The organism is Kribbella sp. NPDC051718, from assembly GCF_040681515.1.
In the GTDB taxonomy this organism is placed as follows: domain Bacteria; phylum Actinomycetota; class Actinomycetes; order Propionibacteriales; family Kribbellaceae; genus Kribbella.
The window spans coordinates 228,783-284,425 of the sequence record NZ_JBFAYZ010000004.1 but is presented as its reverse complement, the minus strand read 5'-3'; the positions used below and the strand labels follow the sequence as shown (position 1 = coordinate 284,425).

Genomic DNA, 55,643 nt, shown 5'->3' with positions numbered 1-55,643 from the left:
GGCGGCACAAGGAGATCGAGCTGGCCGCTCATGAGTTGTTGCAGTTGCTCGACGCCAAGACGGCGTGAGGGTGTGTTGCTGCTGCGTATTCCGGTGCCGCAGCAGCAACACACCGAGGCACCGTACAACGTGCCGGGCGATTCGTCAGCTCACGTACTTCTTGGAGGCCGCGAAGGTGTTGCAGCTGGCCGGGTTGGCGGTGACGAAGGAGCGGCCCATGAAGTGCGCCTGGCTGGACGGGCTGCCGTGGTCGCCCTGCTCGGGTTTGTCACCGGACGTGACCACCCACTTGTTCCAGACCTGCAGCATCAGGCCGTTGATCGGGTAGCTGCGCTTGTTGGCGGCCAGGAAGACGCCGGCGAAGCAGTTCGCCTGCAGTTCCATCCGGCGGGTCTGCCGCATCCGGTCGTCGTAGTTCGTCAGCTCGTACTGGATGTCGTACGACGCCTCGAGGATGCCGGTCAGCGACTGCATGGCGTGGCCGTACTCGTGCGCGATCGACCGGGAGTACCACATCCGAGCGTAGGCCTTGGCGTCCGCGTAGGGGTACTCGTTGTAGCTCTTCACGAAGTTGTCGACCTTCATGTACATCATGTGGTTCGTGCTGCAGAAGAACGGCACCGCGACCGGGCCGTTGCCGCACGGGCTGTTCACGCTCGTGCCGGCCCAGTAGAGCATCGTCGGCGCCTTGAACTGGTACCCCGCCAGCGCGAGCTGCCGGGCCCACGAGCGGTCCAGGCACGGCTTGATCGCAGCCCAGTACTTCGCCGCGTTGGCGGCCGTGTTCGGCTTGATCTTCGGTTCCCGGCAGTTCACCGAGCGCATCTGACCGGTGTTGTAGAGCCGGTTCTTGGCCACGATGTCCTGGTTCGACGCCGGCTGCGCGGGCGGCTTGGAGGTCGCGGTCTTGGTCGGCTGGGTCGTCCGCGGCTGGGTCGGCCGCGTGGCGGTCGGCTGGCGGGTCGGTGCGCTTGTGGTCGGGAGCGGCGCCTCGGTCGACCGGATGGTCGGCGCTGTGTAGGTCGGCTGCGTGTAGTGGTTGTCGGCGTTCTTCTTGATCACGCCGAAGATCCACAGCCCGACGACGCAGACCAGGACGACACCGAGGACGGCGAACAGCGGAGCCTTGGACTTCTTCCGCGGCGGCAACTGCGGCTGCCAGCCAGGACCAGGCGGGTAGCCGCCAGGCGGCGGCGGGTAGCCGGGCGGGCCGGGCGGTGGCGCGAACTGCGGTCCCCAGCCGAGCCCCTGCCCCCGCTGCGGCGCCACCGACGGCGCGCCGTACTGGTACGGCGCCTGACCGGGCTGGCCGGGCTGGCCGGGGTGGTACTGGGGTTGCTGATACCCAGGCTGCTGCTGGTACCCAGGCTGTGGATATCCCGGCTGCTGATTCCCGGGCTGCTGGTACGGCGGCTGGTTCGGTGGTTGCTGGTTCGGGTTCGGCCGATAGGGTCCACCCGGTTGCTGACCATAAGGCGGCTGCGTCAACCCCATGTCCCTTCACTGTTCGACCGGCGAGCGAGCGACACAGTACCGGCAGCTGAGCTCAGCCGCGCGGTAGTGTCGGCCTGGTGACGGACACCACCCCACCGAACAGCCCGATCGACCAGATCTCCGAGCGGTTCCTCGAGGCGTACGCCGCGCTGGACCCGACCGAGGCGACCTTTATGGGGATCCCCGGCCACGACCACGAGCTGCCGGACTACTCGCCGGCCGGGTTCGAGGCGCTGATCGACCTGCACCGCCGGACGGTCGCCGAGGCTTCCGCGGTACAGGTGTCGTCGCCGCGGGAGGAAGCCGCCAGGGACGCGCTGCTGGAGCGGATCGGACTTGAGCTGGAGCAGGGCGAGGCAGGTGTGCCGCAGCACCAGCTGAACGCGATCTCCTGCAAGCCGGTCGACATCCGCTCGGCCTTCGACCTGATGCCGACCGAGACCCAGGACGACTGGGAGACGATCGCCATCCGGCTCAACCTGGTCGGTACGACGCTGGACGGCTTCCGCGAGACCCTGATCGAGCAGGCCGCCGCCGGGCGGGTGTCCGCCGCGCGCCAGGTCAACGTGCTGGCCGAGCGGATCGCCAGCTGGACCGGCGCCGAGGGTGACGACTTCTTCGCCGGGCTCGCCGCGAAGGCACCGGACACCGCGATCAAGGCCACCGTCGAGGCTGCCGCCGCCTCGGCGCGCAAGGCCTACGACCAGTTCGGCCAGTGGCTGACGACGGACTTGTTGCCGCAGGCCCCGAACCGGGACGCGTGCGGCCGGGAGGTGTACCAGCTCGCCTCGCGCAGCTTCCTCGGCGCCGCCGTCGATCTCGAGGAGACCTACGCCTGGGGCTGGCAGGAGCTGGCCCGGATCGAGGGCGAGATGCAGACCATCGCGGCCTCGCTGAACGGTGGCGACCGCAGCATCAGCGCCGTCGCCGAGCTGCTCGACAACGACCCGGCCCGCAAGATCCACGGCAAGGAGGCGTTCCGGGACTGGATGCAGCAGCTCGCCGACGCCGCCGTCGAGGAGCTGGCCGGCACCCACTTCGAGATCCCGGACTCGATCAAGCAGATCGAGTGCATGATCGCGCCGACCTCCGACGGGTCGATCTACTACACCCCGCCGAGCGAGGACCTGACCACCCGGCCGGGCCGGATGTGGTGGGCCGTGCCGGCCGGCGTCGAGGACTTCGCCACCTGGCGCGAGGTGACGACCGTCTACCACGAAGGCGTGCCCGGGCATCACCTCCAGGTGGCCCAGACGATGCTGCGTACCGACCAGCTCAACCGCTGGCTGCGGCTCGGCTGCTGGGTCTCCGGCCACGGCGAGGGCTGGGCCCTGTACGCCGAACGCCTGATGGAAGAACTCGGCTACCTCGAAGAGCCCGGCGCCCGGCTCGGCATGCTCGACGCGCAGGGCTTCCGCGCTGCCCGGGTGATCATCGACATCGGTATGCACCTGGAGCTGGCGGTCCCGCGGGACAACCCGTTCGGCTGGCGTCCGGGCGAGACCTGGAACGCCGAGCTCGGGTTCGAGTTCCTGCGCGCGCACTCGCGGATGGAGACCGAGTTCCTGCGAGCCGAGCTGAACCGCTACCTCGGCTGGCCGGGGCAGGCGCCGTCGTACAAGGTCGGCGAGCGGATCTGGCTGCAGGCGCGCGACGAGGCCAAGCAGCGCAAGGGGGCCGCCTTCGACCTCAAGACCTTCCACCGGGACGCGCTCAACCTGGGCTCGATCGGGCTGGATCCGCTCCGTCGCGCCCTCGCGAAGCTGTGAGCGGCCCGGTGAGCGGCACTGTGAGATTCGTTCTGGCCTCGCAGTCACCTGCCCGGCTGCAGACCCTGCGCAGCGCGGGCGTCGAGCCGGAGGTGATCGTCTCCGGCGTCGACGAGGACAACGTCACGGCCGAGTCGCCGGGTGAGCTGGCTCGCTCGCTTGCCGTGTTGAAGGCTCGCGCGGTCGTCTCCACGCTGACCGATCACGCGACCGTGCTCGGCTGCGACTCGGTGCTGGAGATCGACGGCGTCGCCTACGGCAAGCCCGGTACTCCGGAAGTCGCCCGCGAGCGTCTGCGGATGATGAGCGGGCGTACCGGCGTACTGCACACCGGCCACTGCCTGTTCGACACGCGCACCCGGCAGGAGCTCCGCGAGCTCGCCTCCACGACGGTCCGGTTCGCCGACCTCACCGAGGCCGAGATCGACGCGTACGTCGCGACCGGGGAGCCGCTGGTCGTCGCGGGCTCGTTCACCGTCGACGGGCTCGGCGGACCGTTCGTCACCGGCATCGAGGGCGACTACCACAACGTCGTCGGCCTCTCGTTGCCGTTGGTCCGCCGGATGCTCGCCGAGGTCGGCATCGACTGGCCGTCGCTGTGGACCGCGACCTCCCGCAAACTAGAGTACGACGAGACCGAAGCCGCCCGGTACGACGAAACGCGTGGCGGCACCCAACGCGCACAAGCGGCCGCCGACGCCATCCAGGAGCTACTGCCCAAGGGCGGACGGGTGCTGGAGCTGGCCGTCGGCACCGGTACCGTCGCCGCCGAACTGGTTGCCCAAGGCAATCTCGTCCACGGCCTCGACCTGTCGACCGCGATGCTCCACCACGCCCGCGTCCGCCTCCCCGGCCACGTCGCCGCCGCAGACGCCACCCGACTCCCCGTCGCCGACCGCCGCTGCGACGCGGTCCTCGCGATCTGGCTCCTGCATCTACTCGACGACAGCGACCAGGTGCTCGCCGAGGTCGCCCGGGTACTCCGCCCCGACGGCGTCTTCATCACCACCACCGAAAAGCGCGAATCCACCCGCTACGCCGCCGGCCGCACCCCCGACAACCACCGCTCCGAGGACGCCCTACCCCTCCTGGTAGCCCGAGCCGCCCACCACGGCCTCCACCTGGACGGCGCCACAACCTTCCCCGGCCCACCCCGAGGCAACACCGCAACCCCCCTCTACCCCCTAATCCGCTTCCGCAGATCCGCCAGCTAACCGCCTGACCCTCACGCCGCACGGCGGACGGCGACGACGCACCGGACGGCGACAGCCACGGCGCACGACCCGGCGGTCGCACCGCGCACAGCGCACAGCGGCGCACCGCGCACAGCGGCGCACGGCGACGGCGCGCGGCTCGGCGGTCGCACCGCGCACCGCGCACAGCGGCGCACGGCCGCGCGATCTGACGGGTTAGGGGTGGGCGCTGGCTCGCCAGCGGCCGGGGCCGGGGTGGAGGGGGCGGGTGTGGTTGCGCCAGTAGGTTGCCCAGTCGCTGGCTCGGTCGCGCTCCGGGGAGGGTGCGGGAGTGGCCGTGGAGCGGGCGGTGACGACGGCTAGGAGGGCGGCCAGTTCCTCTGGGGTGGGGTCGCCCTTGGTGACTCGTAGTACGGGGTCAGACATGGGTGGCTCCGATCACAGGGGGATGTTGCCGTGCTTCTTGGGCGGGAGGGTGTCGCGCTTGGTGCGGAGCAGGCGGAGGGCGCGGATGATCTCGGCGCGGGTCTCGCTGGGCTTGATGACCGCGTCGACGTAGCCGCGTTCGGCCGCGATGTACGGGTTGGCGAGGTGGTCCTCGTACTCGGTGATGAACTGCCGGCGGCGGGCCTCGATGTCCTCGCCGGCCTCGGCGGCGGCGGTGAGTTCGCGGCGGTGCAGGATGTTGACCGCGCCCTGCGCGCCCATCACCGCGATCTGCGCGGTCGGCCAGGCCAGGTTGATGTCGGCGCCGAGGTGCTTCGAGCCCATCACGTCGTACGCGCCGCCGTAGGCCTTGCGGGTGATCGTGGTGATCATCGGGACGGTGGCCTCGGCGTACGCGTAGATCAGTTTGGCGCCGCGGCGGATGATGCCGTTCCACTCCTGGTCGGTGCCGGGCAGGAAGCCCGGTACGTCGACGAAGGTCAGGATCGGCACGTTGAACGCGTCGCAGGTGCGGACGAACCGGGCCGCCTTCTCGGAGGCGTCGATGTCGAGGGTGCCGGCGAACTGCATCGGCTGGTTCGCGACCACGCCGACCGGCCGGCCCTCGACCCGGCCGAAGCCGACGATGATGTTCGGCGCGAACAGGGCCTGTACTTCGAGGAACTCGCCGTCGTCGACCACGGCTTCGATCACGGCGTGCATGTCGTACGGCTGGTTCGGCGAGTCGGGGATCAGCGTGTCCAGCGCGAGGTCCGTCTCGCCGACCTCGAGATCGGCGTCGAAGTCGAACGCGGGCGGGTCCTCGAGGTTGTTCTGCGGGAGATGCGCGACCAGGGCCTTGACCCAGTCGATCGCGTCCTCCTCGTCGCTGCCCAGGTAGTGCGCGTTGCCGGACTTGGTGTTGTGCGTCCGGGCGCCGCCAAGCTCCTCCTGGGTGACGTCCTCGCCGGTGACGGTCTTGATCACGTCCGGGCCGGTGATGAACATGTACGACGACTCGTCGACCATCACGGTGAAGTCGGTGACCGCCGGGGAGTAGACCGCGCCGCCCGCGCACGGGCCCATGATCAGCGAGATCTGCGGGATGACGCCCGAGGCACGGACGTTGCGGCGGAAGATCTCGCCGTACAGGCCGAGGCTGACGACGCCTTCCTGGATCCGGGCGCCGCCGGAGTCGTTGATGCCGATCAGCGGGCAGCCGATCTTCATCGCCAGGTCCATCACCTTGACGATCTTCTCGCCGAACACCTCACCCAGCGACCCGCCGAAGACGGTGAAGTCCTGCGCGAACACGCACACCTGGCGGCCGTCGATGGTGCCGAACCCGGTCACCACGCCGTCGCCGTACGGGCGGGTGGCGTCCATCCCGAAGGAGGTCGACCGGTGCCGGGCGAACTCGTCCAGCTCGGAGAACGAGCCCTCGTCGAGCAGCAGCGCGATCCGCTCCCGGGCCGTCTTCTTGCCGCGGGCGTGCTGTTTCTCCACCGCGCGCTCGGAGCCGGCGTGCACAGCCTCGTCGAGCCTGTGTTCCAGATCCGCGATCTTCCCGGCGGTGGTGTGGATGTTCACGGTCTCTCCCATAATCGGGCACTCTAACGGGCTGCGCGCGCCTGTGAACGGTTCGCCTGAATGACGATGACCACACCGGATGCGAGGATCCTACTGTGGAGTACGACGAGTACCAGGCCGAGCGCCGGCGGATCATCGCCGCCTGGGGCACCGAGATCACCGACCCGGAGCAGCTGGCCGTGGCCGTCGCCCGGCTGCGCGAGCTGGCCTCGACGGTCGACGGCGCGGAGCAGCGGGCGCGCGCGATCCGGTACCTGAAGTCGATGGACGACCTGGTCGCCGAGGCGCGCCGACCGGACAGCGAGACGGTCGGCCGGGCGTGGGACGTGATGCTGCGGGCGTCCGGCCCGGACGGTACGCCGGCCGAGCGCCGGGCCCGGGCCGAGGAGGGGATGCGGGAGATCGCCCGGATCGCCGACACCGCGCCGACGCTGGCCGAGAAGCTCGCCGCGTTGAACCTGAACGAGCCGCTGGCCGAGATCGTCCACGCGGTCGACCCGGACTGAGATGGCCGAGCAGCCGCGCCGGCGGGCCGATTCCGCGGTACCGGATGTCGGCGACGGGCTGTGGGAGCGGATCCAGGCCGCTGTCCTGGCCGAGTCCGGCGCGGACAAGTCGTTGTGGAACGGGGAGCTCGGCTACACGGATCCGGCGGAGTCGGTCCGGGGTGAGGCCTACGGCAACGGCAAGCTGAACCTCAGCGAGGAGTCCGTCGTCCGGCCGCTGCGGGAGATGTACGAGCAGCGTGGTCAGCGGGTGACCGAGGAACAGCTGATCGCGCGGCGGAGCGCGTTCCAGGTGGTGGCGCACGAGTTCGGTCATCTGGCGGTTCCCGAGGAGTACCAGCTCGCCGACCGGCTCGCCGAGATCCACCTCAAGGACTTCACCCCGATCGAGGAGGGCACCAACGAGGCCTGGAGCCAGGCGAAGACCGACGCGTTGATCGATCGGGCGTTGCCGCGTGATCTCGCGCTGCAGCTGAAGTCGGTGGACACGTTGCGGACCTACCCGGGCTGGGATCCGGCCGCGCGTGCGTTCGCCGACGACCTCGGGGCCGAGATCGGGCTCGACGGCGACGAGGTGCTGAGCGTGATGAACCGGGAAGCCCGGACGGGCAAGGCGCGGGCGGCCGCGGACCTGATCTTCGAGCACTCGGAGCTGCCGCGGCTGGTGCCGCCGGAGCATCAGGCCGCCGTGCGGCTGCAGTTGCGGGGACAGCTCGACAAGGCGTTCACCGAGCTGCGGCCGCTCAATGAGGACAAGACGGTCAATCGGCGGTCGGTCGCCACCAAGCGCGGGCAGGCGATGGCGGAGGTGCTGGTGCGGACCGTTCAGAACGCCGAGGAGCGGTTCCGTCAGGGGCCGGGGCGTGGGGCGGAGTACGAGCTGCAGGCGGCCTTCGACGACGCGCGGGTCGCGGTCGCCATGGAGGATCCGGAGGTGGCGAGACTGCGCCGGATGATGGGTGGCCAGGCGCCGGCCGCTGGGGCGGCGCGGCCGGCGCGAGGGGCCGAGAGCGCTCGACGTGCGGGGGAGCGCCCGGCAGGGCGTAGTACGGAGGCTCCTGAGCGGTGAGCTAGGGGTTCGGTCCGACGGCGAAGAGTTTGGTCAGCCGGGCGGCCAGGGCGAGGTCGCCGCGGACCGAGAGGCGTTGTTTGAGGACGGCCAGCACCGGGTCCTCGTTGCCGGTGACGATCTTCAGCAAGGTGGCGGGGTCGGTGCGGACCGAGATGGCGGGCGGCTCGGTGTGATCGGTGAGCAGCCGGCAGGCGCCGTCGCTGACCCGGATCCGGAACTCGTCGAAGCCGCCACCGCGGGCCCCGGTGATCTGCCAGGCGACGATCGCGTCGAAGCCCTCGGCCCGGGCTGGACGCAGGTACTCCGGCATCCGGCGAAAGATCTCGCGCAACGCGATCTCTCGGACTCCCCCGATGAGCCGATGCCGAAGCTCCCGCTCCGAGGTCCGGTCGACCAGCCGGGCCAGCTCACCGACATCGAGCTCGGTGAAATCCTTCGACTCCAGCCACAAGGCGCTACCGCGTTCGGCCACTCGACGACCTCCCCGGTAGTTCCTACCAGACCGTAGGAATTTCCTACGAGCTGATAGCTTTGTCAAGTGGTCAGCCCTGAAGACCCGGTTGCGGAACCTCGCCGCCGTGCCGCGCATCTGGGTCCTGAGCGCCGGCGCCCGCTGATCCTGGACGCGGCCCTCGAGGTCTTCTCCGAGCGCGGTTACGCCGGTACGACGATGCAGTCCGTCGCCGAGGCCGCCGGGGTCACCAAACCCGTCGTCTACGACTCCTTCGCGAACCGGGACGAGCTGCTGCTCGCCCTGCTGGCCCGCGAGGAGCAGCACCTGGTCGTCTCGATCGTCGCCGCACTGCCGGCCGACCCGACCGTCGGTACGCCGGAGGAGCACGTGCTCGAAGGCCTCACCGCGTTCCTGGAGACGGCGGCGAAGTCCCCGCAGTCCTGGCGGATCGTCTTCGGAGCGCAGTACGGCGCAGCGCCCGTCGTCGCCGACCGGGTCCGGGCGGCCCGCGCGTTCCTGGTCGAGGGACTGCGGCTGACCCTCGTGCAATCGTTGCCGGGTGTCACCGATCCCGACGCCAACCTCCCGGTACTGGCCGAGATGCTGGCCTCGATGACCGAGAGCTGCGCCCGGATGCTCGTCGTCGACGGCACGGACCGCACGCCGGCCCAACTCGCCAAGACCGTCTCCCAGGTCGTCGGCGGCGGCTTCCGAGCGATTTAATACTGTCGCGTCACCACCACCCTTCGTCACGTTAGGTCACGATCGGCGCTCACTAGTCGGACCGACGGGCGAGAGAGCGCGGCCACAGATATCGTGGGCGAACGTGACCGAGACCGGCAGTCAGGCGAACGCCCGTACCCGTACCCGCGCACGCTTCGAAGTGCCCGAGGAGCTCCGCGCCGACGTCCGCCTGCTGGGCGAACTGCTCGGCCGCGTCCTGGTCGAGTACGCGGGTCAGCCGCTGCTCGACGACGTCGAGAAGCTCCGTGAGCTGACCATCGCCGGTGACGGCGCCGGGGCCGAGGCCCTGGTCGCCTCCTGGCCGCATGAACGCGCCGAGGACGTCGCCCGCGCCTTCACCTGCTACTTCCACCTCACGAACCTCAGCGAGGAGCTGCACCGCGCCCGCGTACTACGGGAGCGCGACCGCTCCAGCGACGCCCCGGCCGTCTCGGAGCTGGCCCAAGCGGTCGAGAAGATCGGCGCCGAAGCCGGTGAGCAGCAGGCGCGTGCCTTGCTCAACGGACTCGAGTTCCGCCCAGTACTGACCGCGCACCCGACCGAGGCCCGCCGGCGAGCCGCACTGGCCACCATCAGGCGCATCTCGGCACTGCTGGAAGAGCGCAGCGACCCCCGCGCGGGTGACAGCGAACTGGCCGAGAACCAGCGCCGCCTGATCGAGCAGGTCGACATCCTCTGGCGTACGTCGCAGCTGCGGACCAGCCGGCCGACCCCGCTGGACGAGGTCCGCTCGGCGATGGCCGTCTTCGAGGAGACCCTGTTCAACGTCGTCGCGAACGTCTACCGCCGCCTCGACGACGCGCTGGCCGGTGACGACGCCGGGGTGAAGCAGCCGGTGGTGGCGCCCTTCGTCCGGCTCGGCTCCTGGATCGGCGGCGACCGCGACGGCAACCCGAACGTCACCGCGGCGATCACCCGCGAAGCCATGCAGATCCAGGCCGACCACGTACTGCGTGCGCTCGAGCAGGCGACCGACCAGCTCGGCCGGGCGCTCACTCTGGACTCGCAGACCACCCCGCCCTCCGCGCCGGTCCGCCGGATCCTGGAGGACGCCCGTGCGGTCAACCCGGAGCTGATCTCCGACATCGAGACCCGCTCGCCGTCCGAGCCGCATCGCCAGCTACTGCTGCTCGCAGCCCGCCGGCTGGCCGCTACCCGGGCCAGGGACGCTGACTTCGGTTACCCGCGAGCAGCTGACTTCCTGCACGAGCTGAAGGTCCTGCAGGACTCGCTGGTCAGCGCAGGCGCGCTACGACAGGCGTACGGCGAGCTGCAGCAGCTCATCTGGCAGGTGACCTCCTTCGGCTTCCACCTGGCCGAGCTGGAGGTCCGGCAGCACTCGTCGGTGCACACCAAGGCGCTGGAAGAAGTACTGAGCGGTGGCGAGCTCTCCGATCAGACCGAGGAGGTGCTGGCCACACTGCGCGTCATCGGCCAGATCCAGCAGCGCTTCGGCCCGGATGCCTGCCGCCGGTACGTCGTGTCCTTCACCCGCAACGCAGGCGACCTCGCCGCCGTCTACGAGCTGGCCGACGCCGCCATGGACGGCCGGCCGATCGAGCTGGACGTAGTACCGCTGTTCGAGACCGGTGAGGACCTGCAGAACTCCGTGGAGGTGCTGGACAACGCGATCCAGCTCACCCGGGTTCGGCACCGCCTGACGGCCAACGACCGGCGCTTCGAAGTCATGCTCGGCTACTCCGACTCCGCCAAGGACGTCGGGCCGGTCTCGGCCACCCTGGCCCTGTACGACGCACAGGCACGGATCACCGCCTGGGCCCAGCGCAACGCGATCCGCCTGACCCTGTTCCACGGCCGTGGTGGAGCGCTGGGCCGTGGCGGAGGCCCCGCGAACCGCGCAGTACTGGCTCAGGCGCCTGGCTCGGTCTCCGGCCGGTTCAAGCTCACTGAGCAGGGTGAGGCGATCCCCGCCCGCTATGGCAACGCAGCGATCGCCCAGCGCCACATCGAGCAGGTCACCGCAGCCACGCTGCTCGCCTCCACGCCTGGCATCGAGGAGCGGGCAGTCGTCGCGGCCGAGCGCTTCTCCGTGGTGGAGAAGACCATGGACGAGGCTTCCCGGACGACGTACCACCGGCTCGTCCGGGCTGAGGGGTTCGCGGAGTGGTTCGGCCGGGTCACCCCGCTGGAGGAGCTCGGGCAGCTGCCGCTGGGCTCCCGGCCGGCTCGCCGCGGTGTCGCCGTGTCCTCGCTGGAGGACCTGCGGGCGATCCCGTGGGTCTTCGCCTGGTCGCAGGCCCGAGTCAACGCCCCCGGTTGGTACGGCCTGGGCTCGGCGCTCTCGGCTGTCGGTGACGTCGCAGTGCTGCAGGACGCGAACCAGAACTGGCCGCTGTTCCAGGTGATGCTCGAGAACGCCGAGATGTCGCTGGCGAAGACCGACCGCCGCATCCTCGGCCGCTACCTCGAGCTGGGCGACCGGCCCGACCTGACCAAGCAGATGCTCGACGAGCACGAGCTGACCACCGAGTGGGTGCTCAAGGTGCTCGGCGGCGACAAGCTGCTCAGCGGCCGCCGGGTCCTCGGCCGAGCGGTCGAGCTGCGCAACCCGTACGTCGATGCGCTCAGCTACCTGCAGTTGCGGGCTCTCCGCAGCCTGCGGACGGATGAGTCGCTCGACGAGGAGCAGATCGTCCGTACCAGGCGCCTGCTCCTGCTGACCGTGTCCGGAGTTGCCGCCGGCCTGCAGAACACCGGCTGATGTTCGGCGATCTGGAGCGGCCGTCCCTCGACGCGAAGTACCTGCAGGGGCGGCTGGTACGACCTGACTCGTTGTGGAGTCAGGTCGACGTATTGGCCGAGACGGAGTCGACCAATGCCGTCGTGGCTGCTGCTGCCCGCTCGGGGGCTGCTGAGGGCCTAGTGGTGGCGGCGGAGTACCAGTCGTCGGGGCGTGGGCGGTTGGGGCGCACGTGGACGACTCCTGCGCGCTCTGCGTTGCTCATGTCGGCTTTGCTGCGCCCGTCGGGCATACCGGCTCACCGGTGGCCGTGGTTGGGACTGCTGGTGCCGTTGGCGGTTGCGTCGGCAGTACGGCGAGTGGGGGAGATCCCGGCGCAGGTGAAGTGGCCTAACGACGTACTGGTCGAGGACCGGAAGCTTGCGGGCATTTTGCTGGAGCGGATCGATGGACCGGCCGCCATTGTCGGCATCGGGCTCAATGTGACGCTCAAGGCAGATGAGCGGCCCACCGACGTGGCTACGTCGCTTGCTTTGGAGGGCGCGGCGACGACTGACCGCGCGACGGTGATGACCGCTGTGCTGCGGGAGCTGGCTACTCGCTACCAGGCTTGGGTGCAGGCGTCTGGCGACCCAGAGGTGATCCTGCCGGACTACCGCGAGCTGTCTGCGACTTTCGGGCGACAGGTGCGGGTAGAACTGCCCGGAGGGGTATTCATCGAGGGCACCGCTACCGACCTTGATGCCGATGGTCGGCTGGTGGTGCTCACCGCCGACGGCCCACGTTCGCTGGCCGCCGGCGATGTCACGCATCTACGGGCTACTGAGTAAACAGCTTTGCTGCGGTGATGAGCGTCTGGACGATGCCGTAGCCGAGGAGGACGGCGACCAGGGCCCAGGAGATGACGAGCCGGGGAGTCTGGTTCATTTCGCTGCCTCCGCTGCGGTGGTCTGGCTGGGCTCGTGGAATCGGTCGGCGACCGGGCGGATCAGCAGGTTGGCGACGAAGCCGACCGCCAGCACCCCGACCATGGTGAACAACGCGGGCCGGTACGCCTCGGCCGTCAGCGTGCCCGGCTTGCCTTCCCGGTCGAGGAATCCGTTGATGATGAGCGGCCCCGCGACCCCCGCGACCGACCACGCGGTCAGCAGCCGGCCGTGGATCGCGCCGACCTGGTAGGTCCCGAAGAGATCCCGCAGGTACGCCGGTACGGTGGCGAACCCGCCGCCGTAGAAGGACAGGATGACCGCGGCGAACAGGACGAAGAGCGCGGTGCTGTTGTGCCCGACGGTCGCCAGCAGCAGGTAGAAGATGATGCCGACACCGAGGTACAACGCGTAGATCGGCTTGCGGCCGATCACGTCAGAGGTGCTCGACCAGGCGAATCGCCCGGCCATGTTGAAGATCGACAGCAGTCCGACGAACCCGGCGGCCGCGCCGACCGCGACCGTCGACTTGCCGCCGACGTCACCGCGGAAGAAGTCCTGGATCATCGGGCTGGCCTGCTCGAGGATGCCGATGCCGGCCGTCACGTTGCAGAGCAGGACGACCCACAACAGCCAGAACTGCGGCGTCTTGATCGCGTTCGCGGCCGACACGTTCGAAGTGGTGACGAGGGCTTTCGCCTTCACCTGCGAGGGATCGAACCCGTCCGGCTTCCAGCCCTCGGCGGGCACCCGGATGTTGACGACGCCGAACATCATGATCACGAAGTAGCCGATGCCGAGCGTCAGGAACAACGCGACGAGCGCGCTGCCGCCGGCCACCGAGGTGGAGACATTCGAGTCGTAGCCGTCGTCGTACAGGCTGAGCAGCTGGCGGGAGAGCGGGCTGGCGACCAGCGCGCCGCCGCCGAAGCCCATGATCGCCAGGCCGGTGGCCAGGCCCGGACGGTCCGGGAACCACTTGATCAACGTGGAGACCGGGGAGATGTAGCCGATGCCCAGTCCGATCCCGCCGATCACGCCGTACCCGAGATAGACCAGCCAGAGCTGGGTCGTACCGATGCCCAGGGCCCCTACCAGGAAGCCGGTGCTCCAGAAGCAGGCCGAGACGAACATCGACTTGCGCGGGCCGTTGCGCTCCACCCAGGTGCCGCCGATCGCGGCGGACAGGCCGAGCATCACGATCGCGATGCTGAAGGTGACGCCGATCGCGGTCTGGCTGGCGTCGAAGTGCTTGATCATCGACGTCTTGTACACGCTGGTCGCGTACGCCTGGCCGATACACAGATGCACGGCCAGCGCGGCCGGCGGGATCAGCCAGCGGCTGTAACCCGGTGGCGCGATCGTGTGCTCGCGATCGAGTACGGACAAGAACCCCATCCCAGACTCCTCAGGTAATAGCCCCCAGCAAATACCCCGTTTGGCATCTTGGCCGACGGTATTCGGTTTGTGAAGAGTTTTTTGTGCAGTGTTCAATCATCGTGTCCCCCGCAGACAAGCGGCCCCCGGAACTGTGAGACTGGGGGACATGGCGATCTCGGCGAAGTTGTTGGGTGATGACGAGTACATCGTCGTCAGCACCCGGACGCACTGGAAGGCACTGATCTTCCCGGTGTTCCTGCTGCTCGTACTGGCGGCCGGTGGCGGGTTCCTCGCCGCGGTGATCCCGGAGGGCAGTCTGCAGACCCCGGCCCGGATCGCGATCGGCGTGGTCGCGTTGCTGGTGCTGATCGTGTTCGGCGCGAAGCCGTTCCTGAACTGGTTCTTCTCGACCTACACGCTGACCAACCGGCGCCTGATCACCCGGCACGGCATCCTGACCCGGACCGGCCGGGACATCCCGCTGATGCGGATCAACGACGTCTCCTACGAGCACGGCATCATCGACCGCCTGCTCGGCTGCGGCACGCTGCAGATCGAGTCGGCCGGCGAGCGCGGCCAGGTGGTCCTGCCGGACGTACCGCACGTGGAGCACATGCACCTGCAGATGTCCGACCTGCTCTTCGGCGGCCCCGAAGGCAAACCCGGCGACGGCATCCTCGACGACGAGGCCCCGCCGGAGCACCAGCGCCGCCGCGAGCCCCGCCCGGCCTCGGACGAGCCGGACAGCGAAACCCTCTTCAGCTCGGACGACAACGACCGCCGCTGATGTGTTAGCGCTGGGGGTGCTCGGACCGCTTCAGATAGCCGGTGGGGCGAGGTTGTCCCGCCGGATGGGCCGCCAACTGCTCGGCGTGCTCGCGTTGCGGGCCAACACCACCCTGGCCACGGACTGGCTGGTCGATGCGCTGTGGCCCGGCAGTCCACCCCGCTCGGCCGAGTCCAACCTGCGCTCGTACCTCGCCGACATCCGCCGGGTGCTGCCCGGCTGGCTGACCTCAGGTCCCAACGGCCATGTACTCCGGGCAGCGGCCGACCAGTTGGACGTCCTGGCATTCGGCCGCGAGATCGAACTCGCTCGCGGCCTGACCGGCGCCGCGGCCGTGGCGGCGTACGGTCGGGCGCTCGCGCTCTGGCGGGGGCCGGTGCTGGCTGGTCTCTCGATCCCCGAGGCGGTGCGGATCGAGGCGCAGGTGCTGGAGGACCGTCGCCTCGACGTCACCGAGGACTGGTGTGCCGCACGCCTGGAGGCGGGTGACGATCCCGACTTGATCAGCGACCTGCAAGCCCTGGTCGAGCGCACGCCACTGCGTGAGCGCCGGTGGCAGCTACTGATGCTGGCGCAGTACCGGTCCGGCCGGCAGGCTGACGCGTTGGCCGGATTCCGCCGCCTGCAAGGGATTCTGGACGACGAGCTCGGGGTGGCGCCGAGCCCGCAGACGATCGACCTGCAGCGCCGGATCCAGCAACGAGATCCCGCGCTGTCCCGACCAGCACGGCGGCTCCTCGTCAGCTGCCGACCGCCGGTCCACACCTGGTCGGCCGCAAGAGCGCACTGGACGAGTTGAGTGAGGTACTGCCGGGTCTGGCTGTTGTCAGCGGCATGGCGGGAGTCGGCAAGACCGCCCTGGCCGTGCACTGGGCCCGGGCCGCAGCCGCCGACTACCCGGACGGCTGCCTGTACGTCGATCTGCGCGGGTACGGCCCTGGTCAGCCGCTGGAGCCCGCCGAGGTGCTGGCGGGCTTTCTGCGTGCCTTCGGAGTCACCGACCAGCCGACTGAGCTCACTGAGCTGGCTGCCCGCTATCGCACCGAGCTGGGAGCCCGCCGCGTACTGGTCGTCCTGGACAACGCTCGTGACATCAGCCAGGTCAGACCGCTCCTACCGGGCACTGGCGGCGTACTGGTCACTAGTCGCGATGCATTGGCTGGACTGGTCGCTCGCGACGGAGCCCGGCGGATCGACCTGGACGTGCTGACTCGCGACGACAGCCTGCGTCTGCTGCAGTCGATGGCTATCGGTGCCATCGAGCAGGATCCGGCCGCGGCGGACGAGCTGATCCACCTGTGTGGCCAGCTGCCGCTAGCACTCTGCATCGCGGCGGAGCTGGTCGTCGGACGCTCCGCCGGATCGCTGCGTGGGCTGGTGAGCGCCTTGACCGACGAGCATCACCGGCTGGATCGCCTGACCGCGGGCGGCGACCCGGCGACCGCAGTACGGTCGGTGTTCTCCTGGTCGGTGAAGTCGTTGCCTGCCGGTCCTGCCAGGGCTTTCGGGTTGCTGGGTTCCCATCCGGCGCGTGATCTTGCGCTGCCCGCGGTAGCCGCCTTGCTGGATGCCGATCCTTCGGAGACAGCTGACTGGCTGGATGCCTTGTACAGGGCGCATCTGGTGACAGTCGATGACGGTCGGTACGGCATGCACGACCTGCTGCGGGCCTATGCCCGGGACCTGACTGCACCCGATCAGCAACTGGAAGCGGTGGCGCGGCTGACCAGTCACTATCTCCGGACCGCGTCGGCGGCCATGGATCTGCTGTATCCGGGGGAGTTCGACCGGAGGCCGAGGATCGCGGCCGGTCTTGAAACCCGGTTCGGCGGCATGACCGAGGCGGATGACTGGTTCGCGGCGGAGATGCCCACGCTGGTCGCCGTGGCCGGCCTGGCAGCAGACCTGACCGGGGCTGACACCGAGCTGGACTCAGCCGGGCTGCTGGCGGACACGGTGTGGCGGCACATGTTCGTCAAGGGCTTCGGGGTCGAGGCGATGGCGCTGCACGGGTCTGCGCGCAGGGCCGCGCGGGCTCGCCGTGACCCGGGTGCCGAGGCGACGGCGGTCAAGCATCTCGGGGCGACCTACTACCTGAACGGTGACAACCAGCAGGCGCGACGACTCAGTGAGGAGTCGCTCCGGTTGAGCAGGCTGGCCGGTGACCGGATCGGGGAGGGCGGCAATCTGGTGAACCTCGGCCTGATGTGCTGGATCCTCGGCGATCCGTGGGCGGCACTCGAGTACCAGGTGCAGGCGCTCGCGATCCAGCGCGAGGTCGGCAACCGGGTCAGCGAAGGCCATGTCCTGCTCAACATCGGGTTGCTCGACTTCGTCCAGGGCCGGCTTCGGAAGGCTCGCTCGATGTACGAGGCGGCCCTCGTGATCAACCGCGAAGCGGGCGACCCGTACGGCGAGTACCTCACCCTGGACAGCCTCGGATCGGTGCTGCTGAGACTCGGCAAGCCACAGGAGGCCCTCGAGCGGTACCAGGCGTCGGTGACGATTTGCCACACGCTGGGCAGCGAGCCGGGGCAACTGAGTGGCCGGCGGGCCGTGGCAGCCGCTCTGACCCGCCTCGGCCGGTACGACGAAGCGGCCGACCACCTCCGCACCGTGCTGGAGGTGATGGCCGCGACGGGTCACCGTGAGCTCGCCCGGGCTCTCAACGACCTTGCGAACCTCGATCGGGCCCGTGGCGACCTGTCGGCCGCCACGACTCACCACGACGAGGCTGTGGAGCTGGCCCGCAAGGACAGTGACCGCTATCTGGAGGTCGAGATCCTCAACGACAGTGCCCTCACACTCGATGCCAAGGGCAACCATGAGCAGGCGGCGGCCTGCCGGGCGACGGTCAAGACGCTGGCGGCCGAGATCGGCGCCTATTACGAACAGGTCCGCGCCACCCGGCAGGGCGTAGTACCGGCTTCTCAGTAGTTGACCAGGACGATCGTGGTGCCGGCGATCGAGGTGTTGAGCGGGCACTGGACGTGCGAGGTGCCGCTGCCCGGGCCGTAGGCGGCGCTGCCGTTCTGGTGGGTGATCATGCCGTTGGGGCGTTCGCAGTCGGCGCGCAGGTACCAGTACGACGAGTTGTCGTCGTAGCAGGTCGCCGACTCCCAGCGCTGCGATTGGTTGTAGCCGTACGTGCAGTTGCCGACGATGGCGGCCGACGCTGGGATCGCGGTCATCGCCACCAGGGCGGAGCCGCCGATGGTGGCGAGTGCGAGGCTGGTACGGAACGTTCGGGTGAGAGACATCGGACCTCCAGGAGCGGAATCGGCGTGTTCCTGGAGATGGTTGTTCACCGGCGCATACGCCGGCGCACACAGGGGGTGGTCAGAAGATCTCCAGGCTGAGCGGGGCGACCGGCCAGCTGAAGGCCGCGGTGGCTTGGATCAGGGCTCCGGGGGTGTGCTCGGTGACGCGGCCGGTGGCGGCGTACTCGGACAGTTGGCGGCCACCCAGGTAGGTCGCGCCGAGCTCGGTCACTGACAGGCTGAGGTCGGCTGGGGCGTCGGTGGGCTCGCAGCTTGCCGTCTGGCTGTCGGCAGTCAGGCGGAAGCGGCCGGTGTTGGCGGGGATCAGCTCGTCGGTGACGTCGAGGACGAGATCGACGGCAACGGCGTACCGGCGTTGTTCGAGGGCGCGGGGGACGTCGGTGACCCGGACCCAGAGGGATTCGCTGACCCGCCGGTTGAGGGCGGTCGGGGTGGTGACGAGCTGCTGGAGCGGCTCGTCGACGGCGGCGAACCCGAACTCGAGGCTGCCGGCCAGATCGAGCGTCAGCAGGTGCTGCCAAAGGGCTTGGTACGCCCTCGGGGTGAGCGCGACGAGCTCCTCCAGATGTACCTCGTTTGCCGGGCCGGTCGCGGTCCAGTGCATCTTGCCGCGCCAGAGTGCATACCCGTCGATGGTGCCGCTCTCGTCGCGGTGCACCAGGATCTGCCGCGCTGTCTTGCCACCGCGCTCGTCCGGCTTGTCCTCCAGATGCTGCTGCCACTTGAGATCGGACCGCCCGGACACCCCCGGCCGCCGCTCCTGCAGCGCCTGCAGCAACGGCGCCAGCTCCTTGATCGCACCTTCAGCCGGCAACTCACTGATCTCGCCAGGACGGGCCTTCACCTTCGAGGGCCCGACCCGGTGCAGATCGACCTCGTACGACAGTCCCCACGCGGCCGCGGCATACCCGAACCGCCCGTAGATCCCCGATTCGCTGGCCCACAACACAGCAATGGCTTCCGGTACTTCGCGCAGCTGCCGGCTGATCAACTCCGCCATGATCCCGCGCCTGCGATGTGTCGCCTTGACCCCGACGCCGGTCACATGCGCCGCCGGGACGACGGCGCCCGGCACCGACAGGTCTCTCGTCAACGCCCGGGTCGTCCCCACGATCGCCGCCCCGTCGGTCACCACCAGCGCCCGCTCCGGCTCGAACATCTGCGGCCCGAACTCGTCCGCCCCCGGCTCGAACATCATCGCCCCGGCGAAGACACTCCGCAGTTCCTCGTAGTCCCCGCCAACGGCCGCCCGCACGGTGAAGTCGCTCATGCCCGCATCTTCACACGCCCCACCGACAACAGTCAGCAGGCCTCGAGGACGAAGAAGATGAAGCAGATCATCTTGGCCGGGTGGTCGACGCCCGGTGGGCGGAGCTCGAGCGGGGTGTCGGGGGAGATCGGGGGCTCGCTGATGAGGGAGATCCGGAAGCCGGCCGCGGCGAAGGCGTCCGCCATCGCGTGAAGCGGGCGATGCCAGTTCGTGTAGGTGACCGTGCGGCCGGCGTGTTCGGCGTCGTAGGAGAACTCGACGGTGTCGAAGTACCGGCCGTCGGGGTTGAGCGCCGTGTAGACGATCGGGTGGTTCACCGACATGATCAGGCGGCCGCCCGGCTTCAGGATCCGGCGGAGCTCGGCGAGTGGCTCGGTCCAGTCCTGCAGGTAGTGCAGGACGAGGGAGGCGACGACGTCGTCGAAGGCGGCATCGTCGTACGGGAGCGGCTTGGCCAGATCGGCGACGGTCAGCTCGACGTCCTCGCCGAGCCTCCGGCGGGCCAGTTCGATCATTCCGGCGCTCAGGTCGAAGCCGCTCACGATCGCGCCGCGGTCACGGAGCGCGGCCAGCAACGGCGCGGAGCCACAGCCGGCCTCGAGGATGTGGCGGCCGGCCACGTCGCCGGCGAGGTTCACCATCGCCGGTCGTTCGTAGTGGCCGTTGAGCAGGTTGATCTCGTTGTCCGCGGAGTACGCCTCGGCGAACTCGTCGAAATCTGTCTTCGGCACCGAATGCTCCTTGTGTCGGCAGGTGAACGGCGATGGGCTCTAGGCGACGGTGCCGATCCAGTCGGGTGGGGTCGGGTCGGCGGTGAAGGCGACGAAGATCGAGTTCTCGTCGCCTGGCTGCAGCGGGTCGAACAGGACCAGGGCGACGCCCGGGCCGGGCATCGCGGAGCGGTTGGTGCTGCGCCGCTTCACCCAGCGGTCGGTGCCGTTGGCATCGGTGAACTTCACCACGATGTCCGCGCCGACGGTCGTCTTGTGGCCCTCGGAGTTCTGGCTCGTCACGACAGTGACCTGGGTGATCGTGCCCGCCACCCGGCGGCCCTGGGTCAGCAGCCGGTTCCGGTTGGCGATCTGCAGGCGCAGGCGGCGGTTGTACTTGATCGCGTACCAGACCACGAGCACCGCGATGACGATGAGCAGGGCCGGCAGCCAGATGTCGGCGTAGTACGCGATCCAGGAGAAGACACCCCAGTCCTCGTCGGTGTGGAAGGACGGATCGATCTGCGTCCCGACCTCGAGTGGCTCGGTCCAGCTCTGCGCGTGGATCGTGACGGCAACGGCAACGGCGACGAGCCCGATCGGCGCAAGGACCGACGGCTGCTTCTCGCCCCCGCGGTACCGCTGCAGGAACATACTCGACAGCCCGGCGGCCGCGATCGTACCGATGATGCCCACGGTCAGCGCGATGCCCATCGTGGCCGGTCCCCAGAAGTCGGGAAACACGTCCCGATCGTCGAAGACACTGTCGATGATCGAGTGCCGGATGAAGTCGGCCATCGCGCCGATGCCCAGGCCGAGCACCGCCGCACACCCCACCTGCACCACAGCGAACACAACCGCCGCGACGAGCATCCCCGGCTGCCCTACGTACCGCTGCTGCTTCGCGCGTCGTTCCGCCGCCGGATCCACCGTGCTCATATCGATCCCCCTTCAGCCCCAGCCTGAAGAGGAAACCCTACCCACGACTCGTGCCACCGGCCGCTGCTACCAGACGAGTTCATCCAGGTGGTTTTGGCCGGAAAGCAGGAGACCTACGCGGTCCCGCGCCGCTTCGCGGATTTCAGGCTGGGGGTGATGTGCGTAGATGGCGAGCTCGACGTACATGTCGTAGAAGTTCAACCGCTCGCGCAGTTGCTCGCGCTCGAACAGCTCCGGGTACGCGCTGTGCAGCCATCCGGGGACCTCTGCGAGTGTGGTCTCGTCGAGCCCTTGTTCGTCGGGTGTGGGTGGGTACTCTCGCGCCTTCGCGCACCAGCGCAGGATGGTGTCGAGCTCGACATCCGCCGGCTGAGCCACCGCCTCCGCGAAGTCGATCAGACCGGTGACGCGTCCTTGGTCGACGATCACGTTGGATCCGTGGAGATCACCATGGACGAGGACGGGGTCGTCCGCGGCGAACAAATCCAGCCGCTCCTCGATCCAATCGGCGACGTCCGCGAGCAGGCGCGAGTCATGACCGGGCAATCGCCGGGCAGCCTCGACCTGCTGGAGCGTCGCGCTCACCACGGGCGGGTGGAACGCAGGCCACGGCTTGCCGGCGAGCGCGTCGACCAGCCAGGGTGGCATCAGATCGGCCGGGACAGGAACGCGGTGGAGTGCGCGCAACGCAGCGCCGAGGCTCTCGATCATCGCTTGGCGGGTATCCGAGTCCGCCGCCGGCCACGCGTCGTACAGGGTCCGGCCGGGCAGGCGTTCGGAGATGTACCACGGCCCATCCGGACCGTCGCCATGGGCGATGCGCCGGGCGTGCGGCACCTCGCTGCCGGCGAGCAGGTCGACGACCGCAGCCTCGTGGCGATACGCGTCGCGGAACTGCCCGTTGTTCAGCCGTACGACGTACTCGTCGCCGACCCACACCCGACTGACCCAGCCGGCCTTCGAAACAAAGCGCCCGCTCGCAGGCAGCCCAGCAGCCGCCAACGTCCGCGGTAGCACCGGATCGGTCATGACCGCGAGCCTATTCTCTACCCCTCTCCCGACACCTGGGCTGTCACATCCGCGTGGGCTGTTCTGTCTGTCTGGTACCCACTAGAGAGGATGGTTCTGCATGTCCTATCCGGACCAGGTCTATTTCGGTGAGGGTGGCGAGGTCAGCGCGCAGTTCCGCCCGGCGAACACCCCGATCGACACCGGCGAGCCGGACAACGGCATCCACTACCTGGCGACTACCGAGACCACCCGCGGCGAGTTCGGCCTCTACCGCGTCCTCATGAAACCCCACGCCGGCGGCCCGGCGACACACTTCCACCGCCGCATCTCGGAGTCGTTCTTCATCCTCGGCGGAACGGTCCGCCTGTTCAACGGCGACAAATGGGTCGAGGCGGAGGAGGGCGACTTCCTGCACGTACCACAGGGCGGCTTACATGCCTTCCGCAACGACTCCGACGCCCCCGCAGACATGCTCCTGCTGTTCACCCCGGGCGCTCCCCGCGAAGAGTACTTCGAACAAATAGCCCACATCACCGCAGAGGAACGCACCGCCTTCCTCGACAAGCACGACTCTTACTTCCCCAACCAGCTTTAGCGAACTGGCAGCGCTGCGCTTGACCAACGCCCGTTGCAGGGCGGTTGCCCTTGCAAAACCATTGGTGAAGCGACTTGCTCCGCTGATGTACTGATGGCGACCGTGAGTCTGTCCCGTGTCGGAGGTAGTAGTTGTGACGAGCTACAACGAGCTTGCCGAGGTGTACGAGTGGCTTATCTCGGATGCGAAGCTGGCCCCGGCCGAGTTCGTTGCGTCGTTCGACGACGTCGTCAGTCTGCTGCCGCCGAACGCTGACGTCCTCGACTGTTCGTGTGGAACCGGACAGTTGGCGGTCGGCCTCGCCGGTCTTGGCCTGCAGGTGGTCGCAACTGACGCCAGCGAAGCGATGGTTCGTCGGACTGCGGAGCTGGCTGAGGAATTCGGGGCATCTGTCCGGACAGTGCGGGCGGACTGGCAAGAGTTGCCCGACCACTTCGATGACGGCACCTTCGACATGGTGTTCTGCGTCGGCAACTCGCTGCACCATGCCGTGGGTACGAGCGGCAGGGTTGCCGCTCTGGAGTCGATGTCACGGCTTCTGCGCACCGGCGGCCGCTTGGTACTCACCTCCCGCACGTGGGAACTCGTACGGGCCAGAGGTTCCCGGCTCGACATCAGCGACCATCTTGTCCGCCGGAACGGTCGCGACGCCGTCGTGATCTACCGCTGGGAGATTGCGTCACAGTGGGAGGAGGAGCACCACATCGAGATCGCGATCGCGCAAGTCGATGCGACTGGGCCGGTTCTCGTCCGCTCGGAACTGCTGTCGTGCTGGCCCTACCGATACGACGACCTCACAACCGAGCTGCACCAGGTCGGACTCCTTCCGGAAAGAAGCACGTACAACCCCGAGGCCGAGAACTACATGGTGGTGGCAAGCAAGGTATAGCCTCTGGCGGATTGGAAAGCCCGCATCTCAGCGGGCCCGGGTTCACCGCTCGCCTTATCGAACATCTGGCCGGATGATCGATCCCATGCAACGTGGTCCAGCGCCGCCTCAACGCCGTCCGCGGAGCCGCGCACGGCAGGTCGCCACGGATGCCTTGGGTGTAGCGGTGGTCGGGCTCGTAGTCCTCGGCCTCTTCTACGTCGGGATTGCCTTCCTCACCCGTAACTTCAAGTTCCCGCAGCACCAGGTCGACCGCGGGCCTACGGAACTGACGCGCGGCTGCGTCACCACCGGTGCGGTCCACCGCAGCGAGATAGGCAAGGTCGACGACTTCATCGAAGTACGTCTGCAGGCCGAGCGTTGTCCGGCGGAACTTCGTGATGCGCTGCGCGTAACCAGCTCGACCACCCCGACCGCTCCGACGACCAGCACCGGGGTGCCGCAGAGCATCGGACCTCGGGTGCGGGTCGATCTGACCGCGCCGGGCTTCGAAGACCTCACTGCGGTGACGCCGGCAGAGCGTGTCGTCACCGCTGCTACTCCTGCGGTGTGGTCATGGCAGGTACAGCCAACGCAGGCCGGGGACTTCGTGTTCTCGCTGGTGGTGTCCGTTCTGGACTCGCGGTCCAACCTCGTCATGTACGCCAACGATCCCTTGCAGATCAGGGTTCATGTGGAGCCGGTCGCGGCGAAGTCGAAGTCGTTGGGCCGAAAAGCCGAGGACGCGGGCAAAGCGGCCTACCGCTTCGTACTGGCAGGGGCCGGACTCGTCGCCGCGCTCGTCGGAGCGGTCCTGGGAGTGCGGCAATTGCGCCGGCACAATGAGGCCTCGAGGGAAAAGGCCGCCCGAGACGAGGCCCGGTACCGCGAGCACTACCCCCAACACGCTGATCGCCTCCGAGCACGTGCCCGGTCTGTTCGCCGCCGCAAGCGCAGTTGATGAGGCTGCACCAGGCAGCCAGATCGACATCTTCGGTGGCCGGCCCCGACAGAAGATGCTCCGGCGGTTCAACGAGCCGGGCGCGCCGGGTCCTCGCAACGTGCTCAGCCTGGCGTGGGGAGCGTAGGGGTCAGCGGATGACGGGGATGTCGCCGGTGTTGTCTGCGTCCAGGGCTGCCGGGGTGTCGGGGGCCTTGGGGTGGTTGTGTTCCGCCTCGTCCAGGGCGAGTTCTTCCTTGAAGACGAACTTGCGGTAGGACCAGAAGCGGAACAGGGTGCCGAGTCCGAGGCCGATCACGTTGGCGGAGATGTTGTCGGCCAGCGCATTGTGGAGGTCGAGCACGTAGCGGGAGAAGCCGAGGCAGCCGGCGGCGATCAGCAGGCCGATGCCGTTCAGGACGAAGAAGAGGACGTACTCGCGGTGCAGGCCGGTGCGCTCGCGGTGCCGCCAGGTCCAGTGCCGGTTGCCCAGGTACGTCGCGATCGTGGCGGCGGTGACCGAGATGAACTTCGCGGTCAGCGGCTTGTGGTGGAAGACACCGTCACCCGGCGTACCGAACACGAGCGGGTTGTCGAAGACCAGCCAGTTGTAGATCGGCAGGTCGACGATCAGGCCGAGCAGTCCGACCAGACCGAACTTCGCCGCTTCGTGCACCAGGTGCTCGACCTGGCGGTACAGCTTTGTGACGATCTTCAACGGTCCTGGAGACTCTCTGTGAACACGGACTTCTGGGTGAGGGCAGTTTCCAAGGTACCCGGCAAGCAGTCCGACGCTGAAATCCAGCGCGAAAAGTCATCCCTAAGAGTGACCCGATCGGCCCGCCCCAGGCGGGAGCAGGTCAGCACATTAGGCTCCACCCGTGAAGTTCAAGCGTGAAGACCTGCCGGTGGGCACCCCGGTCGTGGGCATGGTCGGCGGCGGCCAGCTGGCCCGGATGACCCAGGAGGCCGCGATCGCGCTGGGGATCCAGCTGCGCGTCCTGGCCGAGGGCCCGACCGTCTCCGCCGCTCAGGCGGTCGCCGACGCCCCCGTAGGCGACTACCGCGACCCCGAGACCGTACGCCGGTTCGCCGCCGAGACCGATGTGGTGACCTTCGACCACGAGCACGTACCCACCGAGCTGCTGCGAGCGCTCGAAGCGGAGGGGGTCAAGGTCCGCCCCGGCCCCGACGCCCTCGTGCACGCCCAGGACAAGGCGGTGATGCGGGCGCGTCTGGACACCATCGACGCCCCAGCGCCGGCCCACCAGGTGGTCGCCACCAAGGCCGACATCGAGGACTTCGCCAAGCGCATCGGCGGCTTCCCGATCATCCTGAAGACGACCCGCGGCGGGTACGACGGCAAGGGCGTCTGGGTCTGTACCAGCGCAGACGACCCGGTCGTCGACGAGGCGTTCGCCACCAAGGTGCCGATCCTGGCCGAGGAGAAGGTCGACTTCGTCCGCGAGCTGTCCGCGATCGTCGCCCGCTCCCCGCACGGCCAGGCGGTCGCGTACCCGATCGTGGAGTCGGTCCAGAAGGACGGCATCTGCGTCGAGGTCACCGCCCCCGCCCCGGACCTCGACCCCGACAAGGCCGCGCGTGCCCAGCAGACGGCCCTCACCATCGCCGGTGAGCTGGGCGTCGTCGGCATCCTCGCGGTCGAGATGTTCGAGGCCCGCGACGGACGCCTGCTGGTGAACGAGCTGGCGATGCGCCCGCACAACACCGGGCACTGGTCGATCGAGGGCGCGGTCACCAGCCAGTTCGAGAACCACCTGCGCGCAGTACTGGATCTGCCCCTCGGCTCACCGGCCGCGCGGGCGCCGTACACGGTGATGGTGAACGTGCTCGGCGGCGACGTCGAGGACATGCACCTCGGGCTGCTGCACTGTATGGCCCGCGACCCGGGCCTCAAGGTCCACTTCTACGGCAAGTCCGTGAAGCCCGGCCGCAAGGTCGGCCACGTCACGGCGTACGGCGATGACCTGGCCGAGGTCCGCGAGCGCGCGCGGCACGCGGCGGCGTACCTGACCGGCACGATCGACGAATAGGGCGAACAGTATGACCGTGGGAATCCTGATGGGGTCGGACTCGGACTGGCCGACGATGAAGGCGGCCGCCGAGGTGTGCGTCGAGTTCGACGTGCCCTTCGAGGCAGACGTTCTGTCGGCGCACCGGATGCCGGTCGAGATGATCGACTACGGAAAGTCCGCGCACGAGCGGGGCCTGAAGGTGCTGATCGCGGGAGCCGGTGGCGCGGCCCACCTGCCGGGCATGCTCGCGTCCGTCACGCCGCTGCCCGTGATCGGCGTACCGGTGCCGTTGAAGTACCTCGACGGGATGGACTCGCTGCTGTCGATCGTGCAGATGCCGGCCGGGGTTCCGGTTGCCACGGTGTCGATCGGGAACGCTCGTAATGCCGGGCTGCTGGCGGTCCGGATACTCGCCGCGTTCGACGAGAAGCTGCTGGCGAAGATGACCGCGTTCCAGGAGAACCTCGCCGAGGTGGCGCGGGCCAAGGGCAGTACTGTGCGTGATGGCGCGGCAGAGCTGCGTAAAAGCTGACACTCACACGGTTTTCCACAGACCTGGGGCGGGTAGCCGTGAGATTCCAACCATTGTCGTCTAAGGTCGTCGATCGTGACTCCGCCGGCAGAACCGGATACGCAGCGCATCCCGGTCCGTTACTGGATCTGGCTGTTCGGTGCTGTCGTGTCCCTGCTCGGCGATTTGACGATGACTTTTGCCATCGGCTGGTCGGCCAGCCGGCACGGTGGCCAGGTCGCCGGACTGGTGCTCCTGGTGGCTGCGGCGCCGCGTGCGGTGCTGCTGCTGATCGGCGGCGCGGTGGGCGATCGGTACGGCGCACCCAAGGTCCTGCTGGCCAGCTGTATCGCGATGTTCGCGGTCACGACCGCGTTGGTCCCGACCACCCTGGCGATCGGTGAGCCGATCAGCCTGCTGCTGGTCACGGCGCTGGTCGTAGGCATCATCGATGCGTTCTTCCTGCCGGCGTCCCGCTCGATGCCCCGCCTGCTGGTGCAGCCGGAGCTCATCCCACGGGCCCTCGCAAGCTTCCAGGTCACGGGCGTCGTCTTCGCAGTCACCGGTACCGCGGTAGGCGGCGTCCTGGTCGCGTGGTCAGGGCTGACCGCCGCGGCGGGCTTCGACGCGCTGACGTTCGCCGTCATGATCGTCGTGCTGCTCTCACTGCGGAACACACCGGCCGGCGCGACCGGGCCACGCACCGGGATGCTGCGGTCGATCGTGGACGGGGTGAAGGTGGCGTTCGGCCGGCCACTGACTCGCGCGTTGCTGATCACCATGACGCTGGCGGCCGGCCTGTTGATGCCGCTCGACGCATTGCTGCTTCCCTTGCTGGCAAGGGATCACGGCTGGAGCGCGTCGACCGCCGGTCTGCTCGTCGCCAGCCGCAGCCTGGGCGTCGGCGTGATCGCGCTGCGCATCCTCGCTCGCGGTGCCTTCGCCCGGCCCGGTGTCTTCGCCGCGCTCGGCCTGATCCTGGCCGGCGTCGGTCTGCTCGGCCTTTCGGCGCTAGACCCTTTACCACTGACTTTCCTGGCCGGCGTCGTCAGCGGTATCGGCGTCGGCACCTTCACCGGGCACGTGTTGCCGCTGCTGATGAACTCGGTCGAGCGTGAGTACCAGTCCCGCCTGCAGTCCGTGGTCGTGCTCTGCCAGAGCCTCGCGCTCGTCGTGATGAACCCGGTGCTGGGCAGCTTCGCGGACCTGGACGGGGTGGGCATCACCGGTGTCTGTCTCGGCATCGGCGTCCTGTCGGCGCTGATCGGCCTGTTCGCCCTCACCCGCCCCGTCCTCCGCAGTGCAACCGTTTCTTAGGGCAAAGGTCAGCTAGGGCCTGCCGGGAGCCCGGTAGATCCAGCCCGCGTCGCGCCACTTCTGCGCGTCCAGGGTGAGCCGGGCGTCGACCACGATCGGTGCCTCGACGACGCCTCGCAGCGCGGCCGGGTCGAGTTCGCGGAACTCCGGCCACTCGGTCAGGTGCAGGACGAGATGCGCGCCCTCGCAGGCGTCGGCGGCGGAGTCGGCGTACCGGAAGGTCGGCCGGACCTTGCGGGCGTTCTCCATCGCTTCGGGGTCGTAGACGGTGACGGTCGCGCCGTGCAGCTGGATCCGGCCGGCGATGTCGAGCGCGGGCGAGTCGCGGACGTCGTCCGTACCGGCCTTGAACGCCGCGCCGAGCACGGTCACGTTCTTGCCGATCCAGTCGGCGCCGAGCATCTCGTGCACCACGCTCACGATCCGCCCGCGCCGGTGCTGGTTGATGTCGTCGACCTCGCGCAGCAGCGTGATGATCTCCTCCACGCCGAGCTCACCGGCCCGGGCCATGAACGAGCGCAGGTCCTTCGGCAGGCAGCCGCCGCCGTAGCCGGGGCCGGCATTCAGCATGCCGCGGCCGATCCGCTTGTCGTAACCGAGCGCGTCGGCCAGCAGCGTGACGTCCGCGCCGGTCGCGTCGGCGAGGCCGGCGAGCGCGTTGATGAAGGAGATCTTCGTTGCCAGAAAGGCGTTCGCGCCGCCCTTGACGATCTCGGCGGTGGGCAGGTTGCAGACCACGACCGGCGAGCCGCCGGCGATCGGCTTGGCGAAAACCTCGCGCAGCTTGGCCTCCGCGGCCGCGGACTGTACGCCGAACACGAGCCGGTCGGGCGCCAGGGTGTCATCCACCCCGTGGGCCTCGCGCAGGAACTCGGGCTGCCAGGCGATCTCGACCTGCGAGCCGGCCGGCGCCTCGGCGTGGAAGCGAGCCTCGACGATCTTCGAAGTACCGACCGGGACGGTGGATCGGCCGACCACCAGCGTGGGCTTGGTCAGCAGCGGGGCCAGCATGTTGATGACTGAGTGGACCTGGGCCAGGTCGGCGGAGTCGCTGCCCTCGAGCTGCGGCGTACCGACGCAGATGAAGTGCACGTCGGCCCAGTCGGCGATCTCGGTGTAGTCCTTGGTGAACCGCAGCCGGCCGGAGTCGGTGTGCTTCTTCAGCAACGGGTCCAGGCCGGGTTCGTACAGCGGCGCCTTGCCGTCGTTGAGCAGCTTCAGCCGGTGCTCGTCGATCTCGACGCCGATCACGTCGAAGCCGAACTCGGCCATCCCCGCGGCCGTGTTGGCGCCGAGGTAGTTGGTGCCGATCACCGCGATCCGCAGCGGTCGCGCAGTGCCTTCAGTCATGCGGGGGACTCTACCGATCGCGGTTATCGCCCGGTGACGGGCTCATGGCGTACATTGATACTCGTGAGTAACTCATTCGATCTGTACGCCCTGTCGGAGGAGCACCAGGCGATCCGGGAGGCCGTCCGCGACGTCTGCGACGCCAAGGTGGCCCCGAACGCCGGTGACGTGGACGAGCTCGCTGAGTTCCCCAAGGCGTCGTACGACGCGCTGAAGGCGTCGGACTTCCACGCCCCGCACATCCCCGAGCAGTACGGCGGCGCCGGCGCGGACGCGCTGGCCACCGTGATCGTGATCGAGGAGGTCGCCCGCGCCTGCGCGTCGACCTCGCTGATCCCCGCGGTGAACAAGCTCGGCTCGCTGCCGTTGCTGCTGTCCGCGTCGGAGGAGGTCAAGCAGCGCTACCTGCCGCCGGTGGCGGCCGGCGACGCGATGTTCTCGTACTGCCTGTCGGAGCCCGAGGCCGGTTCGGACGCGGTGTCGATGAAGACGCGCGCCGTCGCGGACGGCGATGACTACGTGCTGAACGGCGTGAAGCGCTGGATCACGAACGCGGGCGTCAGCGACTACTACACGGTCTTCGCTGTGACGGATCCCTCACAGCGGTCCAAGGGCATCAGCGCCTTCGTGGTCGAGAAGGCCGACGACGGCGTCTCCTTCGGCGCCCCGGAGAAGAAGCTCGGCATCAAGGGTTCGCCGACCCGCGAGGTGTACTTCGACAACGTGAGGATCCCCGCGTCGCGGATGATCGGCGCCCCCGGAACCGGCTTCAGCACCGCGATGGCCACCCTCGACCACACCCGCGTGACGATCGCCGCCCAGGCCCTCGGCATCGCCCAGGGCGCGCTCGACTACGCGCTCGGCTACGTCAAGGAGCGCAAGCAGTTCGGCAAGGCCCTCGCCGAGTTCCAGGGCCTGCAGTTCATGCTCGCGGACATGGGCATGAAGATCGAAGCCGCCCGCCAGCTCACCTACGCCGCGGCCGCTCGCTCCGAACGCAACGACTCCGACCTCACCTACTTCGGCGCCGCCGCCAAGTGCTTCGCCTCCGACGTAGCCATGGCCGTCACCACCGACGCCGTCCAACTCCTCGGCGGCTACGGCTACACCCACGATTACCCGGTCGAACGCATGATGCGAGACGCCAAGATCACCCAGATCTACGAAGGCACCAACCAGGTCCAGCGCATCGTGATGGCCCGCCAACTCCTCAAGGGCATCAGCTGACCGCTGTCACAAATCGCCGTCGCACCCTGTCGTAGCTGCCGACGCATCCGTCAGTAGCTACGGGAGGTTTTCGATGGTCGACGACGCTGTGCTGGCCGCGGAGTTGCCTGGCGACTTCACCAGCGCCTTCGCCGAGGTGAACGGGACGACGCTGCACTACGTCGCCGGTGGTCAGGGGGAACCGCTTGTACTGCTCCCCGGCTGGCCGGTGACGTGGTGGGAGTTCCGCAAGGTCATGCCGCTGCTGGCGCAGCGGTACCGGGTGATCGCCGTCGACCTGCGGGGCATGAACCTCTCGGCGAAACCGTCGTCCGGCTATGACAAGTAGACGATGGCGCGGGACGTCCTCGAACTCGCCCGCCACCTCGGCTATTCCACGATCAACCTCGCGGGTCACGACATCGGCTCCATGGTGGCGTTCAGCTATGCCGCCAACTTCCCCGATGCCGTCACCAAGCTGGCCATCATGGAGGTCGGTCATCCGGACTCCAGCCTGTACGACCTGAAGCTGCTCCCGACCGGGGATGCGCCGAACCTGTGGTGGTTCGCGCTCAACCAGCTCCAGGGCCTGCCCGAACAGCTCCTGGCCGGCCGGATGCGGTGCGTCGTGGACTACATCTTCGACAGTCATCTCGCCGACCTGAGCAGGCTCGACGAGCGGGATCGCCAGGTTTTCGCTGATGCCTACGACAGCGTCGACGCCATCCGGGCCGGTGACGGCTGGTTCCAGGCCTTCGATCAGGACGTCTCGGACTTCGGCAAGTACGGCAAGCTGGCCGTGCCGATGCTGGGTCTCGCGTCGGCCGCGAACTACCCGGCCGTGCGGGCGGCGTGGCCACTGCTGGGTGCTGACGTCGCGATGGAGAAGATCGACGACACCGGCCATTTCCTGCCGATCGAGCAACTTGAAGCCGTGGCCCGCCCCCTCACCGCCTTCTACGGATGAAGATAGAGACCTTCGCCGAGATCCAGCCGCAGGGACTCGAGGATGACGAAGACGGTGCTGTTGATGAAGACGTCGGCGGCACCCAGGACACCGGTGTACTTCTTGACGACCGGCGCGGCAGCCTGGGCCGAGGCCGTGTCGAGGTAGGCCTTGACGGCGGCCCAGGCGTTGTCGCCGTACTTCGCGTAGAACGGCATCGGGTCGACGGTGGCCAGGGCGGTCCGCACGTTCTCGACGATGTCGGTCACGTACTCCTGGTGCAGGGTGAGGTCGTCGCGGGTGCCCAGCCGGCCGAGGTGGCCGCCGATGAAGTGTTTCCACGGGTAGTCCAGGGCCTGGCCTGGGGCGGCAATCGAGCCGGGGACGTCCACATTGACGTTGAAGGCGGCGAACGACGCCCAGCCCGGGATGACCACGTCGATCAGCATCAGCGTCTCGTGGCCGGGCAGGTGGATGTAGATGTTGTCCGGTGTGTGGTTGGAGCCGTGCCAGGCCAGGTCGATGCGCTCACCGCCGATCTGCAGGGTCTGCTTGGCGTCGAAGGTGACGTCGGGCGCCGGCCGGGCCGGGTCGTCGGCCCGGAGCAGCAGCCGCTTGGTCTCTTCGTGGCCGACGCGCACGACGTCGCGACCGAACAGGCTCGAGGCGCCGATGTGGTCGGCGTGGTGGTGGGAGTAGACGAGATGGGTCACCTTGTTCGGTACGCCGTTCGCCGAGGCGATCTCGTCGATGGCGCGCTGCAGGTTGTGCCCGATGGTGGGTGGCGCGTCGAACAGGACGACTCCGTCGGGAGTGGTCAGGAACGCCGCCTGGTACCCGCCGTCGGTCACCCAGTAGAGGTTCTTCTCCACCCGGCCGACGTGCCCTTGGGTCTGCACAAGCTCCGGCTGGACGATGAGCTGGCCGAGGTCCGCAGTGAGCAGTTGCGCTTCACTGCCGCGGAGATCCGGGAGATGGTCGATACGGCTGGTATCACGCTGTCCGACCACGCTGTCGAGGTGCTGCAGCAGCGTACGGAAGGCTGGGCGGCCGGGCTGCGTCTCGCGGTGCTCTCGCTGGCGGGGCACCCCGATCCGGAGCGGTTCGTGGCCGAGTTCTCCGGCAGCGATCGGACGGTGGCCGAGTACCTGCTGGCCGAGATGCTCCAGCGGCAGGCTCCGGACGTACAGCGCCTCTTGCTCCGTACGTCGTTGCTGGACAGGGTCAACGGTGAGCTGGCCGATGTACTGACCGGTGGATCCGGGGCTGACAAGGTCCTGCTCGACTTGGAGCAGGAAGGTGCGTTCGTGGTTTCGCTGGACGCCGATCGGACGTGGTTCCGGTACCACCAGATGTTCGGGGGGCTGCTGCGGTTGGAGTTGCGGCGGACAGAGGCGGGCCGGATACCAGCGCTGCATCGTCTTGCTGCGCAGTGGTTCGCCGAGCATGGGCAGCCGGCCGACGCGGTCCGTCATCTGCAAGCTGCCGGTGACTGGCCGGAAGCGGCGCGGTTGTTGACCGAGCATGCGCTCAGCCTGACCCTCGATGGTGGGGCGGGAACAGTACGCGCGCTCCTCCAGGCGTTTCCTGGTCCCAGCGACTCGCTCGCCCTGGTGCATGCCATCGACGAGCTGGGCCGGCTGCGGCTCGACGAGGCGGCGGAGCACCTGGAGATCGCCCGGTCGACCGGCCAGTACCCGATGGTGGTCACGGTTCTGGACCTCCAGCTCGCCAGGCTGCGTGGCCACTTCGACTGCGTCGTTGCCCAGGACCACAGTCTGCCTGACGCCGATCTGCGTGCCGTACTGCTGCTCAACCTCGGTGTGACCGAGGCATGGTCACAGCGACCTGCGGCTGCCGAACGCCATCTGCAGGAGGGTGCCGCCCTAGCTCGCGAGCTCAATCGGCCGTACCTCGAGGTGGCCTGTCTCGCGCATCTCGGCTTCATCGCCACTCGGCAGTCCCTGACGCTGGCCCGCCGGCGAACCGAGGAGGCGATCGAACTGGCGACCCGGCATGGCTGGGACGACGAATCGGTCGTGGCACCCGCGTACGGCACGCTCGGCTGGATCCTTGCCTGGACAGGCGATTTCGGCCACGCCGAGCACTGGCTCGACCGGGCCCGGCACGCCGACGGCGAGCCCGGTGTCCAGCTGCTCGTCCATGTGGTGGCTGGGCTGATCGCTGCCGCCCGTGGGCGGCACCACGAAGCGCTGACCGAGTTTGCCGCGGCCGGCGGCGAGCACGCGTTCTCGGCCCAGGTGACGGCATGGACGATCGCAACCCAGGCCCGGGCCGGCATGCTCGACCCGGCCGCAGCCCCCAGCAGCCTCGGAAACGACCCTGAAGACAGTCTGATGACGGCGCTCGCCCGTTGCGACCTTGGCGATCGGCCCGCGGCGACGGCGGCTATCGAGCATGCTCTCGATCTTGCGGAGGAGGAGCGGCTGATCCTCCCGTTCCTGATGACCGGCGCGTGACGGGTCCTGAAGGTCCTGCCTGCCTGGGAAACCAGGCACGCCGCGCTGGTCGCCGACATCCTCGACGTCGTCCGCACCGGTACGGCGGCCCCGCCGTCCCTGACCCCCGTCGAGGCCCTCAGCCCCAGCGAGCTCCGGGTCCTCCGGTACCTGCCCACCAACCTCACCCGCCCGGAGATCGCCGGCGAGTTGCTGATCTCGCTGAACACCGTCAACACCCACATCCGCAGGATCTACGCCAAGCTAGGCGCCACGGACCGCAGTACCGCCGTCGAACGCGGCCGGACCCTCCACCTCCTCGCCGGGCCGAGGCGTACGGGCAGCTAGACCGCCGCCTACCTCGCATTGGCGGCGGATTGTGATGTGCTTGCGGCATGAAGGTGGCAAGCGGTTGGTCGGCGGACTCGTGAGCGAACAAGAGGCGGTGCATCCGGGGGAGCCGCGATTGCCCGCTGCTGTTGCGGTGGTGGGGGCGATTCTGCTGTACGCCGTACTGCCCAGCGCGATGCAGCTCGGGCCGCGGTTCGTGGTGCCGGTGCTGGAGTTGGCGCTGTTCGTCCCGTTGGTGCTGGCCAATCCGCGGCGGATGAGTCGGCAGAATCGCTTCCTGCGCAGGCTTTCGATCGCGCTGGTGTTGTTGATCGCGTTGACGAATCTTGCGGCGTTGGTACAACTAATTCACTCGCTGGTGACCGGTGAGGCGACCGTGGGTGGGCAGTTGCTGGCGGCGGGTGGGCAGGTGTGGTTGACCAACGTGCTGGTGTTCGCGTTGGCGTTCTGGGAGTTGGACCGTGGCGGTCCGGTGTCGCGCTTCCGGGTGAAGCGGCCGAACCTGCCCGACGCCGACTTCAGGTTCCCGCAGGACGAGGACCATGACGCGATCAGCGAGGTCGCGAGCCGGTCCTCCGCGAAGGCCGGCTGGGTGCCGGGCTTCGTGGACTACCTGTACGTCTCGATCACCAACTCGTCGGCCTTCAGCCCCACCGACACGATGCCGCTCACCCCTCGCGCGAAGCTCTTGATGGCGGCGGAATCCGTGTCGGCGTTGATGATCTCGGTGCTCGTCGTCGCCTTCGGAGTCGGTCTGCTGAAGTAGCTCAGCTGACCGGCCGCCAGCCGTACGGCGGACCCTCACCGACCCGGCCGTCGATCGCTTCGCGGAGTAGGTCGGTATGACCGGTATGCCGCCCGTACTCCTCGATCCGGTCGCAGACCAGCCGTCGGAGGCTGGCGTGCCGGCCGTCGGGCCAGGTGATGGCGGCGGGCTGGTCGAGTCCTCCGTCGGCGAGGGCCTCGGCAACGGTCCGACGGGCGCGGGCTACAGCGTCGTCCCACAGGCGGTACAGGGTCTCTGGGGAGTCAGCGGCGGCCGAGTCGAACTCCCAGGCCTTGTTGCCGTTCCAGCCGCTGGTGTCCCACGGCGGGCCGATCGGTTCACCGCGGAACTTCACGGTGAACATGTTGTCCTCCTGGACGGCGAGATGCTTGAGCAGCCCGCCGATAGTCAGCGAGGATGCGCCGATGGTGTGCTGCAGCTGAGCCGCGTCGAGGCCGTCCGCCTTCCAGCGGAACGTCATCCGCAGACGTTCCAGGGCACCGATCAGGTGTTCCGCATCGGTGCCCGCGATGGGTGGTTCCCAGGAGTCCATACCTGGAACGCTAGGACTATTCCAGGACAATCCACTTCCTGGTATTACGGCGTGGTGACTGGGTGGTACTCGCAGGCGTTTGCGAGGTCTGCGGGGGCCGCAGTGCTCGGTGTCGAGGGCTTGCCTGTCGTTGGCTTGTTGGTGGGCTTGCCCGTGGTGGGCTTCGGCGTACCGGGCGTACCGGGCGTGGCCGGAGTGGTCGGCGTGGAGACCGGCTTGGCCGCGAGCGCTGCCGCGACCGTGGCGCGCAGGCCGTCGTAGTCCGGGTGCAGGTACGCGAACTTCAGCTCGTGCCCGTCCAGCGGCACCTCGGACACCTTGGCGGACTTGATCTTCAGCGCGAGCTCGAGGAACGCCGGCAGCAGCTCCTGCGGGATGTCCGTGCGCAGCATGTTCTTACCGACCTTGGCCAGGCTGGTGTAGCTCTTCAGCAGGTTCGGCGGCGTCGCAGCCTGAGCGATCGCGTGGATGGCGCACCGCTGACGAGCGCTGCGGGCGTCGTCCGGGTCCTTGATGCCGTACCGGCCGCGGGCGTACCAGAGCGCTTCCAAGCCCCAGAGGTGCTTGTTCTGTGCGGGTTTGAGGTAGTAGTTCGGCGGCCGCTTGGCGTCGTCGCTGCCGCCGACCGGGATCGGGTAGTTGATGTTGACGGTGATCCCGCCGAGCGCGTTGACGAGCTGGGTGAAGCCGGCCAGGTTGATCTGGACGTAGTAGTCCAGCTTCAGCCCGGTCGCCTCGCCGACGGAGAGCTTGAGGATGTCGGCGCCGACGTTGTCGGACGGCCCGACGATGTCGTCGCCCTGCTGCTCGGGCACGTTCTTGTAGATCGCGTCGAGCATCCACTCCAGCCGCTGCGGCAGGCTGATGCCCTCCTTGCCGAACCCGTCCGGGTAGGCGTCGTGCAGCTTGGTGCCCTCCGGGAACGGCATGAAGGTCAGCTTCCGCGGCAGCGAGATCAGCGAGACGTTGCCGGTCACCGTGTCGATGCTCGCCACGATCACCGTGTCGGTCCGGACACCGTCGCGGTCGGCGCCGTCGTCGGCACCGAGCATCAGCACGTTGACCCGGGGCTTGCCGGCCCACGGATCCTTCTTGTTCTTGATCGTCGGCCGGGTCGCGCTCTTACTGTTGCCCCCGGCAAACACCGACTGCACCAGGTCCTGCTGGGTCCGAGCGGTCCGCACGCCGAGTGCCGTCGGTACTGCGACCGCGAAGCTGAGCAGGCCGACCAGGAGCGCGCCGCCGACTCGCGAGCCGGGAGTCGCGACGCCTGACCGCAGTGCCCGGTGGGAGGTGACGATGACGAGGATCCAGAGCGAGCCGAGCACGACGAGTCCGAACGTGACGTACCGGAGCTGGTCCGGCGCCACCGCCAGCTCGAGGACCCGCTTCCGCTGGGTGAGGCCGAGATAGGCCGCCACCGCCAGCAGACCGACGCTGATCGTCAGTACCACCGCGCCGAGCTTCTTCCGGCCGGCGAACAGGTAGCCGGTACCCGGGATCAGCGATCCGAGCAGCGTCAGCCCGAGCACGGCACGGGTACGCCGTGGCTTGCCCGCTCGTCGCCTCGGGGCCGCGCGCCTGGCTCGGCGATGCGTCGGTTCCGGACCCTGCTGATCACTCGACATCGGTGTGTCTACAACTCCGTCCAAGGGAGAGTTGGGCGCACACAATATGACGTACTCGGGGGGCAGTTGGTTGTCGGTTTACCAAGCCCTGACATTGGCTTACCGATGGTGCTCATCGGGTCACTTCAGGTGAAGGATTTGGTGATCTCGGTGAGCAGCTCCTGGGTCTTGCGAGGCGTGCTGGCCGCGATCGACAGCGAGTCCATGGTGATCACGTACTCGTCCAGGTCCTCGAGCTTGTCCAGGTAGACGGCGCTGGTCAGGTGCTCGATGTAGACGACGTCGGGCAGGTCGGCGTCGGCGAACCGGAGCAGCGTGAACGCGCCGCCGGTGGAGGCGTACCCGCCGGCGGCGAACGGGAGGATCTGGAGCGTCACGTTCGGCAGCCGGGACATCTCGGCGAGGTGCTCGAGCTGCGCGCGCAGGACCGCCCGGCCGCCGATCGGGCGGCGCAGTACGGCCTCGTCGACGATCGCCCAGAGGCGGGTCGGGGAGGATCCCTCGAGGATCTGCTGGCGGGACTTGCGCAGGGCGACCAGCCGGTCGATCTCGGCCGTCGGCAACGGCCGCTCGCCCCGGCCGAGCCGGGTCACCGCGCGGGCGTAGTCGGGGGTCTGCAGCAGACCGGGCACGAACTGGATCTCGTAGGTACGGATCAGCTCGGCGGCCATCTCCAGCCCGAGGTAGGAGTGGAACCAGTTCGGCGTGATGTCGTCGTAGCGTTGCCACCAGCCCGGGTTGTTCGCCTGCTTGGCCAGGTTGATCAGCCGGGTGCGCTCGTCGGGGTCGGCGAGTTTGTACAGACTCAGCAGGTCCTCGACGTCGCGGACCTTGAAGCCGACCCGGCCGAGCTCGAGCCGGCTGATCTTGGATTCGGAGCCGCGGATCGCGTACCCGGCCTCGCCGCGGGTGATCCCGGCCTGCTCGCGCATCCGGCGGAGGTGGGCGCCGAGCATGATCCGCAGCGCGGTCGGCCCGCCGGGCGCGCCTTGCTCTGTCACCGCCCCGTCCTCCCTGTTCGCCGACGCAAGCTTGGATCATTTCACGATTCGGGCCTGGCCGGGGCAGGCCGACGCGCCCCCACGAACTGGAATCGTTCCCCCACTGTTAGTAAGGTCATGTCTGCCAGCGTGTTCTGCCGACGATCTGCGAGGTCGCTCATGTCCGATGCCACGAAGTCTCCGAGCCAGGTTCCGGTCGGGGTGGACACGACGCGGGCGAGCATCGCGCGGGTCTACGACGCGTTCCTGGGTGGCAAGGACAACTTCGAGATCGACCGCGAGGTCCTGCGCCAGGTGGCGACCGTGGCGCCGCAGGTGACCGACCTGGCCTGGTCCAACCGCAACTTCCTGGTGCGGGCTTGCCGCTTCCTGGCCGGCCAGGCGGGCATCACGCAGTACCTGGACTGTGGCTCCGGTCTGCCGACCGCGGAGAACACGCACCAGATCGTGCAGCGGCTGCAGCCGACGGCGAAGGTGCTGTACATCGACAACGACCCGGTGGTGCTCGCGCACGGCCGCGCGCTGCTGGAGGAGAACGACCAGACGCTGTTCGTCAGCGCCGACATCTTCAAGCCCGACGAGGTGCTGAACGCCCCGGGCGTCAAGGAGTTCCTCGACTTCAGCCAGCCGATCGCGCTGATCCAGAACGGCACGCTGCACCACTACCTCGGCGACGACGGCCCCGACCTGATCAAGCAGTACGCCGCTGCGCTCGTTCCTGGGTCGTACGTGGTGATCTCGCACTTCCTCGACCCGGAGACGCCGGCGCACGCGAAGACCGCGCGGGCGCTGGAGGAGCGGTTCACCCACAGCCCGATGGGCAGCGGCCTGTTCCGCACCCACGAGAAGATCGCCGAGATGTTCGGCGACCTCGAGATGGTCGAGCCCGGCCTGGTGCTGTGCGACGAGTGGTGGCCGGACGGCCCGCGGGTGAAGCCGCTCAGCCAGATCGAGGAGTGCATCGCCGGCGGCATCGGCATCAAGCGCTAAGAGGTCTCCGACACCAGTACCGCGGTGGTGTTCGGCTCGAGTGCCTTGAAGAGATGCGGCACGTCGCCGGGATAGGCGATGTAGTCGCCGGGGTGCATTTCGACCGGATCGTCCAGCGGGCCGATCAGGGCGCGGCCACTGCCCAGTACTACGTGTTCGACCGTGCCCGGCATGTGCGGCTGCGACTCACGGCCGGGGCCGGGTGCGACGACGATGCGGTAGAGGTCGCGCCGGGCGTGTGGCGGGCTGGCCGCGACTAGGGTGGCGGTGTAGTCCGAGTGCTCCGAGTGGATCGCCCAGCCCTCGTTCGCCCGGATCACCTGGACCTTCGGGCGCGGCGGTTCGAGTAGGTCGGCGAACTGGATCTCCAGCGCGACGCAGAGCGCCCAGAGCGTCTCGACGCTCGGGTTGCCGGTGCCCGACTCCAGCTGCGACAGGGTCGACTTCGCGACGCCCGCGCGCTTGGCGACCTCGGTGAGGGAGAGGCCGGTCCGGCCCCGGGCGGCCCGCAACGAGGACGCGATCACGTCGAGTGGTGCCTTGCTGTCCATCGGTGTTCGCTCCATCGGTCCAGGTGTTCGGGTTGACGAACAGTTGTGATGTGTTCATCATAAACGTTATGCGTTCGATATGGCGAACATTGGATCGTGGGTTGCTGCGCGACATCGGGCTGGTCTGCCTGGCCGATGGCGTGGTCGGGCTCTCGTACGGCGCGATCAGCGTCGGCGGGGGACTGCAGTTGTGGGTGCCGGTGGCGTTGTCCCTGCTCGTGTTCGCCGGGGCGTCGCAGTTCCTGTTCGTCGGGATCGTGGCGGCCGGCGGCAGTCCGATCGCTGCGACGATCGCGGGGTTGCTGGTGAACACGCGGCATGTCGCCTTCGGGCTGGCGCTGAGCGACGTGATCGGTAGCGGGTGGCGACGGCTGCCGGGGAGTCATCTGATGACGGATGAGAACGTCGCCTTCGCGCTCGGGCAGGACGAGTTGCGGCAGAAGCGGGCGGCGTACTGGGCGTGTGGGATCGGGATCTTCGTCAGCTGGAACATCGGGACGCTGGTCGGCGCGCTGGCCGGTTCGGTGATCACGGATACCGATGTGTTCGGGCTGGATGCTGCTTTTCCTGCCGTGTTGCTGGCGTTGGTGTTGCCGGCGCTTCGGGATCGGTCGACGCGGAAGGCTGCTGCGGTTGGGGTTGTGGTCGCGCTGGTGGCGACGCCGTTCCTGCCGGCTGGGTTGCCGGTGCTGTTCGCTCTGGTCGGGTTGTTGTTCTATCGCGCTGAGAAGCCTGCTTTGGAGACGGTCCGATGATGATGGTGGCGGGGATCCTGGTACTTGCCGTGGGCACCTTTTCGCTACGGCTTGCGGGACCGTTGCTGCGGACCCGGTTCGAGTTGCCCGAGCGGGCTCAGCAGGTGATGGCGGCGGCCGCGATCGTGTTGCTGGCCGCGTTGGTGGCGACGGCCGCGTTGACGGACGGGCACGGCGACGCCGGGATCGCGCGGCCGGCGGGGGTGTTGGTGGGCGGAGTACTGGCCTGGCGGAAGGCGCCGTTCGTGCTCATCGTCGTCGCCGCTGCCGCGACGGCGGCGGGGTTGCGGCTGCTCGGCGTACCGTAAGTCCCCCCTTTGCGGTTAGCGTTCGGCCATGAAACGACTCGGGATCGCCAGCTTCGTCGTCGGCGCGGCGCTGGTTGTGTTCTTCGGCGTACTGATCATCCGGAACCTGCCGAGCACACCGAAGCCGATCGAGGGCGGGCTGGTGCACCTGTCCAAGGACGGGCTGACGCTCTGGGCGTCGGCGGACGACGTGCAGGCGGAGTGCAAGGTCAAGGGGCCGGACGGCTCGGACGTCCCGCTGGTGTCCGACGAGTCGACGTCGCTGCAGATCAACGACCGCGAGTGGTTCTCGATCGCCCGCTCGGCCGAGCCGGTTCCTGCTGGCGACTATGCGGTCAACTGCATCGCCGCTGACACCGACGTGACCTTCTCCGCGGCGCCGCGGATGTCGATCCTCACCTTCGTACTGGCGATCCTGGGTGCCGTCTTCTCCTTGATAGGCGCCATCGCCCTCGGCTCGATCTTCCTCGCTGCCGGCGGCCGCCGCCGCAAACGCGACGCTCTCCGCAACGGCCCACCACCCGGCTATCCCCAGCAACCTGGCTACCCGCAGCCCGGTCCACCCGGCTACCAGCAGCCCGGTTCGCAGCCGCCCGGCTATCCGCAGTACGGCGGCAGCAATTTCCCGGGCTACCCACCGCCCAGCACCTACAACCCCGGCCCCAACCCGGACCGCCCGCAAGACCGGCCTCAGGACAGGCCTCAGGACGGCCCTTACGGCAGCTAGCGTTCGGCCATGAAGCGAGCCGGGATCGCGAGTTTCGTGGTGGGGGCCATGCTGGCCGTTTTCTTCGTCGTCCTGATCGTGCAGAACATGCCGAATACGCCGAAGCCGCTCGAGCACGGGTTGGCGCGGCTGTCCACGAAGGGGTTGACGATCTGGTCGTCGGAATCAAGGTCGAGGGCGAGCTGCAAGGTGCGGACGACCGCCGGCGCGGAGGTCCTGCTGGAGCGGCAGAGTGGGTCGGAGACGTTCGAGATCGACGGCGTGGCCTGGTATCTGATCGCCCGGTCGGCCGAGGTCGTACCGGCCGGCGACTACCTGGTCGACTGCAGCGAAGCCGACTCGGACGCGACCTACGCGGTGGCGCGGCGGAGCTCGTTCGGCGCGACGATGTTGTCGGTCCTCGGCTTGATCGCGACGCTGTTGATCTTCACCGCTCTCGGCACGATCCTGTGCGTACTCGGCGGCCGTCGCCGCAAACCGAACCCGAACCTCACCTTCCGCCCCATCCAGCCCGGCTACCAGCAACCGGGACCTCCGCCCGGTTACCAGCAACCCGGGCGCCCGCCTGGCTATCCGCGGTCCGGCGGGCCGCAGGACGGCCCTTACGGGGGCTAGCGTTCGGCTATGAAGCGGCTAGCGATCGCCAGCGTCGCGGTGGGGGTCTTGCTGGCTGTGTTCTTCGCGGTGCTGGCCGTTCGCAACGTGCCGACTACGCCGAAGGAGATCGGCGCCGGCCCCGTGCATGTGTCCAGGGACGGCCTGACGCTGTGGGCGTCGACGGACACGGTCGTACCGGCATGTGAGGTGAAGACGGCGGCTGGTGCCGACGTCCCGCTGGTGATCCCGGGCGATGGTGAGGTGCGGAAGGAGGGTATGGCGTACTGGTACTCGTTCGCGCGCTCGACCAAGGCCGTGCCGCCCGGTGACTACTCGGTCAGCTGTCGCGCTGACGCGCCCGGTATCAAGTACGCCGTCAGTCCGCGGAGCTCCTTCGTCGCCTTCGTCGGCTACCTTCTCGCGGTGGTCTTCTCACTGCTGGGCTTCTTCGCCCTCGGGACCTACCTGCTGATGATCGGCGCCCGTCGCAGGGCAGCTAGCGTTCGGGCATGACCGTTTACCCCGGGCAACCGGCCGGGCCGCAGCGCAAGACGTTGCTCTGGCTTGCAATCGGTTGTTTTGTTGCGGGGCTGGCGTTGACCGGGCTGTTCGTCAATCGTGTGGTGCATACGCTGCCGCAGGAACCGCAGTGGGCGGACAGTGGCACGGTCCACCTCGACCAGGTTGGTCTGACGGTCTACTCGTCCATCCCGGTACTACGTGCGCCCTGCGACGTCCGCGACAGCAACGGGACAGTACTGGAGCTCGTACCGCCGGCGCAGGCCGAGACGTTCACGGTCGACGACGACACCTGGTACGTCGTAGCCCGCTCCCGCGACCGCGTCCCGCCAGGCGACTACATCGCCACCTGCACCGACAAGGAAACCAGCGCCGTCTACGCCCTGGGCCCGCGCAGCACCCCGACCGGTTTCGCATACGCAGTACTGGGCGCCATCACGTCGTTCCTGGTCGGCACACTCCTCGCCATCGTCTTCCTGATCCTCTTCTTCCTCCGTCGCCGGGCATCAGCCGACCGCACCGCCCCCGGGTCCGCAGCCACCAGTCACGTTCCCTGGCTACTCGCCCGAGGGCGACTGAGCTCACTGCGGCAGTGTCCAGCGCTGGTTCGCTGCGCCGGTACAGGTCGTCGCCTGCACCGCATTGCCACTGCTGGCCGGCGCCGTCAGGCATAGCCCGGAGGACGCGTTGCGGAGCGTCCCGTCGGCCTGTGCTGACCAGGACTGGTTTGCTCCACCGTGGCAGCTATAGAGGATCACTGCGCCTGGCTGGGTCGCGCTGGCGTCCAGGCAGCTGAACAGTGCGCGGATGGAGCCGTCCTCCGAGTGCACCCAGTTCTGGTTGTTCCCGCCGGTGCAGGTGTACAGCAGGATCGCCGTCCCGTTGGTACTGCCGCCTCCGGACACGTCCAGGCAACCACCGCTGCCCCGGACATCACCTGACGACGAGTTCCCGATCCCGTTCTCCTGTACGGCGGTACTGCCGCTCACCGTCACCTGGCTGTCAGCAGCGCATCCATTGCTCTCCGAGTTGCCGGTGAAGTGTGCCGCCGCGGTAGGCGACGTCGGTAGCGCCATGGAGAGCTTGGAGTAGGGCTCGTCGGCACAGGTCGCACTGTTGTTGTTCCAGTCGAAGTACTCGGTCCAGCTGACCATGCCCGCCGTACTGATCGTGTTGCCGCACCTGTCTGCAGACTGCCCAGCTTGAACGAGGTCCCGGCAGTCAGGTCCCGCACGGTCACGCCGTACCAGCCACTGCCTTCACTGGCGACGGTGAAGCCATACGTGTGCCCAGGCGTCGGCGCCTGGTCGAGGCGGCAACTACCGCCGGACCCGTCCTCGGAGAACTTGATGCAGTACGTGCCGGCCGACCCGGCTTTCCAGTCGGTCGAGTTCCACAGCGAGTACAGGAACATCCCGCCGCCATCGCGATGGGTCTGCATGCCGGTGTAGCCGCCGACGTCGCCGCTGGTGAACTGGAACTGATTCGACCAGTACACGTTGGCGCGACCGGGCGCCTGCTGGATCGTCATCCGGAACTCTGCCTGCGTCAGCGACGCGGCATCGAAGGTGTGGGGCGAACTTCGGGGAGCGCTCGAGACGATCATGCGCAAAACTGCCCACGCTGTCTAGACGTGAGCAGTTCTCCGCACGTTAACGGTTTAACTAGCGAGTGGAGCTGTGCCTTTCGGGCGGAGCAGGAAGGCGCCGGCGTAGAGCAGGGCGGCGATGATCAGCAGGCCGTCGAAGCCGATGATCAGGGCCGCGTACTCGAGACAGCCGCCGAGCATGGCGCCGAGCAGGTTGGCGCCGAAGCTCGCGGTGCCGTCCTCGGTGTCGGTGAACCGCTTCGCGAAGATGACGTTCGCGGCGAAGATCGGGGTGAAGGCGATCACCACGGCGACCAGCGCACGCAGTCCGACCGGCATCGAGAGCAGCCAGCTGTCCGGGAAGATCCAGCTCAGCAGTAGGCCTGCGCCCAGTACGGCGTACATGATCTTCACCGGTGGTGTCTTGAACCGCCGGGTGACTTCGACGGCGGCCAGGACGGCGATCAGTACGCCGGCGAACACGATCGCGTTGACCACCCACGTAGTACCGAACAGCAGCGCGAACCCGGTGATGCTCTTCGTCTCCAGCAACATGAAGCCGGCGCCGAGCAGGAACAGGTCCGTGTACGGCCGCATCCGCCGGTACGACGAACCGCCGCCGGCGATCCCGACGCCGATCAGCCCGGCGACCAGCACCAGGCCCAGCGTCACCAGGTAAAGCGACGGGATCCGGTCGGTGAACAGGTACAGGAACGGCCTGTTGTCGGTGGCCGGCGGCGGCGTGATCGCGCTCGGCCCGGCCCACGGCTTGTCGCCGCAGGTCTGGTCAGCCTCGGTCAGTCCGACCGTCACGACGGCCTGCTGCAGATCGTCGCCGACCTTGTCCACGCAGGGCTTGTGGCCGAAGGCCTTCTCGGCCGTCAATGCGAGGCGGTCGATCAGCCAGGTCTCGCGGTAGTAGTTGTACATCGCGAACGCGCCACCCGGAGCCAGGTGCTTCTTCGCGCTCTCGAACGCCTGCTGCGTGAACAGGTAGCTCTCCAGCCGCAGCGAGCTCGCGCCGTTCACCAGTGTCAACGAGTCCGGCAGGGCCAGCAGGATCAGGTCGTACTTCTTGTCGGTCCCGGACAGGTAGGCGCGACCGTCGTTGATGTACGACGTGACGCGCGGGTCCTGGTACGGGTGATCTGGGTGCCGGGCCTTGCCGATGTCGCGGATCCGCGGATCGATCTCGACCGCGTCGACGTGCTCCGCGCCCTTCTTCAGCGCGATCGCGACGTCGGAACCCGAGCCGGCGCCGATGATCAGCACGTTCTTGGGCGACTTGCCGACGGCCGCGCGCTCGTACGGGAGCCCGTACTGCGGTTCCCACTGCAGCCGTGCATCGGCGGGGATTGCCTGCTGGTGAGGTACGCCGTTCACCGTGATCGTCAGCAGCGGCACGCCCTGCCAGTCGAATCCGGACGTCTGCACCTTGTAGTACGGCGACCAGCTGTTCTCCGGCCGCGTCGACTCGTGGAACAGCACACCGACCATGACGAGCAGCGGCGCGGCCACCAGTACTGCGCTCAGCGCGGTCGCGGTCACCTTCTGCTGCGGAACCATCAGCGCCAGGAACACGACGGTGACGATCAGCCCCCACCAGATCGGCGGCGCACCCAGGAACGACAGCCCCGTGAACGCGACGATCCCGATCAGACTCCCGATCAGATCGAACCGGTACGCCGTGAGCCGGGGCAGGTCAGCGAAGCACCGCCCCACCAACTCGGCCGGCCCAGCCAGGACGACCGCGGCCGCGACGAAGATGATCGGCAGGATCACGTACGTGGGCGGGCCGCTGGTGCTCAAGCTGGTGAAGTAGATGACGCTCGACGAACTACCCCGGTTGACCGTCACCGGCTTCCACGCGATCACCGCGACCAGCAACCCGAGCATGATCGGCGAGTAGTACGGCAGCCGCTTGGCCCGCCCCGACCGCAGGATCCCGATCCCGATCCCCAGGAACGACCCCAGCAACACAAAATTCGAGAAGTAACTGAGGTGCACCACGTTGGACCCGGTCCAGCGAATCAACGCAAGCTCGAGGAACAGCATCAGCGCGCTGGACAGCACAAGCCGAGGCTTCACCGAGAGCGGACTGTGCCACCGGGGCGTACTGACCTGACCGGGTGTAGACGAGTCGACTGCCATGGGCGGCGACCATACCGGATCGATAGTGGTCTACATCACCCTGATCCCAAATTTCCAAGCTTCGACCGTACAAAGCACCCCACCCGTACTCGCCTTGCGCCCCACCGTCTTGAGCCCACCCGAACCAGCGTCGCCCGAGCCCGCTGGGCAGCGGGCTGGCGTTGTCTTGGTAGTGCTGGCGCGTGGCCCCACCCGTGCTCGCGGTGCGCACGAGCGTCTTGAGCCCACCCGAACCGCTAGGAGCGGAGCGCGATGAGAATCAGACTCTTGTTGCACGTGTGCCACCCAGGCATGGCCCCACCCGTGCTCGTGTCGGAGTCTCGGCTCCACCCGGGCCATCGCGAGGAAGTGTGATGGGTCTCAAGTGTGTCCTGCGTCGGCACCGGTGTCGCCTTAGGTGCCCCACGACGCAGCCTCAACGCACGCTGCTCGACGACGGCTTGATGAGGAACCTATGACTGCCACACCAGCCACATGATTGGTGTGGCAGTCATAGGACAGATGAAATCCGCGAGCGACTTCATCCGCACTTCACTGCGGATATCCTCAGTAAAGTGACCATACCCGGCGGGTATTAATGTGATCGCAACGAGCGGATCATGCCTGCTGCCGCTGCGCTGAGGTCGTAACAGTTTGTGTTTGCGCGACTCGCTCACAAGCCGAGAATCCATCCTCGATCCGGGCTGACCAGGACGCTGCGATCGGGTCCCAGCTCGACGGTCATCTCGTGAAGCGGGAACCGCCCAGCTTGTTCCCACTTGCTCTGGACGTGTTCGAGCTCGTCCCATAGCCGCCGCGGTCCGCTCTGGTGAACCGTGCCGCTCGCTCCTTCACCGCGTGCCCAGGAGCCGTCTGCGGCGAGCAGCCACAGGATTTCGGTGCCGTCGTCGCAGGTGGTGGAACGGTTCTCGATATCGGGGCTGTCGAGTTCGTACAGGCAGCGCAGTTCCCAGTCCGTCCACAGGTCGGGCATCGGACCGTTCACGGGACGTACGTGGTCGCCTGTCTGGTCGCGCGCGGCGGCGTAGACCTCGTCGAGCCTGCCGGGATAGTCAGACTCCTGACGGGGGACGGCCCGGCACGCCACGCGTCAAGGGCGCGCGCACTACGCGCGTCGGCTACGCCGATCTTCGACCCTTGACCCGCACCGCACCGAACCTAAGGTCGGCAGCTATCGGGGCGATGCGGCAGGTGTGCCCGCGGGAGCCGGTGGTATGCGCCAGGTCCGCGGAGGCAGGACCTACTTCTGCTCCTTCTGCGGCTGGGGCTGCGGCACGGTCTCCTTGCTCACCATGCCCCCGGCGGAGGCTTGAGCTCGGATGCAGGCGTGTTACTCGCCGGATACCCGCCGCCACGAATCGACGTCGGCTCGGTCGAGTTGCTCTTTTCGGTCATTCGTCAACCTTCCATGTATTCAAGAAAGACGATCTCGTCCCAGCGGACGAGCATGCCTACCCCTCGAAGTGCGGGCGCACCAGACCCTTCCTTCAACTTGAGGAATCCCGCATCGTCGACTTCTGCAGTGTCGGCGAGATAAATCTCTTGGATCTCAGGATACCCCGAGGCATAGCTGATCTTGGAACCACCGCTTGCGGTTGGATTCCCGCCCCATGCACCCCATACCCATGTGCCGTCGCGCAGTTTCAGTCGAATCCACCCTTTTAGGTTCTGTTGGCCGAACAGGTGGTCCCACGCCCGCGGAGATGGTGATGGGCCCGTTAAGAGCTTGGTCCAGGTCTGACGGGCTCGGACCGCGTACCCGATAAATCCGCCTGCAGCCCAGGGAATAGCGAGCATGACCGCGGCGGCAAGGATGATCCACAAGGGGAGTGGCTTCCCGGCTTTGAGGTTCCCTGTCACCACAAAGCGGCGATACCAGTCATAGAGAATCCAGCTGTACAGCACAAAGAAGACCGCCGCTGCGCCCGCGAGGCGGATTAATCGGTCAGCGACATGGCTGCCGGAGCGACTGACCTGTTGCTCGTATGCCCAAGTGAACAACGCGCCAGGCAAGATCGCTATCAACAGTACGGCCGCCGCCTGAAACGTATTAGGCATGTCATCCTTCCTCAATGCCGCACAGTCAAACGTTTGCACAACCTCAGCGTGCTCGCTATAAGAACCAGAGATTGTTAAAAAGTCGATGTTTCTAACAGACATGCTAGAGATTGACACCTATGTGTCAAATGAAGCCACGGCAAACCCCGGCGTGCCGGCTGCTGCGTGGGCTCGCTTGGCCACACGTCGATCAGTTGCAAGGAGTGAGACGCGTCGGCTGTTTGCTGGACCCGATGCACCTGGGCTTGACCGCTACCGCCGATACACCGGAAGCTTTGACCTGGGGGGACAAGCGTCCCCAAACGCACCATGCAGGGGGATCGCGATGGGTGGGCTCGACAGCGTTCTGCGTAGTTCGTCGGAAGTCATTTACGACAGTGGACCGGCACGCTGCAAAGAAGTTGACCGGTACATTATGGATGTTCTTGAGCACCGCCATGGTGGTGCTAGGGGTGCGCGCCAGTACGCGAAGTCGCTGAAGGCTGGGCCGATGGTCCTGGAGGCCAACTGGGTCGTCAGCGACAAGGCCTTCTACTACGCGTATATCTATTTGCCTGATCTCCTCCGCTACGGGTGGGGTGATGTCACTGGTATCTCCATCGAGAAGACGAGGTTTCCCGCTGGTGGCTGGTTGACCCTTGACACCCTGAGCGACGGGCTGGTGAGGATCCACATGGGTCCGCAGGCACTGGGAATCTGTAGTTCTGTCTACAACAACGCCCGGACAGTTGGCGGCTGAAGGAGCGTCACCGTCGCGCTCAAACCCTGCTATGGGTGCAGCAGCGAAGTGCAGCAACCGGAGCAACCAGCAACGGCCAGCACGTGCCAGTCGTGAACTCCGCCGTGCCTTAGACAACCTTCGGCGGCCATGCTGCCCCGAGTTCGCGATGAGGGGCCAGGGCTCGAATTCCCTCTGCTCCGCCCAGCAGACAGACCGGTCTCACCGCTTGGGAGACCGGTCTTCTACTTTGTGCGGCGAAGTGCGCCTACGCGCCCGCCGCAGGCCCTCCTCCGTCGCGGGTTTGGGTGTTTGGGCGCGGGTTGCCCGCTGCCGAGGGGTAGGCGCTGAGAACTCGCAAGCCTTTCGTAGGCGCACTTTGGCGTCGCGGCGCAATGGCCTGTCTCATCGCAGGTTGCTATGCCATGGTCAGTGTCAGCCCGAAGAGGTAGGACCGTAGGTCGTCGACGTTGATGCTCAAGCTACCGGCTGACGACTTCACGCCAATACCTTCGTCTCGGAGGCCCTGCAGCACCTTGCTATGAAGGAGCGATGCCTCCCGAGGGATGCCGTCTGGCTCGTCTGTCTTATATCCAAGGCGTGCAAGGTGGACGCATGTGTTGCGGTATCCCCAATCGGTAAGCAAGCCCAGCTCGTGCAAGCGGTGAGTTAGAGCGAGGGCTGAGACGCGCCAGATCGACTTCGCGTCCAGAATCTGAGGGACAGTTGGGTGTCGAAGGCCTTGAGCCACTACTGAGGCGCGTGGCATTAGGAATGCGGCGGCGAAGGCGTTTGCTTGAGCCTCGACCTCGGGACCATGTGGGACGACATGCTCGCCGTGCATTACAAGGTGGCCGAGTTCGTGAGCTACGTCAAAGCGTCCTCGCTCGCCTGACTTCTCGGTGTTGAGGAAGATGTAGGGCTGTCCTCGCCAGTTCAAGGAGAAGGCGTCCAGCGACTTCGTGTCCGCTGGCAGTGAGTACACGCGGATGCCATGAGCCTCCACGAGATGGACGGTATTTCGGATCGGACGCTCGCCAAGACCCCATCGTGCGCGGAGCGTGGCGGCAGCAGCTTCCGGGTCGTACCGCGTAAGTGTCGGGACGCTCGGTGCAGGCAGATCGAAGCGCTCCGCTATCCACCGATCGAACATGAAGGCAACTCGTCCAGCACTCAGAGCAGCATCCCGTTGGCGAGCGCTCATTTTCGTCGCTGCTCGGAAGCTCACGGAGTCCTCTGGGATCTCGTCCAGCTCATCCCCATGGAAGAACTGAATTGGAAAGTCGAGGATGTCGGCGATCGTCCGAAGAGACTCCGGTGGAGGTAGCCACTCTCCGTTCTCGTAGGCGGACAGTGTCCGGGAGCTGATCGAAGTAGATTTTGCTAGGGCCGTCAGGGTCAACCCGCGACGTTTGCGGGCAATTTTGAGCCGTGTCGGCGCAATCACTGGCTCACTCACGCTCGACGGCTGACCGGGACCTCATAAGCGGCTTCGTCGAGGGAGAAGTCTCCGTCGACGACCGGAATAGAGTCGATCCGCGGGCCAGGATCGCGCGGCATGGGCGGCAGGATGATTCGCACGTCCCAATCATCTACGTAGGCGCCGTCCATACTGAGCGGCAGGGAGAGCTCGGCCCGGATCTCGTCCTCCGCAGGCCAATAAAGGAACAGCCAGGTCAACAAGTCTTGCGACTTGCGCTCAGGTTCGAAGGCCGCGCCGAGATCGAACGCCAACTGCTGGTTGCCGGCGACGGCGTCAGAGATTGTGGCACCCTTCGGGTTCTTCGTCGTAGGCTTCGCCGCCTCGTTGCCGGTAGCCGCGTCTCCGGAGCTCACAACCACCGCAAAGTCCCGATCAGGGCTAATGGCTCGGCTCTGGTTTCGAGGATTGTCGAAGTCCCAACCCTGAGGTAAATAAGCCTCACGCAGAAATCGGACGGTACGTCCGTAACGCATGATGCCTTCCATGAACGGAGGGTCGAGCCGGGTGCATGTCGCAGCTTCGGCATCGGCCTGTCGGAGGATCTTATGGATCGACTCCACATCAAGACCAAGCTCCGAGAGGCGATCGATCGCTGCCTCATCGGTTAGCACAACAGTGCTCACAAGACCTCCTGGTCTGGACTCAACTTCCGGAAACGCTACCTCATTTGAGGTCAAGAAACGAGAAGTTCACCGGCGCGGCGGATGCGAGTTGCGGGCTGGCCGCCGGGGAGGGTGGCACGAGCACGGGTCGGGTGTCGATCCTGCCGACTCAGCGTCAAGTCGACCAACCGTGGCGGCTCCGTTGTGGACGGCCGGGTGGGCGCCGTGCAGTTAGCGTGCGTCGCTCGTATGGGCCGGGCTAGGCGCAGGTCCACCAAATCAGGGCCCGTCGCACCCTGGTCGGGCGATGCGGCCAGTAGTTGAGGGGCAAGACGCTAGTGCTGGGCGCGAGTACGGGGGAGGCCGCCCGCAGCGCCGCCAGCTCAACTCCAGTCGGCTACCCCGGGGGACCCAGCCGCCGTGGTTCGGGTGGGCTCAAGACGGGGGTACGCAAGACGAGTACGGGTGGGGGTATGTACCTGTGCCACCAATGCAAACGCCGGTCGACTGCCGTCGGGGCCGAGGTGCCAATGGTTTGGGTGGGCTCAGGACGGTGGGGCGCAATACGAGTACGGGTGGGGGATAGAACGCCGGCGACCACCCGCGCAAGCTAGGTGGTCGCCGGACGTTTGGTTAGTGGGCCAGTAGGCAGCCGGACTTGTTCAGGTCGATGGTGCGGGTGGCGGTGAGGCAGGTGTAGAGCCACCAGGTCTGCTGGCCGTAGGCGGCGCCTTGGTCGACGGTGATGTTGCCGTTGGCGTCTACCTCGCAGGGGTTGTTCAGGGTGCAGCGGGCGCCGTCTTCGTTGCCGGTGTTGTTGACGCCGATGACCTGACCGGTGGAGGTGCTGACGATCGGGGAACCCGAGGTGCCGCCGATGGTCTCGCAGCCGGGCTGGCGGTACTTGATCGAGCTCTTGAAGACCCAGCCGCCTTCACGCAGCTCGGGGATGGTCGACTGCACCGAGCAGGTGTAGATGCGCTTCCAGTAGCCGGAGACGACGGCCATGCCGGCGCCATCAGCGGGCGCGGCCTGGGCGAGGGTCAGCGGGTCGACGTTCAGCCGGGACTTGATCGCGGCGTACGTCTCGGTCAGCCGGTAGAGAGTGATGTCGGTCTTGGTCATCGTCGAGTACAGGACCCGGTTGGCCCGGACGGTACCGGCGTTGCTCGAGCTCGGGCGGAGCAGGGTGAACGAGCGGGTGGAGGACCGGTTGACGATCACCTGGCCCGGGCTGGGCATGCCGCCTTCGTAGCAGTGACCGTTGGTGAGGATCAGCGCGGAATCGGTCGACAGCGATCCGGCGTACCGGACGAGTGAACCGGAGCAGTTGCTGAGTGCCGCGATACCGGTGTAGTCGGTGCCAGGTGCGGCGGCGACGGCCGGTCCGGAGGCCTGTGGTGAGACCTCGACGGCGAGTGCCTGGCTGCTGCCGAGCAGCGCGGCGCTGAGCGCGACGGTGGTCGCGGCAAGGGTACGGAACAGTCTCATGGGCGGTTTCCTGTCCTCACTAGTGTGCTCGCGGTCGGGGGCGGCGCGAGCAGGCCGTAGTCGGCCCAGGACTCTTCGTATCCGATGCACCCCGGTCGGGGCCATCACCTACGGATGAAAAGTTCCCGCCAGGCCGTACTACAGGGGTAAACCTGCGGCCATGTCGGTGTCTGCACCCGGTAAACGGGCTGTTACCCTTCGTCTCCGGATCCGCCCGGCTCGAACCACGGCACCACCCGGTACGTCGTACCGGATGGGAGTGGGAACAGGAGGCATGTCGGCGCGCCTGAGAAGGTGGAGTCGTCACGCCACGGGAGAACGGAAGGACTTATGCCGCAGGAGAAGCCAGACCTGCGCAGTCTCAGCGAGCCGGTACGGTTCAAACGGGCCCTCACGCTGCTGCTGATGACGCTGCTGCTGCCCGGATCCGCGCAGATCGCAGCCGGCAGCAAGAAGGCGGGCCGGTGGGTCTGGCGGGTGCTGGCCGGGATCGTGGCGCTGGTGATCTTCGTCATCGTGCTGTCGCTGATCTGGCGGGCCGGCGCGATCAACCTGATGGTGTCGCCGAAGACGCTGCGGTTCATCCAGATCCTGCTGATCCTGCTCGCGATCGGCTGGGCGGCGCTGTTCGTCGACGCGTACCGGCTCGGCCGGCCGCTGACGCTGGAGCGCAATCACCGGCTCACCACCAGCATCATCGACGGCGTACTGATCGTGTTGGTGATGAGCGTGCTGATCTGGGGCAGCACGATCGTCTCGACCCAGCGCGACTTCGTGGCGTCGGTGTTCGGCAACGGCAAGAAGTCCGAGGCGGACAAGGGCCGGTACAACGTACTTCTGCTCGGCGGCGACTCGGGCGCGGACCGGATCGGCACCCGGCCGGACAGCATCACGCTGGCATCCGTCGACGCGAACACCGGGCGTACCGTGCTGATCGGCCTGCCGCGCAACATGGCCCGGGTGCCGTTCCCCGCCGGTACGGCGCTGAACCAGAAGTTCCCGAACGGCTTCCACTGGACCGACTGCGCCGAGAACTGCCTGCTGAACGGGGTCTACACGTACTCCGCCGAGCACCCGGCCCTGTTCCCCGGCGACCCGAATCCGGGCGTCACCGGTACCAAGCAGGCGGTCGAGGCGATCACCGGGCTGAAGGTCAACTACCACGTACTGATCGACCTGGCCGGCTTCCGCGATCTGCTCAACGCGGTCGGCGGGATCACCCTCGACGTCGGCAAGCGGGTGCCGATCGGTGGCATCGGCGGGCCGATCAAGGGGTACATCGAGCCGGGCGCGAACCAGCACCTGGACGGCTATCACGCCCTCTGGTTCGCGCGGTCGAGGGCCGGTGCGACAGACTACGAGCGGATGACCCGGCAGAAGTGCGTGATGACGGCGATGCTGAACCAGCTCTCGCCGACGACGGTGCTGACCAAGTTCCAGGGCATCGCCAAGGCGAGCAAGAAGGTGGTCAACACGGATATCCCGGCCGGCGACCTCGGTACCTTCACGGACCTGGCGCTGGACGCGAAGAAGCTGCCGGTGTCAAGCTTCTCCGCGGTCCCGCCGCTGATCAAGACCGGCAATCCCGACTTCGCGCTGATCAAGACGAAGGTGGCCGAGGCGATCGGAAAGTCGGAAGCGCTGGACAAGTCGTCCGATCACGGAGACGGTAAGAAGACGAACGCACCGAGTAACAGCACCACCAAGAAGGCGACCACGCCGGCCAAACCCGGCAAGAGCAGCAGTACCCCGTCCAAACCCGGTAACGACGTCGATGACGTCGCTTCGATCTGTAAGGCCTGACCTGAACATGTCCTTGTCTTCCTGGCCCCCCGTCTCCGTCGTGATGCCGGTGCTGAACGAGGAACGCCACCTCGAAGAGGCAGTAGGCCGCGTACTCGACCAGGAGTACCCCGGCGAGCTCGAGGTGGTGCTCGCGATCGGTCCGAGCAAGGACAAAACCCAGGCGATCGCCGCGCGGCTGGCCGAGGCCGACAAGCGGATCACGATCGTCGCGAACCCGACCGGCAAGACACCGGCCGGACTCAACACGGGGATCGCGCACGCCCGGCACGACATCGTCGTACGGGTCGACGGGCACGGCGTACTGACCCAGGGCTACATCACCCGGGCGGTCGAGGTGCTGCACGAGAGCGGCGCCGACAACGTGGGCGGTGTGATGGCGGCAGAGGGTCGTACGCCGATCGAGATGGCCGTCGCGTGTGCCTACCGGTCGCGGCTCGGTCTTGGCGCGTCCACCTTCCACCAGGGTGGGAAGGCGGGGCCTGCGGACACCGTGTACCTGGGTGTCTTCCGGCGTGAGGC

At 67.6% G+C, this 55,643-nt stretch carries 56 protein-coding genes and 1 pseudogene (2 of these 57 cut by a window edge); 32 read left to right on the top strand and 25 right to left on the bottom strand.

The window, feature by feature from the left end; translation table 11 throughout:
- Window positions 1–68, top strand: the final stretch of a protein-coding gene (locus AB0M15_RS16945) for a hypothetical protein (RefSeq protein WP_363819097.1). 283 nt of this gene lie to the left of the window's left edge; the window shows 68 of its 351 coding nt (coding positions 284–351); the start codon falls outside the window, past its left edge; it ends in the stop codon at window positions 66–68.
- Between the two features lie 76 nt (window positions 69–144).
- Here AB0M15_RS16945 and AB0M15_RS16940 read toward each other — a convergent pair whose 3' ends face one another.
- Window positions 145–1,494, bottom strand: a complete 1,350-nt coding sequence (locus AB0M15_RS16940; RefSeq protein ID WP_363819094.1) for a neutral zinc metallopeptidase — start codon at window positions 1,492–1,494, stop codon at window positions 145–147.
- A gap of 77 nt (window positions 1,495–1,571) precedes the next feature.
- Here AB0M15_RS16940 and AB0M15_RS16935 point away from each other — a divergent pair, with 77 nt between their 5' ends.
- Together AB0M15_RS16935 and AB0M15_RS16930 are read left to right on the top strand one after the other, a co-directional pair.
- Window positions 1,572–3,263, top strand: a complete 1,692-nt coding sequence (locus tag AB0M15_RS16935) for a DUF885 domain-containing protein (RefSeq protein ID WP_363819091.1) — start codon at window positions 1,572–1,574, stop codon at window positions 3,261–3,263.
- A gap of 20 nt (window positions 3,264–3,283) precedes the next feature.
- The gene (locus AB0M15_RS16930; RefSeq protein WP_363819089.1) at window positions 3,284–4,477 is read left to right on the top strand and encodes a Maf family nucleotide pyrophosphatase; all 1,194 of its coding nucleotides are present in this window, start codon (window positions 3,284–3,286) and stop codon (window positions 4,475–4,477) included.
- A 195-nt stretch (window positions 4,478–4,672) separates the two neighbouring features.
- On the opposite strand, the gene AB0M15_RS16925 is transcribed toward AB0M15_RS16930, so the two are convergent.
- Window positions 4,673–4,882, bottom strand: coding sequence for an acyl-CoA carboxylase subunit epsilon (locus tag AB0M15_RS16925; RefSeq protein WP_363819086.1), 210 nt, complete (start codon window positions 4,880–4,882; stop codon window positions 4,673–4,675).
- A 12-nt stretch (window positions 4,883–4,894) separates the two neighbouring features.
- Window positions 4,895–6,484, bottom strand: coding sequence for an acyl-CoA carboxylase subunit beta (locus AB0M15_RS16920; protein ID WP_363819084.1), 1,590 nt, complete (start codon window positions 6,482–6,484; stop codon window positions 4,895–4,897).
- An 83-nt stretch (window positions 6,485–6,567) separates the two neighbouring features.
- Between AB0M15_RS16920 and AB0M15_RS16915 the strand changes: the two genes are divergently transcribed.
- Both AB0M15_RS16915 and AB0M15_RS16910 read left to right on the top strand, forming a co-directional pair.
- A complete protein-coding gene (locus tag AB0M15_RS16915) occupies window positions 6,568–6,978 on the top strand; it encodes a hypothetical protein (protein ID WP_363819082.1) in 411 nt (136 codons plus the stop codon).
- Between the two features lies 1 nt (window position 6,979).
- Window positions 6,980–8,047: a hypothetical protein gene (locus tag AB0M15_RS16910; protein ID WP_363819080.1), complete on the top strand. Its 1,068-nt coding sequence runs from the start codon at window positions 6,980–6,982 to the stop codon at window positions 8,045–8,047.
- A 1-nt stretch (window position 8,048) separates the two neighbouring features.
- On the opposite strand, the gene AB0M15_RS16905 is transcribed toward AB0M15_RS16910, so the two are convergent.
- Window positions 8,049–8,522, bottom strand: coding sequence for an SCP2 sterol-binding domain-containing protein (locus AB0M15_RS16905; protein ID WP_363819078.1), 474 nt, complete (start codon window positions 8,520–8,522; stop codon window positions 8,049–8,051).
- A gap of 66 nt (window positions 8,523–8,588) precedes the next feature.
- Between AB0M15_RS16905 and AB0M15_RS16900 the strand changes: the two genes are divergently transcribed.
- The 3 genes from AB0M15_RS16900 to AB0M15_RS16890 all read left to right on the top strand — a co-directional run bounded on the left by AB0M15_RS16900 (window position 8,589) and on the right by AB0M15_RS16890 (window position 12,779).
- Window positions 8,589–9,227: a TetR/AcrR family transcriptional regulator gene (locus AB0M15_RS16900; RefSeq protein WP_363819075.1), complete on the top strand. Its 639-nt coding sequence runs from the start codon at window positions 8,589–8,591 to the stop codon at window positions 9,225–9,227.
- Window positions 9,228–9,330: 103 nt separating this feature from the next.
- Window positions 9,331–11,970: a phosphoenolpyruvate carboxylase gene (locus AB0M15_RS16895; protein WP_363819072.1), complete on the top strand. Its 2,640-nt coding sequence runs from the start codon at window positions 9,331–9,333 to the stop codon at window positions 11,968–11,970.
- Window positions 11,970–12,779: a biotin--[acetyl-CoA-carboxylase] ligase gene (locus AB0M15_RS16890; protein WP_363819070.1), complete on the top strand. Its 810-nt coding sequence runs from the start codon at window positions 11,970–11,972 to the stop codon at window positions 12,777–12,779. Before AB0M15_RS16895 ends, AB0M15_RS16890 begins: the two co-directional genes overlap by 1 nt.
- A gap of 93 nt (window positions 12,780–12,872) precedes the next feature.
- Here the strand turns inward: AB0M15_RS16890 and AB0M15_RS16885 are convergent, their stop codons facing one another.
- On the bottom strand, window positions 12,873–14,273 hold the full coding sequence (locus AB0M15_RS16885; RefSeq protein ID WP_363819068.1) for an OFA family MFS transporter: 1,401 nt from the start codon (window positions 14,271–14,273) through the stop codon (window positions 12,873–12,875).
- 148 nt (window positions 14,274–14,421) lie between these two features.
- Here AB0M15_RS16885 and AB0M15_RS16880 point away from each other — a divergent pair, with 148 nt between their 5' ends.
- The 3 genes from AB0M15_RS16880 to AB0M15_RS16870 all read left to right on the top strand — a co-directional run bounded on the left by AB0M15_RS16880 (window position 14,422) and on the right by AB0M15_RS16870 (window position 17,979).
- On the top strand, window positions 14,422–15,042 hold the full coding sequence (locus AB0M15_RS16880; RefSeq protein WP_363819065.1) for a PH domain-containing protein: 621 nt from the start codon (window positions 14,422–14,424) through the stop codon (window positions 15,040–15,042).
- Window positions 15,043–15,106: 64 nt separating this feature from the next.
- Entirely contained in the window at window positions 15,107–15,841 is a 735-nt protein-coding gene (locus tag AB0M15_RS16875; RefSeq protein ID WP_363819063.1) for an AfsR/SARP family transcriptional regulator, read from the top strand.
- Window positions 15,838–17,979, top strand: coding sequence for a tetratricopeptide repeat protein (locus tag AB0M15_RS16870; RefSeq protein WP_363819060.1), 2,142 nt, complete (start codon window positions 15,838–15,840; stop codon window positions 17,977–17,979). Before AB0M15_RS16875 ends, AB0M15_RS16870 begins: the two co-directional genes overlap by 4 nt.
- Here the strand turns inward: AB0M15_RS16870 and AB0M15_RS16865 are convergent.
- The 5 genes from AB0M15_RS16865 to AB0M15_RS16845 all read right to left on the bottom strand — a co-directional run bounded on the left by AB0M15_RS16865 (window position 17,973) and on the right by AB0M15_RS16845 (window position 22,271).
- Window positions 17,973–18,302 carry a hypothetical protein gene (locus AB0M15_RS16865; RefSeq protein WP_363819058.1) on the bottom strand — a complete coding sequence of 110 codons (330 nt, stop codon included), beginning with the start codon at window positions 18,300–18,302 and terminating at the stop codon, window positions 17,973–17,975. The two genes, AB0M15_RS16870 and AB0M15_RS16865, sit on opposite strands and share 7 nt — an antisense overlap.
- A 79-nt stretch (window positions 18,303–18,381) precedes the next feature.
- Complete coding sequence (locus tag AB0M15_RS16860) at window positions 18,382–19,593, bottom strand: GNAT family N-acetyltransferase (protein ID WP_363819055.1); 1,212 nt, start codon at window positions 19,591–19,593, stop codon at window positions 18,382–18,384.
- Window positions 19,594–19,625: 32 nt separating this feature from the next.
- Window positions 19,626–20,324 carry a class I SAM-dependent methyltransferase gene (locus tag AB0M15_RS16855; RefSeq protein WP_363819052.1) on the bottom strand — a complete coding sequence of 233 codons (699 nt, stop codon included), beginning with the start codon at window positions 20,322–20,324 and terminating at the stop codon, window positions 19,626–19,628.
- A 39-nt stretch (window positions 20,325–20,363) separates the two neighbouring features.
- The gene (locus tag AB0M15_RS16850) at window positions 20,364–21,242 is read right to left on the bottom strand and encodes a hypothetical protein (protein ID WP_363819049.1); all 879 of its coding nucleotides are present in this window, start codon (window positions 21,240–21,242) and stop codon (window positions 20,364–20,366) included.
- 66 nt (window positions 21,243–21,308) lie between these two features.
- Window positions 21,309–22,271, bottom strand: coding sequence for an aminoglycoside phosphotransferase family protein (locus AB0M15_RS16845; RefSeq protein WP_363819047.1), 963 nt, complete (start codon window positions 22,269–22,271; stop codon window positions 21,309–21,311).
- A 100-nt stretch (window positions 22,272–22,371) separates the two neighbouring features.
- Between AB0M15_RS16845 and AB0M15_RS16840 the strand changes: the two genes are divergently transcribed.
- The 3 genes from AB0M15_RS16840 (at window position 22,372) to AB0M15_RS16830 (ending at window position 24,677) form a co-directional block, all read left to right on the top strand.
- Window positions 22,372–22,848 carry a cupin domain-containing protein gene (locus AB0M15_RS16840; protein ID WP_363819044.1) on the top strand — a complete coding sequence of 159 codons (477 nt, stop codon included), beginning with the start codon at window positions 22,372–22,374 and terminating at the stop codon, window positions 22,846–22,848.
- Between the two features lie 133 nt (window positions 22,849–22,981).
- Window positions 22,982–23,737 (top strand): class I SAM-dependent methyltransferase, encoded by a 756-nt coding sequence (locus AB0M15_RS16835; protein WP_363819042.1) that lies wholly within the window; start codon window positions 22,982–22,984, stop codon window positions 23,735–23,737.
- 85 nt (window positions 23,738–23,822) lie between these two features.
- The gene (locus AB0M15_RS16830; protein WP_363819040.1) at window positions 23,823–24,677 is read left to right on the top strand and encodes a hypothetical protein; all 855 of its coding nucleotides are present in this window, start codon (window positions 23,823–23,825) and stop codon (window positions 24,675–24,677) included.
- Window positions 24,678–24,807: 130 nt separating this feature from the next.
- On the opposite strand, the gene AB0M15_RS16825 is transcribed toward AB0M15_RS16830, so the two are convergent.
- Window positions 24,808–25,374 (bottom strand): GtrA family protein, encoded by a 567-nt coding sequence (locus tag AB0M15_RS16825; RefSeq protein ID WP_363819037.1) that lies wholly within the window; start codon window positions 25,372–25,374, stop codon window positions 24,808–24,810.
- Between the two features lie 163 nt (window positions 25,375–25,537).
- Here AB0M15_RS16825 and AB0M15_RS16820 point away from each other — a divergent pair, with 163 nt between their 5' ends.
- From AB0M15_RS16820 to AB0M15_RS16810, 3 genes are all read left to right on the top strand, one after another.
- Window positions 25,538–26,710, top strand: a complete 1,173-nt coding sequence (locus AB0M15_RS16820; RefSeq protein ID WP_363819035.1) for a 5-(carboxyamino)imidazole ribonucleotide synthase — start codon at window positions 25,538–25,540, stop codon at window positions 26,708–26,710.
- A gap of 10 nt (window positions 26,711–26,720) precedes the next feature.
- Window positions 26,721–27,224 carry a 5-(carboxyamino)imidazole ribonucleotide mutase gene (gene purE, locus AB0M15_RS16815; RefSeq protein ID WP_363819033.1) on the top strand — a complete coding sequence of 168 codons (504 nt, stop codon included), beginning with the start codon at window positions 26,721–26,723 and terminating at the stop codon, window positions 27,222–27,224.
- Between the two features lie 75 nt (window positions 27,225–27,299).
- The gene (locus AB0M15_RS16810; RefSeq protein ID WP_363819030.1) at window positions 27,300–28,520 is read left to right on the top strand and encodes an MFS transporter; all 1,221 of its coding nucleotides are present in this window, start codon (window positions 27,300–27,302) and stop codon (window positions 28,518–28,520) included.
- Between the two features lie 12 nt (window positions 28,521–28,532).
- Here the strand turns inward: AB0M15_RS16810 and AB0M15_RS16805 are convergent, their stop codons facing one another.
- Window positions 28,533–29,870 carry a UDP-glucose/GDP-mannose dehydrogenase family protein gene (locus tag AB0M15_RS16805; protein WP_363819028.1) on the bottom strand — a complete coding sequence of 446 codons (1,338 nt, stop codon included), beginning with the start codon at window positions 29,868–29,870 and terminating at the stop codon, window positions 28,533–28,535.
- A gap of 63 nt (window positions 29,871–29,933) precedes the next feature.
- On the opposite strand from AB0M15_RS16805, the gene AB0M15_RS16800 reads away from it, so the two are divergent.
- Together AB0M15_RS16800 and AB0M15_RS16795 are read left to right on the top strand one after the other, a co-directional pair.
- The gene (locus AB0M15_RS16800) at window positions 29,934–31,097 is read left to right on the top strand and encodes an acyl-CoA dehydrogenase family protein (RefSeq protein WP_363819026.1); all 1,164 of its coding nucleotides are present in this window, start codon (window positions 29,934–29,936) and stop codon (window positions 31,095–31,097) included.
- 73 nt (window positions 31,098–31,170) lie between these two features.
- Window positions 31,171–32,043, top strand: a pseudogene (locus tag AB0M15_RS16795) (alpha/beta hydrolase).
- Here AB0M15_RS16795 and AB0M15_RS16790 read toward each other — a convergent pair.
- Window positions 32,034–32,921: an MBL fold metallo-hydrolase gene (locus AB0M15_RS16790; protein WP_363819023.1), complete on the bottom strand. Its 888-nt coding sequence runs from the start codon at window positions 32,919–32,921 to the stop codon at window positions 32,034–32,036. The pseudogene AB0M15_RS16795 and the gene AB0M15_RS16790 sit on opposite strands and share 10 nt — an antisense overlap.
- Here AB0M15_RS16790 and AB0M15_RS16785 point away from each other — a divergent pair.
- The 3 genes from AB0M15_RS16785 to AB0M15_RS16775 are packed head-to-tail and all read left to right on the top strand — an operon-like array spanning window position 32,904 to window position 35,598.
- Window positions 32,904–34,502, top strand: a complete 1,599-nt coding sequence (locus AB0M15_RS16785; protein ID WP_363819021.1) for a hypothetical protein — start codon at window positions 32,904–32,906, stop codon at window positions 34,500–34,502. The genes AB0M15_RS16790 and AB0M15_RS16785 overlap by 18 nt on opposite strands.
- 6 nt (window positions 34,503–34,508) lie before the next feature.
- Window positions 34,509–34,829, top strand: coding sequence for a LuxR C-terminal-related transcriptional regulator (locus AB0M15_RS16780; protein WP_363820239.1), 321 nt, complete (start codon window positions 34,509–34,511; stop codon window positions 34,827–34,829).
- 40 nt (window positions 34,830–34,869) lie between these two features.
- Window positions 34,870–35,598 (top strand): hypothetical protein, encoded by a 729-nt coding sequence (locus AB0M15_RS16775; protein ID WP_363819018.1) that lies wholly within the window; start codon window positions 34,870–34,872, stop codon window positions 35,596–35,598.
- 1 nt (window position 35,599) lies between these two features.
- On the opposite strand, the gene AB0M15_RS16770 is transcribed toward AB0M15_RS16775, so the two are convergent.
- The 3 genes from AB0M15_RS16770 to AB0M15_RS16760 all read right to left on the bottom strand — a co-directional run bounded on the left by AB0M15_RS16770 (window position 35,600) and on the right by AB0M15_RS16760 (window position 38,780).
- Window positions 35,600–36,151 (bottom strand): DUF664 domain-containing protein, encoded by a 552-nt coding sequence (locus AB0M15_RS16770; RefSeq protein WP_363819016.1) that lies wholly within the window; start codon window positions 36,149–36,151, stop codon window positions 35,600–35,602.
- Between the two features lie 44 nt (window positions 36,152–36,195).
- Window positions 36,196–37,683 carry an LCP family protein gene (locus AB0M15_RS16765; RefSeq protein WP_363819012.1) on the bottom strand — a complete coding sequence of 496 codons (1,488 nt, stop codon included), beginning with the start codon at window positions 37,681–37,683 and terminating at the stop codon, window positions 36,196–36,198.
- A gap of 221 nt (window positions 37,684–37,904) precedes the next feature.
- On the bottom strand, window positions 37,905–38,780 hold the full coding sequence (locus AB0M15_RS16760; RefSeq protein WP_363819010.1) for a helix-turn-helix transcriptional regulator: 876 nt from the start codon (window positions 38,778–38,780) through the stop codon (window positions 37,905–37,907).
- A gap of 159 nt (window positions 38,781–38,939) precedes the next feature.
- Here AB0M15_RS16760 and AB0M15_RS16755 point away from each other — a divergent pair, with 159 nt between their 5' ends.
- The gene (locus tag AB0M15_RS16755) at window positions 38,940–39,770 is read left to right on the top strand and encodes an SAM-dependent methyltransferase (protein ID WP_363819008.1); all 831 of its coding nucleotides are present in this window, start codon (window positions 38,940–38,942) and stop codon (window positions 39,768–39,770) included.
- Here the strand turns inward: AB0M15_RS16755 and AB0M15_RS16750 are convergent.
- Window positions 39,767–40,321 (bottom strand): helix-turn-helix domain-containing protein, encoded by a 555-nt coding sequence (locus AB0M15_RS16750; RefSeq protein ID WP_363819006.1) that lies wholly within the window; start codon window positions 40,319–40,321, stop codon window positions 39,767–39,769. The two genes, AB0M15_RS16755 and AB0M15_RS16750, sit on opposite strands and share 4 nt — an antisense overlap.
- 68 nt (window positions 40,322–40,389) lie before the next feature.
- On the opposite strand from AB0M15_RS16750, the gene AB0M15_RS16745 reads away from it, so the two are divergent.
- The 6 genes from AB0M15_RS16745 to AB0M15_RS16720 are packed head-to-tail and all read left to right on the top strand — an operon-like array spanning window position 40,390 to window position 43,901.
- Window positions 40,390–41,076, top strand: coding sequence for an AzlC family ABC transporter permease (locus AB0M15_RS16745; RefSeq protein WP_363819004.1), 687 nt, complete (start codon window positions 40,390–40,392; stop codon window positions 41,074–41,076).
- Window positions 41,073–41,384 (top strand): AzlD domain-containing protein, encoded by a 312-nt coding sequence (locus AB0M15_RS16740; RefSeq protein WP_363819001.1) that lies wholly within the window; start codon window positions 41,073–41,075, stop codon window positions 41,382–41,384. Before AB0M15_RS16745 ends, AB0M15_RS16740 begins: the two co-directional genes overlap by 4 nt.
- Window positions 41,385–41,412: 28 nt before the next feature.
- Window positions 41,413–42,111 carry a hypothetical protein gene (locus AB0M15_RS16735; RefSeq protein WP_363818999.1) on the top strand — a complete coding sequence of 233 codons (699 nt, stop codon included), beginning with the start codon at window positions 41,413–41,415 and terminating at the stop codon, window positions 42,109–42,111.
- 9 nt (window positions 42,112–42,120) lie between these two features.
- On the top strand, window positions 42,121–42,726 hold the full coding sequence (locus tag AB0M15_RS16730; protein WP_363818996.1) for a hypothetical protein: 606 nt from the start codon (window positions 42,121–42,123) through the stop codon (window positions 42,724–42,726).
- A 9-nt stretch (window positions 42,727–42,735) separates the two neighbouring features.
- Window positions 42,736–43,221 carry a hypothetical protein gene (locus AB0M15_RS16725; protein WP_363818994.1) on the top strand — a complete coding sequence of 162 codons (486 nt, stop codon included), beginning with the start codon at window positions 42,736–42,738 and terminating at the stop codon, window positions 43,219–43,221.
- Entirely contained in the window at window positions 43,218–43,901 is a 684-nt protein-coding gene (locus AB0M15_RS16720) for a hypothetical protein (RefSeq protein WP_363818991.1), read from the top strand. The genes AB0M15_RS16725 and AB0M15_RS16720 overlap by 4 nt, the downstream gene beginning before the upstream one ends.
- Here the strand turns inward: AB0M15_RS16720 and AB0M15_RS16715 are convergent.
- The 5 genes from AB0M15_RS16715 to AB0M15_RS16695 all read right to left on the bottom strand — a co-directional run bounded on the left by AB0M15_RS16715 (window position 43,809) and on the right by AB0M15_RS16695 (window position 49,126).
- Window positions 43,809–44,216: an RICIN domain-containing protein gene (locus AB0M15_RS16715; protein ID WP_363818989.1), complete on the bottom strand. Its 408-nt coding sequence runs from the start codon at window positions 44,214–44,216 to the stop codon at window positions 43,809–43,811. The genes AB0M15_RS16720 and AB0M15_RS16715 overlap by 93 nt on opposite strands.
- Before the next feature lie 2 nt (window positions 44,217–44,218).
- Window positions 44,219–44,833, bottom strand: a complete 615-nt coding sequence (locus AB0M15_RS16710; protein WP_363818986.1) for a hypothetical protein — start codon at window positions 44,831–44,833, stop codon at window positions 44,219–44,221.
- Window positions 44,834–44,887: 54 nt separating this feature from the next.
- On the bottom strand, window positions 44,888–46,903 hold the full coding sequence (locus AB0M15_RS16705) for a spermidine synthase (RefSeq protein WP_363818984.1): 2,016 nt from the start codon (window positions 46,901–46,903) through the stop codon (window positions 44,888–44,890).
- A 715-nt stretch (window positions 46,904–47,618) separates the two neighbouring features.
- On the bottom strand, window positions 47,619–48,053 hold the full coding sequence (locus AB0M15_RS16700; protein WP_363818981.1) for a hypothetical protein: 435 nt from the start codon (window positions 48,051–48,053) through the stop codon (window positions 47,619–47,621).
- A 311-nt stretch (window positions 48,054–48,364) separates the two neighbouring features.
- Entirely contained in the window at window positions 48,365–49,126 is a 762-nt protein-coding gene (locus AB0M15_RS16695) for a DUF6338 family protein (RefSeq protein WP_363818978.1), read from the bottom strand.
- A 223-nt stretch (window positions 49,127–49,349) separates the two neighbouring features.
- On the opposite strand from AB0M15_RS16695, the gene AB0M15_RS16690 reads away from it, so the two are divergent.
- Window positions 49,350–49,763 carry a hypothetical protein gene (locus AB0M15_RS16690; RefSeq protein WP_363818975.1) on the top strand — a complete coding sequence of 138 codons (414 nt, stop codon included), beginning with the start codon at window positions 49,350–49,352 and terminating at the stop codon, window positions 49,761–49,763.
- Window positions 49,764–50,160: 397 nt separating this feature from the next.
- Here the strand turns inward: AB0M15_RS16690 and AB0M15_RS16685 are convergent, their stop codons facing one another.
- From AB0M15_RS16685 to AB0M15_RS16675, 3 genes are all read right to left on the bottom strand, one after another.
- Window positions 50,161–51,189, bottom strand: a complete 1,029-nt coding sequence (locus AB0M15_RS16685) for an XRE family transcriptional regulator (RefSeq protein ID WP_363820236.1) — start codon at window positions 51,187–51,189, stop codon at window positions 50,161–50,163.
- Window positions 51,190–51,197: 8 nt separating this feature from the next.
- Window positions 51,198–51,848, bottom strand: a complete 651-nt coding sequence (locus AB0M15_RS16680; RefSeq protein WP_363818973.1) for a hypothetical protein — start codon at window positions 51,846–51,848, stop codon at window positions 51,198–51,200.
- 612 nt (window positions 51,849–52,460) lie between these two features.
- Window positions 52,461–53,318, bottom strand: coding sequence for a serine protease (locus AB0M15_RS16675; RefSeq protein ID WP_363818970.1), 858 nt, complete (start codon window positions 53,316–53,318; stop codon window positions 52,461–52,463).
- Window positions 53,319–53,648: 330 nt separating this feature from the next.
- Between AB0M15_RS16675 and AB0M15_RS16670 the strand changes: the two genes are divergently transcribed.
- Window positions 53,649–55,121 carry an LCP family protein gene (locus tag AB0M15_RS16670; protein ID WP_363818967.1) on the top strand — a complete coding sequence of 491 codons (1,473 nt, stop codon included), beginning with the start codon at window positions 53,649–53,651 and terminating at the stop codon, window positions 55,119–55,121.
- Window positions 55,122–55,128: 7 nt separating this feature from the next.
- On the top strand, window positions 55,129–55,643 hold the start of the coding sequence (locus AB0M15_RS16665; RefSeq protein ID WP_363818964.1) for a glycosyltransferase family 2 protein. Its footprint extends 529 nt past the window's final position; the window shows 515 of its 1,044 coding nt (coding positions 1–515); it begins with the start codon at window positions 55,129–55,131; the stop codon falls past the right edge of the window.

Excerpts from the sequence above, each read along its gene's own strand:
- AB0M15_RS16940 (WP_363819094.1), bottom strand. The coding sequence starts at position 1,494 with ATGGGGTTGACGCAGCCGCCTTATGGTCAGCAACCGGGTGGACCCTAT.
- AB0M15_RS16925 (WP_363819086.1), bottom strand. The coding sequence starts at position 4,882 with ATGTCTGACCCCGTACTACGAGTCACCAAGGGCGACCCCACCCCAGAG.
- AB0M15_RS16920 (WP_363819084.1), bottom strand. The coding sequence starts at position 6,484 with ATGGGAGAGACCGTGAACATCCACACCACCGCCGGGAAGATCGCGGAT.
- AB0M15_RS16910 (WP_363819080.1), top strand. The coding sequence starts at position 6,980 with ATGGCCGAGCAGCCGCGCCGGCGGGCCGATTCCGCGGTACCGGATGTC.
- AB0M15_RS16890 (WP_363819070.1), top strand. The coding sequence starts at position 11,970 with ATGTTCGGCGATCTGGAGCGGCCGTCCCTCGACGCGAAGTACCTGCAG.
- AB0M15_RS16885 (WP_363819068.1), bottom strand. The coding sequence starts at position 14,273 with ATGGGGTTCTTGTCCGTACTCGATCGCGAGCACACGATCGCGCCACCG.
- AB0M15_RS16880 (WP_363819065.1), top strand. The coding sequence starts at position 14,422 with ATGGCGATCTCGGCGAAGTTGTTGGGTGATGACGAGTACATCGTCGTC.
- AB0M15_RS16875 (WP_363819063.1), top strand. The coding sequence starts at position 15,107 with ATGGGCCGCCAACTGCTCGGCGTGCTCGCGTTGCGGGCCAACACCACC.
- AB0M15_RS16865 (WP_363819058.1), bottom strand. The coding sequence starts at position 18,302 with ATGTCTCTCACCCGAACGTTCCGTACCAGCCTCGCACTCGCCACCATC.
- AB0M15_RS16860 (WP_363819055.1), bottom strand. The coding sequence starts at position 19,593 with ATGAGCGACTTCACCGTGCGGGCGGCCGTTGGCGGGGACTACGAGGAA.
- AB0M15_RS16850 (WP_363819049.1), bottom strand. The coding sequence starts at position 21,242 with ATGAGCACGGTGGATCCGGCGGCGGAACGACGCGCGAAGCAGCAGCGG.
- AB0M15_RS16845 (WP_363819047.1), bottom strand. The coding sequence starts at position 22,271 with ATGACCGATCCGGTGCTACCGCGGACGTTGGCGGCTGCTGGGCTGCCT.
- AB0M15_RS16840 (WP_363819044.1), top strand. The coding sequence starts at position 22,372 with ATGTCCTATCCGGACCAGGTCTATTTCGGTGAGGGTGGCGAGGTCAGC.
- AB0M15_RS16830 (WP_363819040.1), top strand. The coding sequence starts at position 23,823 with ATGCAACGTGGTCCAGCGCCGCCTCAACGCCGTCCGCGGAGCCGCGCA.
- purE (WP_363819033.1), top strand. The coding sequence starts at position 26,721 with ATGACCGTGGGAATCCTGATGGGGTCGGACTCGGACTGGCCGACGATG.
- AB0M15_RS16805 (WP_363819028.1), bottom strand. The coding sequence starts at position 29,870 with ATGACTGAAGGCACTGCGCGACCGCTGCGGATCGCGGTGATCGGCACC.
- AB0M15_RS16770 (WP_363819016.1), bottom strand. The coding sequence starts at position 36,151 with ATGGACTCCTGGGAACCACCCATCGCGGGCACCGATGCGGAACACCTG.
- AB0M15_RS16755 (WP_363819008.1), top strand. The coding sequence starts at position 38,940 with ATGTCCGATGCCACGAAGTCTCCGAGCCAGGTTCCGGTCGGGGTGGAC.
- AB0M15_RS16750 (WP_363819006.1), bottom strand. The coding sequence starts at position 40,321 with ATGGACAGCAAGGCACCACTCGACGTGATCGCGTCCTCGTTGCGGGCC.
- AB0M15_RS16745 (WP_363819004.1), top strand. The coding sequence starts at position 40,390 with ATGCGTTCGATATGGCGAACATTGGATCGTGGGTTGCTGCGCGACATC.
- AB0M15_RS16740 (WP_363819001.1), top strand. The coding sequence starts at position 41,073 with ATGATGATGGTGGCGGGGATCCTGGTACTTGCCGTGGGCACCTTTTCG.
- AB0M15_RS16735 (WP_363818999.1), top strand. The coding sequence starts at position 41,413 with ATGAAACGACTCGGGATCGCCAGCTTCGTCGTCGGCGCGGCGCTGGTT.
- AB0M15_RS16730 (WP_363818996.1), top strand. The coding sequence starts at position 42,121 with ATGAAGCGAGCCGGGATCGCGAGTTTCGTGGTGGGGGCCATGCTGGCC.
- AB0M15_RS16725 (WP_363818994.1), top strand. The coding sequence starts at position 42,736 with ATGAAGCGGCTAGCGATCGCCAGCGTCGCGGTGGGGGTCTTGCTGGCT.
- AB0M15_RS16720 (WP_363818991.1), top strand. The coding sequence starts at position 43,218 with ATGACCGTTTACCCCGGGCAACCGGCCGGGCCGCAGCGCAAGACGTTG.
- AB0M15_RS16710 (WP_363818986.1), bottom strand. The coding sequence starts at position 44,833 with ATGATCGTCTCGAGCGCTCCCCGAAGTTCGCCCCACACCTTCGATGCC.
- AB0M15_RS16695 (WP_363818978.1), bottom strand. The coding sequence starts at position 49,126 with ATGTCTGTTAGAAACATCGACTTTTTAACAATCTCTGGTTCTTATAGC.
- AB0M15_RS16690 (WP_363818975.1), top strand. The coding sequence starts at position 49,350 with ATGGGTGGGCTCGACAGCGTTCTGCGTAGTTCGTCGGAAGTCATTTAC.
- AB0M15_RS16675 (WP_363818970.1), bottom strand. The coding sequence starts at position 53,318 with ATGAGACTGTTCCGTACCCTTGCCGCGACCACCGTCGCGCTCAGCGCC.
- AB0M15_RS16670 (WP_363818967.1), top strand. The coding sequence starts at position 53,649 with ATGCCGCAGGAGAAGCCAGACCTGCGCAGTCTCAGCGAGCCGGTACGG.